This window comes from Gluconacetobacter azotocaptans, assembly GCF_014174355.1.
GTDB classification, from domain to species: Bacteria; Pseudomonadota; Alphaproteobacteria; order Acetobacterales; family Acetobacteraceae; genus Gluconacetobacter; species Gluconacetobacter azotocaptans.
Genome location: NZ_JABEQF010000017.1, coordinates 1 through 57,671, shown reverse-complemented (window position 1 = coordinate 57,671; position 57,671 = coordinate 1). Strand labels below are relative to the sequence as shown.

At 70.2% G+C, this 57,671-nt stretch carries 47 protein-coding genes (1 of these 47 running past the window's edge); 26 read left to right on the top strand and 21 right to left on the bottom strand.

Annotated elements, in window-relative coordinates; all coding sequences use genetic code 11:
• The 9 genes from HLH34_RS16440 to HLH34_RS16400 form a co-directional block, all read left to right on the top strand.
• Positions 1–229 carry the final stretch of an aspartate carbamoyltransferase catalytic subunit gene (locus tag HLH34_RS16440; RefSeq protein ID WP_183120652.1) on the top strand. 737 nt of this gene lie to the left of the window's left edge, so the window shows 229 of its 966 coding nt (coding positions 738–966); the start codon falls outside the window, past its left edge; it ends in the stop codon at positions 227–229.
• The gene (gene pyrC, locus HLH34_RS16435; protein WP_183120651.1) at positions 226–1,533 is read left to right on the top strand and encodes a dihydroorotase; all 1,308 of its coding nucleotides are present in this window, start codon (positions 226–228) and stop codon (positions 1,531–1,533) included. Before HLH34_RS16440 ends, pyrC begins: the two co-directional genes overlap by 4 nt.
• Positions 1,530–2,168 (top strand): glycerol-3-phosphate 1-O-acyltransferase PlsY, encoded by a 639-nt coding sequence (gene plsY, locus HLH34_RS16430; protein ID WP_183120650.1) that lies wholly within the window; start codon positions 1,530–1,532, stop codon positions 2,166–2,168. The genes pyrC and plsY overlap by 4 nt, the downstream gene beginning before the upstream one ends.
• A 10-nt stretch (positions 2,169–2,178) precedes the next feature.
• Positions 2,179–3,402 carry a DNA-processing protein DprA gene (dprA, locus tag HLH34_RS16425; RefSeq protein WP_183120649.1) on the top strand — a complete coding sequence of 408 codons (1,224 nt, stop codon included), beginning with the start codon at positions 2,179–2,181 and terminating at the stop codon, positions 3,400–3,402.
• Complete coding sequence (gene topA / locus HLH34_RS16420) at positions 3,399–6,161, top strand: type I DNA topoisomerase (protein ID WP_183120648.1); 2,763 nt, start codon at positions 3,399–3,401, stop codon at positions 6,159–6,161. The genes dprA and topA overlap by 4 nt, the downstream gene beginning before the upstream one ends.
• A 2-nt stretch (positions 6,162–6,163) precedes the next feature.
• Positions 6,164–8,464 (top strand): ribonuclease R, encoded by a 2,301-nt coding sequence (gene rnr / locus HLH34_RS16415; protein WP_183120647.1) that lies wholly within the window; start codon positions 6,164–6,166, stop codon positions 8,462–8,464.
• On the top strand, positions 8,464–10,143 hold the full coding sequence (locus HLH34_RS16410) for a S41 family peptidase (protein WP_183120646.1): 1,680 nt from the start codon (positions 8,464–8,466) through the stop codon (positions 10,141–10,143). The genes rnr and HLH34_RS16410 overlap by 1 nt, the downstream gene beginning before the upstream one ends.
• 6 nt (positions 10,144–10,149) lie before the next feature.
• On the top strand, positions 10,150–10,488 hold the full coding sequence (locus HLH34_RS16405) for a DUF1491 family protein (RefSeq protein WP_183120645.1): 339 nt from the start codon (positions 10,150–10,152) through the stop codon (positions 10,486–10,488).
• A 203-nt stretch (positions 10,489–10,691) separates the two neighbouring features.
• Positions 10,692–11,819 (top strand): OmpA family protein, encoded by a 1,128-nt coding sequence (locus HLH34_RS16400; RefSeq protein WP_183120644.1) that lies wholly within the window; start codon positions 10,692–10,694, stop codon positions 11,817–11,819.
• Positions 11,820–12,032: 213 nt separating this feature from the next.
• Here HLH34_RS16400 and cysK read toward each other — a convergent pair whose 3' ends face one another.
• Positions 12,033–13,022, bottom strand: coding sequence for a cysteine synthase A (gene cysK / locus HLH34_RS16395; protein WP_183120643.1), 990 nt, complete (start codon positions 13,020–13,022; stop codon positions 12,033–12,035).
• A gap of 155 nt (positions 13,023–13,177) precedes the next feature.
• On the opposite strand from cysK, the gene HLH34_RS16390 reads away from it, so the two are divergent.
• Positions 13,178–13,627: an RrF2 family transcriptional regulator gene (locus HLH34_RS16390; RefSeq protein WP_183120642.1), complete on the top strand. Its 450-nt coding sequence runs from the start codon at positions 13,178–13,180 to the stop codon at positions 13,625–13,627.
• Positions 13,628–13,690: 63 nt separating this feature from the next.
• On the opposite strand, the gene HLH34_RS16385 is transcribed toward HLH34_RS16390, so the two are convergent.
• Positions 13,691–14,224, bottom strand: coding sequence for an Ig-like domain-containing protein (locus HLH34_RS16385; protein ID WP_183120641.1), 534 nt, complete (start codon positions 14,222–14,224; stop codon positions 13,691–13,693).
• A 347-nt stretch (positions 14,225–14,571) separates the two neighbouring features.
• Between HLH34_RS16385 and HLH34_RS16380 the strand changes: the two genes are divergently transcribed.
• The 3 genes from HLH34_RS16380 (at position 14,572) to HLH34_RS16370 (ending at position 18,334) form a co-directional block, all read left to right on the top strand.
• The gene (locus HLH34_RS16380; protein WP_183120640.1) at positions 14,572–15,111 is read left to right on the top strand and encodes a hypothetical protein; all 540 of its coding nucleotides are present in this window, start codon (positions 14,572–14,574) and stop codon (positions 15,109–15,111) included.
• A 148-nt stretch (positions 15,112–15,259) separates the two neighbouring features.
• Complete coding sequence (parE, locus tag HLH34_RS16375; protein ID WP_183120639.1) at positions 15,260–17,299, top strand: DNA topoisomerase IV subunit B; 2,040 nt, start codon at positions 15,260–15,262, stop codon at positions 17,297–17,299.
• An 81-nt stretch (positions 17,300–17,380) separates the two neighbouring features.
• The gene (locus tag HLH34_RS16370; RefSeq protein WP_183120638.1) at positions 17,381–18,334 is read left to right on the top strand and encodes an EamA family transporter; all 954 of its coding nucleotides are present in this window, start codon (positions 17,381–17,383) and stop codon (positions 18,332–18,334) included.
• Positions 18,335–18,491: 157 nt separating this feature from the next.
• Here the strand turns inward: HLH34_RS16370 and HLH34_RS16365 are convergent, their stop codons facing one another.
• From HLH34_RS16365 to ileS, 6 genes are all read right to left on the bottom strand, one after another.
• Complete coding sequence (locus HLH34_RS16365) at positions 18,492–20,003, bottom strand: NADH-quinone oxidoreductase subunit M (protein ID WP_183120637.1); 1,512 nt, start codon at positions 20,001–20,003, stop codon at positions 18,492–18,494.
• 135 nt (positions 20,004–20,138) lie between these two features.
• Positions 20,139–21,770 (bottom strand): porin, encoded by a 1,632-nt coding sequence (locus tag HLH34_RS16360; RefSeq protein WP_183120636.1) that lies wholly within the window; start codon positions 21,768–21,770, stop codon positions 20,139–20,141.
• A gap of 200 nt (positions 21,771–21,970) precedes the next feature.
• On the bottom strand, positions 21,971–23,860 hold the full coding sequence (mutL, locus tag HLH34_RS16355) for a DNA mismatch repair endonuclease MutL (protein ID WP_183120635.1): 1,890 nt from the start codon (positions 23,858–23,860) through the stop codon (positions 21,971–21,973).
• A gap of 104 nt (positions 23,861–23,964) precedes the next feature.
• Positions 23,965–24,483, bottom strand: a complete 519-nt coding sequence (locus HLH34_RS16350) for a DUF3035 domain-containing protein (RefSeq protein WP_183120634.1) — start codon at positions 24,481–24,483, stop codon at positions 23,965–23,967.
• Positions 24,484–24,493: 10 nt separating this feature from the next.
• Positions 24,494–25,030, bottom strand: a complete 537-nt coding sequence (lspA, locus tag HLH34_RS16345) for a signal peptidase II (protein WP_183120633.1) — start codon at positions 25,028–25,030, stop codon at positions 24,494–24,496.
• Positions 25,027–27,924 (bottom strand): isoleucine--tRNA ligase, encoded by a 2,898-nt coding sequence (gene ileS / locus HLH34_RS16340; protein ID WP_183120632.1) that lies wholly within the window; start codon positions 27,922–27,924, stop codon positions 25,027–25,029. The genes lspA and ileS overlap by 4 nt, the downstream gene beginning before the upstream one ends.
• Positions 27,925–28,397: 473 nt before the next feature.
• Between ileS and HLH34_RS16335 the strand changes: the two genes are divergently transcribed.
• Together HLH34_RS16335 and HLH34_RS16330 are read left to right on the top strand one after the other, a co-directional pair.
• Positions 28,398–29,927, top strand: coding sequence for a flippase (locus HLH34_RS16335; protein ID WP_183120631.1), 1,530 nt, complete (start codon positions 28,398–28,400; stop codon positions 29,925–29,927).
• Positions 29,928–29,983: 56 nt separating this feature from the next.
• The gene (locus HLH34_RS16330; protein ID WP_183120630.1) at positions 29,984–32,704 is read left to right on the top strand and encodes a GMC oxidoreductase; all 2,721 of its coding nucleotides are present in this window, start codon (positions 29,984–29,986) and stop codon (positions 32,702–32,704) included.
• On the opposite strand, the gene HLH34_RS16325 is transcribed toward HLH34_RS16330, so the two are convergent.
• The 7 genes from HLH34_RS16325 to HLH34_RS16295 form a co-directional block, all read right to left on the bottom strand.
• Positions 32,701–33,648, bottom strand: a complete 948-nt coding sequence (locus HLH34_RS16325) for a bifunctional riboflavin kinase/FAD synthetase (protein ID WP_183120629.1) — start codon at positions 33,646–33,648, stop codon at positions 32,701–32,703. The genes HLH34_RS16330 and HLH34_RS16325 overlap by 4 nt on opposite strands.
• Before the next feature lie 7 nt (positions 33,649–33,655).
• The gene (gene mtnC, locus HLH34_RS16320) at positions 33,656–34,369 is read right to left on the bottom strand and encodes an acireductone synthase (protein ID WP_183120628.1); all 714 of its coding nucleotides are present in this window, start codon (positions 34,367–34,369) and stop codon (positions 33,656–33,658) included.
• An 11-nt stretch (positions 34,370–34,380) separates the two neighbouring features.
• On the bottom strand, positions 34,381–34,920 hold the full coding sequence (locus tag HLH34_RS16315) for a 1,2-dihydroxy-3-keto-5-methylthiopentene dioxygenase (RefSeq protein ID WP_183120627.1): 540 nt from the start codon (positions 34,918–34,920) through the stop codon (positions 34,381–34,383).
• Positions 34,917–35,540: a methylthioribulose 1-phosphate dehydratase gene (locus HLH34_RS16310; protein WP_183120626.1), complete on the bottom strand. Its 624-nt coding sequence runs from the start codon at positions 35,538–35,540 to the stop codon at positions 34,917–34,919. Before HLH34_RS16310 ends, HLH34_RS16315 begins: the two co-directional genes overlap by 4 nt.
• A 24-nt stretch (positions 35,541–35,564) precedes the next feature.
• Positions 35,565–35,834 (bottom strand): twin-arginine translocase TatA/TatE family subunit, encoded by a 270-nt coding sequence (locus HLH34_RS16305; RefSeq protein WP_183120625.1) that lies wholly within the window; start codon positions 35,832–35,834, stop codon positions 35,565–35,567.
• A gap of 150 nt (positions 35,835–35,984) precedes the next feature.
• Positions 35,985–36,491: a CHAP domain-containing protein gene (locus HLH34_RS16300; RefSeq protein WP_183120624.1), complete on the bottom strand. Its 507-nt coding sequence runs from the start codon at positions 36,489–36,491 to the stop codon at positions 35,985–35,987.
• Positions 36,488–37,156: a RecX family transcriptional regulator gene (locus HLH34_RS16295; RefSeq protein ID WP_183120668.1), complete on the bottom strand. Its 669-nt coding sequence runs from the start codon at positions 37,154–37,156 to the stop codon at positions 36,488–36,490. Before HLH34_RS16295 ends, HLH34_RS16300 begins: the two co-directional genes overlap by 4 nt.
• A 239-nt stretch (positions 37,157–37,395) precedes the next feature.
• On the opposite strand from HLH34_RS16295, the gene HLH34_RS16290 reads away from it, so the two are divergent.
• The 5 genes from HLH34_RS16290 to HLH34_RS16270 all read left to right on the top strand — a co-directional run bounded on the left by HLH34_RS16290 (position 37,396) and on the right by HLH34_RS16270 (position 41,949).
• Complete coding sequence (locus HLH34_RS16290) at positions 37,396–38,604, top strand: aspartate aminotransferase family protein (RefSeq protein ID WP_183120623.1); 1,209 nt, start codon at positions 37,396–37,398, stop codon at positions 38,602–38,604.
• Positions 38,601–39,602, top strand: coding sequence for an ornithine carbamoyltransferase (gene argF / locus HLH34_RS16285; RefSeq protein WP_183120622.1), 1,002 nt, complete (start codon positions 38,601–38,603; stop codon positions 39,600–39,602). The genes HLH34_RS16290 and argF overlap by 4 nt, the downstream gene beginning before the upstream one ends.
• Positions 39,599–39,922: a hypothetical protein gene (locus tag HLH34_RS16280; protein ID WP_183120621.1), complete on the top strand. Its 324-nt coding sequence runs from the start codon at positions 39,599–39,601 to the stop codon at positions 39,920–39,922. Before argF ends, HLH34_RS16280 begins: the two co-directional genes overlap by 4 nt.
• Before the next feature lie 25 nt (positions 39,923–39,947).
• Positions 39,948–40,898, top strand: coding sequence for an Hsp33 family molecular chaperone HslO (gene hslO / locus HLH34_RS16275; protein WP_183120620.1), 951 nt, complete (start codon positions 39,948–39,950; stop codon positions 40,896–40,898).
• A gap of 133 nt (positions 40,899–41,031) precedes the next feature.
• Positions 41,032–41,949: a hypothetical protein gene (locus HLH34_RS16270; protein WP_183120619.1), complete on the top strand. Its 918-nt coding sequence runs from the start codon at positions 41,032–41,034 to the stop codon at positions 41,947–41,949.
• A gap of 56 nt (positions 41,950–42,005) precedes the next feature.
• Here HLH34_RS16270 and HLH34_RS16265 read toward each other — a convergent pair whose 3' ends face one another.
• Complete coding sequence (locus HLH34_RS16265; RefSeq protein WP_244960014.1) at positions 42,006–44,120, bottom strand: protein-disulfide reductase DsbD family protein; 2,115 nt, start codon at positions 44,118–44,120, stop codon at positions 42,006–42,008.
• 82 nt (positions 44,121–44,202) lie between these two features.
• On the opposite strand from HLH34_RS16265, the gene hrpB reads away from it, so the two are divergent.
• From hrpB to HLH34_RS16235, 6 genes are all read left to right on the top strand, one after another.
• Positions 44,203–46,761, top strand: a complete 2,559-nt coding sequence (hrpB, locus tag HLH34_RS16260) for an ATP-dependent helicase HrpB (protein WP_183120617.1) — start codon at positions 44,203–44,205, stop codon at positions 46,759–46,761.
• An 89-nt stretch (positions 46,762–46,850) separates the two neighbouring features.
• On the top strand, positions 46,851–47,966 hold the full coding sequence (locus HLH34_RS16255) for a S1C family serine protease (protein WP_244960012.1): 1,116 nt from the start codon (positions 46,851–46,853) through the stop codon (positions 47,964–47,966).
• 154 nt (positions 47,967–48,120) lie between these two features.
• Complete coding sequence (locus HLH34_RS16250) at positions 48,121–48,801, top strand: winged helix-turn-helix domain-containing protein (protein WP_183120615.1); 681 nt, start codon at positions 48,121–48,123, stop codon at positions 48,799–48,801.
• 34 nt (positions 48,802–48,835) lie between these two features.
• Positions 48,836–50,413: a sensor histidine kinase gene (locus tag HLH34_RS16245; RefSeq protein ID WP_183120614.1), complete on the top strand. Its 1,578-nt coding sequence runs from the start codon at positions 48,836–48,838 to the stop codon at positions 50,411–50,413.
• 20 nt (positions 50,414–50,433) lie between these two features.
• Entirely contained in the window at positions 50,434–50,781 is a 348-nt protein-coding gene (locus HLH34_RS16240; RefSeq protein ID WP_183120613.1) for a hypothetical protein, read from the top strand.
• On the top strand, positions 50,778–51,500 hold the full coding sequence (locus HLH34_RS16235; RefSeq protein WP_240162209.1) for an SIMPL domain-containing protein: 723 nt from the start codon (positions 50,778–50,780) through the stop codon (positions 51,498–51,500). Before HLH34_RS16240 ends, HLH34_RS16235 begins: the two co-directional genes overlap by 4 nt.
• A gap of 98 nt (positions 51,501–51,598) precedes the next feature.
• Here the strand turns inward: HLH34_RS16235 and HLH34_RS16230 are convergent, their stop codons facing one another.
• The 5 genes from HLH34_RS16230 to HLH34_RS16210 all read right to left on the bottom strand — a co-directional run.
• The gene (locus HLH34_RS16230; RefSeq protein WP_183120612.1) at positions 51,599–53,023 is read right to left on the bottom strand and encodes a cryptochrome/photolyase family protein; all 1,425 of its coding nucleotides are present in this window, start codon (positions 53,021–53,023) and stop codon (positions 51,599–51,601) included.
• An 85-nt stretch (positions 53,024–53,108) separates the two neighbouring features.
• Positions 53,109–53,630, bottom strand: a complete 522-nt coding sequence (gene infC, locus HLH34_RS16225; protein ID WP_182942478.1) for a translation initiation factor IF-3 — start codon at positions 53,628–53,630, stop codon at positions 53,109–53,111.
• Between the two features lie 210 nt (positions 53,631–53,840).
• Positions 53,841–55,772 carry a threonine--tRNA ligase gene (thrS, locus tag HLH34_RS16220; protein WP_183120611.1) on the bottom strand — a complete coding sequence of 644 codons (1,932 nt, stop codon included), beginning with the start codon at positions 55,770–55,772 and terminating at the stop codon, positions 53,841–53,843.
• Positions 55,773–55,831: 59 nt separating this feature from the next.
• On the bottom strand, positions 55,832–56,734 hold the full coding sequence (locus HLH34_RS16215; RefSeq protein WP_183120610.1) for a glycosyltransferase family 9 protein: 903 nt from the start codon (positions 56,732–56,734) through the stop codon (positions 55,832–55,834).
• Between the two features lie 329 nt (positions 56,735–57,063).
• Positions 57,064–57,671 (bottom strand): tetratricopeptide repeat protein (locus tag HLH34_RS16210; protein WP_183120609.1); only part of this gene is annotated, 608 nt, incomplete at its 5' end.

Here is a 57,671-nt window from a genome sequence, read left to right as displayed (position 1 = left end):
GCCCAGCGCGCGCGAATATTTCCGCTTCTACGGGCTGGACCGCAGGCGGCTGGCGGTGGCGCGCCCCGGCGCCCTGGTCATGCATCCCGGCCCGATGAATCGCGGCGTGGAAATCGACAGCCGCGTCGCCGATTCCGACCAGAGCGTCATCCGCGAACAGGTCGAAATGGGCGTCGCCGTGCGCATGGCGGTGCTGGACCTGCTGTCGCGCGCCGGAGAACCGACGTGACCGCCATCCTGTTCGAAAACGTCCGCCTGATCGACCCGGCAAAGGGGCTTGACCGTCCGGGGCGCCTGCTGGTGCGCGACGGCGCCATTGCCGGCACCGACCTGCCCGGGGCCGAGGGCGCGCCCGAAGGCGCTGCCGTCGTCGACGGCGGGGGCGCGATCCTGTGCCCCGGCCTGGTGGACATGCGCGTCGCCATCGGCGAACCCGGCTTCGAGTACCGCGAGACCGTGGCCTCGGCCGCCCGGGCGGCGGCGGCGGGCGGCATCACCACCATGGCGGTGCTGCCCAACAGCCAGCCGGCGATCGACGACCCGGCGCTGGTCCGGCTGCTGCGCGCGCGGGGCGAGGAAACGGGCGTGGTCTCGATCCTGCCCTACGGCGCGCTGACCCGCCGGTGCGAGGGCGCCGAGATGGCCGAGATCGGCCTGCTGCACGAAGCCGGGGCCGTGGCCTTCACCGACGGCACCAGGGCCATCGCCGACACGCGGACCATGCGCCTGGCCCTGACCTATGCCCGCGGGTTCGACGCGCTGGTCGTCCAGCACCCCGAAGACCCGTCGCTGGCGCGCGGCGGCTGCGCCACGGATGGCGAACTGGCGACGCGGCTGGGGCTGCCGGGCATCCCTGCGGCGGCCGAGGCCATCATGATCGCCCGCGACCTGCGCCTGGTCGAACTGACGAAGGGGCGGCTGCATTTCGGCCATGTCTCGACCGCCGAGGGGGTGGAGCTGATCCGCGCGGCCAAGGCGCGCGGCCTGCGCGTCACCTGCGACACCGCGCCGCCCTATTTCGACCTGAACGAAACCGCGATCGGCGATTTCCGCACCTATGCCAAGCTGTCGCCGCCGTTGCGCGGCGAGGCCGACCGCCAGGCGATCTGCGCCGCCCTGGCCGACGGGACGATCGACGCCATCGCGTCCGACCATGCCCCGTGCGACGCCGACGACAAGCGCCAGCCCTTCGCCGTGGCGACGGCCGGGGGCACGGGCCTTGCCACCCTGCTGGCGGTGACGCTGGCGCAGGTGCATGGCGGCAGCCTGCCGATGATCGAGGCGCTGGGCCTGCTGACCCATCGCCCGGCGGCCCTGCTGGGTGCCGCCGCCGGAACGCTGGCCGATGGACGGCCGGCCGACCTGTGCCTGTTCGACCCCGACCGCGCCTGGCGCGTCGATGCCGACGACATGCCCGGCCGCGCCCAGAACACCCCCTTCGACGGCCGCGCGCTGGAGGGCCGGGTGCTGGGCACCTGGAAGGCCGGACGTCCCGTCTTTGCCCCCGCAACCACCGGGCAGCCCGCGCCATGACCGACACCGTTCCCGCCTTCGCCCTGCCGCTGCTGGCGGCCATCGCGGCCCTGTCCTACTGCATCGGCAGCATCCCCTTCGGCCTGCTGCTGACGCAGGTCGGCGGCGCCGGCGATATCCGCCAGATCGGGTCGGGCAATATCGGCGCCACCAACGTGCTGCGCACGGGCCGGCGCGGCCTGGCGGCGGCGACCCTACTGCTGGACGGGGCCAAGGGGGCATTCGCCGTCGTCTGCGCCTTCGTCCTGTCGCCCTTCCATACCGGCCAGGCCGAGGCGGTCGCCGCCCTGTTCGCCGTCGTCGGCCATTGCTTCCCGATCTGGCTGAAATTCCGGGGCGGCAAGGGCGTCGCCACCGGGCTGGGCGCGGCGCTGGCCCTGTCGCCGCTGGCCGGCATCGCCTGCTGCGCCATCTGGCTGGGCGTGGCAAAGCTGACGAAACTGTCGTCGGCGGGGGCGCTGGCGGCGTTCGTGGCGTTGCCGCTGCTGCTGACGGCGCTGGGCGGCGGCGATCCGCGCGCGCCGGTCGCGATGGCCGGCCTGCTGATCGCCCTGCTGGTCATCGGCCGCCATCACGAAAATATCCGTCGCCTGCTGGCCGGGACCGAACCCCGAATCGGCCGGTCCCGTCCGTGAGCCCCCGCCCGTGAACCCGCGCCGGCCGCTGGCCGCCCACCTGCGCCTGGCGCGCACCGAGGGGGTCGGTCCGGTCGGCTATCGCAAGCTGCTGCTGGACTATGGCGACGCCGAGACGGCGCTGGCCGCCCTGCCCGCCCGTGCCCGGGCGGCGGGGCGGGCCAGCCGCCTGCGTATTCCCCCGCCGGACGAGATCGAACGGGAAATCGCCGGCACCGCCGCCATCGGCGGACGGATCCTGGTCCTGGGCGATCCCGATTATCCCGCGATGCTGGCCGACCTCCACGACGCGCCGCCCGTCCTGTCGGTACTGGGCGATGCGGCGCGGCTGGGCGGGCGCGCCGTCGCCATCGTCGGCGCCCGCAACGCCTCGTCGGGCGGCGCGCGCATGGCCGAAAGCCTGGCGGCCACCCTGGCGGCGCATGGGGTTTCGATCGTCTCGGGCCTGGCGCGGGGCATCGACGCCGCCGCCCATCGCGGCGCCCTGCATGGCGGTGCCCCCCATGGCGGCAACTTGGGCGCGGGGGTCACGATCGCGGCCATCGCCGGCGGGCTGGACCGCCCCTATCCGCCCGAACACGCAGAATTGCAGAACGCGATCGCCCGCCACGGCGTGGTGGTGACCGAGACCCCACTGGGCATCGCCCCGCAGCAGGGCCATTTCCCCCGGCGCAACCGCCTGATCGCCGGCCTGTCGCTGGGCTGCGTGGTGATCGAGGCCGCGCTGCGCTCGGGCAGCCTGATCACCGCCGACATGGCGGTAAATTACGGCCGCACGCTGTTCGCCGTCCCCGGATCGCCGCTGGACCCACGCTGCCGGGGCAGCAACGACCTGCTGCGGCGCGGCGCAGTGCTGACGGAAAACGAACAGGACGTACTGGCCGAACTGCCCCCCGCGCCAGTGGCCCGGCCGCAGGCGGCGGGCCCGTCCAGCCCCCCGGCCGGCCGCCCCGCACAGGAAATGAAAGCGGGCGAGGCGCCCCTTCCCCGGCCCCCTTCGGGGTCCGGGGACATGCGCGACGCAATCCTGTCCCTGCTGTCTTTCACGCCAACGCCGGTTGACGATCTTGTACGGCGCTGCCAGTTCTCGGCATCGGCTATCCTGACCGCGCTGTCGGAGCTGGAGCTGGCGGGCGATGTCGAAACCCTTCCCGGGGGAAGCGTCGTGCTGCCATCCGCACCCACCGACACCGGCCGGCCCTGGAACGAGATGCGTAATCCGGAGACAGAATGACTGACGTCGTCGTGGTCGAATCGCCTGCCAAGGCGAAGACGATCAACAAGTATCTGGGGGACGGATTCACGGTTCTCGCCTCGTTCGGCCATGTCCGCGACCTGCCGCCGAAGGACGGAAGCGTCCGCCCGGACGAGAATTTCGCCATGGACTGGGAATCCGACGAGCGCGGCAACCGCCAGATCACGGCCATTGCCAAGGCCCTGCGCGGCGCGCGGCATCTGTACCTGGCCACCGATCCGGATCGCGAGGGCGAGGCTATCTCGTGGCATGTCCGCGCGGTGCTCGAGGAGCGGAACCTGCTGAAGGGGGTGGACGTCCAGCGCGTTACCTTCAACGAGATCACCAAGTCCGCCATCCGCGCGGCGATGGCCCAGCCGCGCGACCTGGACCAGCCGCTGATCGAGGCGTACATGGCGCGCCGGGCATTGGATTACCTGGTGGGCTTCACCCTGTCGCCGGTGCTGTGGCGCAAGCTGCCGGGCTCGCGCAGCGCCGGGCGCGTGCAATCGGTGTCGCTGCGCCTGATCTGCGAGCGCGAAGCCGAGATCGAAGCGTTCCGCAGCCGCGAATACTGGACCGTCGCCGCCCAGTTCACCACGCCCGGCGGCGCGCCCTTCACCGCGCGGCTGACGCACCTGGCCGGCCGCAAGCTGGAACAGTTCGACCTGAATGACGAGGCCGGCGCCATGGCGGCCAAGGCCGCCGTCGAAGGCGGCCGCTTCGCCGTCCGCTCGGTCGAACGGCGCAAGGTCCGCCGCAACCCGCCGCCGCCCTTCACGACCTCGACCCTGCAGCAGGAAGCCTCGCGCAAGCTGGGCATGGGCGCGCAGGCCACCATGCGCACCGCCCAGCAACTATACGAAGGCATCGACCTGGGCGGCGAGACGGTCGGCCTGATCACCTACATGCGAACCGACGGCGTGCAGATGGCCGGCGAGGCCATCGCCGCCATCCGCACCCATATCGGCGAGAGCTTCGGCGCGCCCTATGTGCCGGACAAGGCGCGGATCTACTCCACCAAGGCCAAGAACGCGCAGGAAGCGCACGAGGCGATTCGCCCCACCGAAATCACCCGCACGCCCGCCAGCGTCGCCCGCCACCTGACGGACGACCAGCGGCGGCTGTACGACCTGGTCTGGAAACGCTCGGTCGCCAGCCAGATGCAATCGGCCGAACTGGACCAGGTGATCGTCGAGATCACGGATGCCGGCGGCGCGGCCGGCCTGCGCGCCACCGGTTCGATGATCGCCTTCGACGGGTTCCTGAAGCTGTACAGCGAAGGCCGGGACGACGCCGGCCAGAAGGACGAGCAGGACGACGACAGCCGGATGCTGCCGCCGATGCGCGAGCGCGATCCGCTGAAGACCGGCGACGTCGCCGCCGACCAGCATTTCACCCAGCCGCCGCCCCGCTATTCCGAGGCGTCGCTGGTCAAGAAGATGGAAGAGATCGGGATCGGCCGGCCGTCGACCTATGCCTCGATCCTGTCGGTGCTGCGCGACCGCAACTATGTCCGCCTCGACGCCCGCCGCTTCGTCCCCGAGGATCGCGGCCGGCTGGTCACGGCGTTCCTGACCTCGTTCTTCGAACGCTATGTCGACACGCAGTTCACGGCGGGGCTGGAGGAGCAGCTTGACGACATCTCGGGTGGGCGGGCCGACTGGCGCGACGTCATGTCGGCCTTCTGGCAGGATTTCTCGCGCGCGGTGGACCAGACGAAGGATCTGAAGATCTCCGACGTCATCAATGCGCTGGATGCCGACCTGGCCCCGCATTTCTTCCCCGCCCGGCCCGACGGCGGCGACCCGCGCGTCTGCACCGCCTGCGGCACCGGCCGGCTGGGGCTGAAGCTGGGGCGGTACGGGGCGTTCATCGGCTGCTCCAACTACCCCACCTGCCAGTTCACCCGCCGCCTGGTGGTGGACCCCAAGGAGGAGGGCGAGGCCGACACGCTGAAGGACGGCATGCGCGTCCTGGGCCAGTCCCCGGCCGGCGAGGACGTGACCGTGCGGCGCGGCCCGTGGGGGCTTTACGTCCAGCAGGGCGAACCCGACCCCGAAGACAAGAAGGCCAAGCCCCGGCGCGCCACCATCCCGCGCGGGATCGAAGGCGACAAGATCACGCTGGACCAGGCGCTGGGCCTGCTGTCCCTGCCCCGCCTCGTCGGCATCCACCCCGACACCGGCGAGCAGATCGAGGCCGGGCTGGGCCGCTTCGGCCCGTATGTGAAGATGGGCGCGGTCTACGGCTCGCTGGACAAGGACGACGACATCCTGACGGTCGGGCTGAACCGCGCGGTCGACGTGCTGGCGCGCAAGCTGGCCTCGGTCCGTACCATCGCGCCGCATCCCAAGGACGGCGAGCCCGTCATCGTGCGCAAGGGCCGCTTCGGCCCCTACATCCAGCATGGGCAGATGGTGGCCAACCTGCCGCGCGGCGAGGCCATGGAAGACGTGACGCTGGATCAGGCGGTGGCGCTGCTGGCCGAAAAGGGCAAACCGCTGAAGCCGAAGGGCAAGGCCGCCGCGAAGAAGACCCCGGCTCGCCGGACCAAAGCCGCCGCGACCGACGCCGACGCGCCGAAGAAGGCGGCTGCCCCCCGCAAGGCCGCGCCCAAGAAGGCCGCCACCACGAAGACCAAGGCCGCAGGCGCGAAGGCGACCGCCAAGACGGCAACCAAGGCAGCAACCAAGGCAGCAACCAAGACGGGGACGACGACGCGGACACGGCGCGCAGCGGCCAGCGAGGCCGGTTGAGCATGGGGGGACGGGACCTGACCGACCCGCCGCCCGACCGCCTTCCGACCGCCCCCCCGCCCCACGCGGACGGCCTGCCGGACCGCGAGGCCCTGCGGCGTTTCATTACGGAATCCGCCGGCCGCGTCGGCAAGCGCGAGATCAGCCGCGCCTTCGGCCTGGGGCCGCAGCACAAGGCCGCCCTGCGCGCGCTGCTGCGCGACTTGGCGCTGGAGGGCACGCTGGTCCCGGCCGGGGCCAAGCGGTTCCGGGCATCGTCGGCGCTGCCCGAGGCCACGGTGGTGCAGGTCACCGGCACCGACCCGGACGGCGACCCGGTGGCGCGCCCGGTCGCCTGGGACGGCGACGGGCCTGCTCCGGTGGTCTTCATGCACCCCGAACAGAAGGGCCGCCCGGCGCTGGCGCCGGGCGAGCGCGTGGTGGCGCGGCTGAAGCGCCTCGGCCCCGGCCGGTACGAAGGCCGGACCCTGCGCCGGCTGACCGATGCGCCCGGGCGGATCGTCGGCCTGTTCCGCCCCACCCCTGCGACCGGCGACGCTCCGCCCCACCTGGGCGCCGAGGCCGGGCGCGTGATTCCCGCCGACAAGCGGTCCAAGGCCGAATGGATCGTCCCGGCGGCCGAGACGCTGGGGGCGGAGGGGGACGAGATCGTCATCGCCGAACCTCTGCCGCAGGCCGGGCCGGGCCTGAAATCGGCACGGATCGTCGAACGGCTGGGCCGGATGGGCGACCCGCGATCGGTCAGCCTGCTGGCCATCCACACCCACGGCATTCCCGACGCCTTCCCCGCCGAGGCGCTGGCCGAGGCCGAACGCGCGCGCGGCGTATCCGCCGCGGGCCGCGAGGACCTGCGCGCGGTGCCGCTGATCACCATCGATGGCGCCGACGCGCGCGATTTCGACGACGCGGTCTATGCCGAACCCGACGGCGACGGCTTCCGGCTGATCGTCGCCATCGCCGACGTGGCGCATTACGTCCGTCCCGGATCGGCACTGGACCGCGAGGCGCAGCGGCGCGGCAATTCGGTCTATTTCCCCGACCGGGTGGTCCCGATGCTGCCCGAGGCCCTGTCGAACGGCTGGTGTTCGCTGCGCCCCGGCGAGGATCGCGGCTGCCTGTTCGCCGAAATCCATATCGACGCCTCCGGCACCAAGACCCGCCACCGCTTCGGCCGCGGCATCATGCGCAGCGCCGCCCGCCTGACCTATGACCAGGCCCAGCAGGCCGACGAGGCGGACCCCGGCGAGAGCGAGAACGGGAGCGCACTGCCCGACGGGCTGATCACAACGCTGTTTGCGGCATGGCGCGCCCTGTCGACGGCGCGGGCGCGACGTGGCACGCTGGACCTCGATCTGCCCGAGCGTCTGGTGCGATTCGACCCCCAGGGACGGATCGCCTCGATCGACCCGCGGCCCCGTTACGACAGCCATCGCCTGATCGAGGAATTCATGGTGCTGGCCAACGTCGCCGCCGCCGAGGAACTGGATCGCCGCCGCCGGCCGTGTCTGTACCGCATCCATGCCCCGCCCTCGCCGGAACGGGCCGAGGCCATGCGCGACAGCCTGTCCACGCTGGGCTACGACCTGCCGCCCGTGGGGACGATGCGGGCGCGCGACCTGGATGCGGTGCTGGATCGCGCATCGGGCACCGACGCCGCCGGCCTGGTCAACGAAACGATCCTGCGGGCGCAGAGCCAGGCGGAATACAGCCCCGACAACATCGGCCATTTCGGCCTGGCCCTGCCGGCCTACGCCCATTTCACCAGCCCGATCCGCCGTTATGCCGATTTGATGGTCCATCGCGCCCTGGTCGGCATGGGCACCACCCCGCCCGACGGCCTGCCCGCCGCCGACGCCGCCCGGCTGGACGAGATCGGCGCGCAGGTCAGCGCGACCGAGCGCCGCGCCGCCCTGGCCGAGCGCGAGACGACCGAACGCTATGTCGCCGCCTGGCTGGGCGAGCAGGTGGGATGCGAATGTGATGGCCATGTGTCCGGTGTAACCCGGTTCGGTCTCTTCGTGACGTTGACGCAGACCGGCGCCACGGGTCTGGTACCGCTTTCCACCCTGTCCGACGATGTCTGGATGTACGACGAATCGACCCAAACCCTGCGTGCCCGCCCCCCGCACGGCCAACAGGGCGGCATGCGCTTTCAGCTGGCCCAGAAGGTGACGGTCCGTCTGGTCGAAGCCACGCCGGTGACCGGCGGCCTGCTGTTCGCGCTGGCCGGGCCCCAGGCCCCGGCACGTCGCGACCCTGCCGCGCGCGGGCCGCGCCGTCCGCGTGGCGCACGCCCGCGCTGATGCGCCCCCTGACATCCCCCGTTCCGGCGGGCCTGTCCCCGTCCCGCCCGCGCGGGGCGGCACGGCGGGGCACGCCCTTCGCGCGGGCGGCGCGGCCCATCGCCCTGATGCTGATCGTGATGCTTCTGGTCGCACCCGTCGCCACCCGTGCCTCCGACCCGGCCGCCACCCTGCCCCCCGCCCCGGGGGGGCGGCAGACACCCGATGCACAGCCCGCTCTGGACGCGGAGCTGATGAATTCCGTCATCGGCGCGGCCCTGGCCTTCCTGACCCCCCGCACGCTGGACAGCCACAGCGCGCGCGAATTCTGCCTGTGGGGCCTGAACGGGCTGGGCGCGATCGACCCGTCCCTGGGGGTCAACGCGCAGGCCGGCCAGGTACGGCTGTCGCTGGGGCAGGACACGCTGCTTGCGCTGCCCGCGCCGCCGGACACCGACCAGACCGGCTGGACCGCCCTGGCCGTCCGCCTGATGCAGGCCGCCTGGGCGCGTTCCGCCCCGATGCGCGACGCCGGGGCGGACGGCACGCTGCAAGGCTTCTTCGACGAATTGTTCAACCATATGGACCCGTATTCGCGCTACGTGGCCCCATCGCCCGCCACCACCGACCGTGACAGCCGCACCGGCGGGACGGCCGGGGCCGGGCTGACGCTGGGCCATGACGCGCGCTCGATCCTGATCACCGGGGTCAATGCCAACGGGCCGGCCTGGGCCGAGGGCCTGTCCAGCGGCCAGCGGATATATGCGGTCAACGGGCGCTCGACCCGCGACCAGACGCCCGCGACCGTCAGCCAGTGGCTGCTGGGCGAGGTCGGCAGCAAGGTCACGCTGCTGGTGGGCGACGAGCGGACACGGCGCACGGTGGTGCTGCACCGCGCCTCCGTTCCGCCCGAAACGGTCTTCGCCTACGCCAGCAACCACACGATCGTGATCCGCGTCACGGCGTTCTCGGCCGATACCGCCGAGGAAATGAGCCAGTATCTGGACCAGGCGTCCGACGACCCGCATCTGCGCGGGCTGGTGCTGGACCTGCGCGGCAACCGGGGCGGGGTGCTGCAGCAGGCGGTGACGACCAGCGCGCTGATGCTGGACCGGGGGGTCGCAGCGATCACCCACGGGCGCGACCCGCAGGCCAATCATATCTGGGCGGTGCAGGGCGGCGACATGACCGGCGGCGCGCCGATCGTGATCCTGGTGGACGGCCGCACGGCCAGTGCGGCCGAAATCCTGGCCGCCGCCCTGGCCGATCACCGCCGCGCCGTGGTCGTGGGCAGCGCCACCCTGGGCAAGGGCCTGGTGCAGACCATCGGCCAGATGCCCGACGGCGGCGAACTGTTCGTGACCTGGAGCCGCGTCCTGGCCCCGCAGGGCTGGCCGCTGCAAGGGCTGGGCGTGATGCCGCAGATCTGCACCAGCCGGGGCGAGGCCGACCTGGAACGGCAGCTGCAGGACCTCGCCGGCGGCACGGTGGACATGCGCGACGCGGTGCAGGCCGCGCGGGCCGCGCGCTTTCCGCTGCCCGTGTCGCGCATACTGGACATCCGCAAGGCCTGCCCGGCGGCCATCGGCACCGATTCGGACCTCGACGCCGCGCGGTCGCTGATCGACAATCCGGCGGAATACCGCGCGGCCCTGACCGCGATCCCCGACGACATCGCCTATGCCCCCCAGGCCGAGTAGGACCTCATGACCGAAGCCCGCCTGCGCACCGGCCTGTGGGCCGCCGCCGTCATCCGCCATGCGAACCAGACCGGCCACCCCGCGATGGTCCTGCGGCGGGGCGACGCCGACGCGGGCGGGGTGCTGGCCGTCCTGCTGGGCCGCGACGGCCGCCTGTCGGTGCTGGGCCAGACCCGGGCGCCCGACGGCCGCCCCGCCTGGATCAGGGGCACCGGGGCCGATCCGGTCGACCAGCAGACCGCCGACGCCTACATCGCCCGGCAGGTCGGGCGCGACCCCGATCTGTGGGTGCTGGAATTCGACGCCCCCGACCTGCTTCCGCCCTTCGAGGCCCTGCTGATCTGACTGCCGTGCGGTGTGTCCACCGGCACACACTGCGCGGTCGCCGTCACCGTCGCGCCGCATTCGACGGGCCGCATGGCACCTATGGATTGCCATAAGCCCATCTTTCGGCAAAAGAAGGCAGAGACTGGCAGCCCACCGAACCATGTCGCATTCAGTCGCCCGGACATCATGCCGTCACGTCCGGCGAGGGGAGAGAAGAAATTATGAAATTGCGGCACGGACTGCTCACGGGGTCAATTCTGGCGGCGATGGCCGTCCTCGGTCCCGTCCTTTCCGTCGCCCCGGCATCTGCCCAGCCCGTCCAGGGGCTGTATGTCGCCGGCGAAGGCGGGGCCAGCTTCAACCAGGACCAGCGCGTCCGGTCGTCGCCCAACTTCCCCGACGGACGCGACAGCTACCATACCGGCGTCACCGGCATCGGCAGCGTCGGCTGGGGCCTGGGCAACGGGTTCCGTGTCGAGGTTGAGGGCGACTACCGCAATAACGGGCTGAAGAATTTCGGCTCGACCCAGGGCCACGGACGCCAGCAGACCTATGGCGTCATGGCCAACGCCCTGTTCGACCTGGATATCGGCAAAAGCTGGCTGTTTCCGTATTTCGGCGCCGGCGTCGGCTATGCCTGGCAGGCGATGAACGCGGGCGCGACCGGGCCGGGCTTCGACCAGCAGATCGGCGGCACCTTCGGCAATTTCGCATATCAGGGCATCTTCGGCCTGGCGTTCCCGATGCCGTGGGTGGTCGGCCTGTCGGCGACGGCGGAATACCGGTTCTGGACGATGCTGGGCCCGCAATCGCACGGCGCGCGCTCGATCGGCACCGTCGGCGGCTATAACAGCGTCAAGGACTTCGGAATCGCGACCGGCAACCGCGATACCATGACCGATTTCAACCATTCGCTGATGCTGGGCCTGCGCTACGAATTCAACCCCGCGCCGCCGCCCCCGCCGCCCGCGCCCGAACCGGCCGCCCCCGCCCCGATGCAGAGCCGCACCTATCTGGTGTTCTTCGACTGGGACAAGGCGGTGCTGACCGACCGCGCCCGCGCCATCGTGGCCACCGCGGCCCAGGCCTCGACCCACACCGGGACGACGCGGATCGAAGTCGACGGCTATACCGACAATTCGGCCGCCCATCCCGGCCCGCGCGGCACGCGCTACAACATGGCGCTGTCCTTGCGCCGCGCCCAGACGGTCCAGGCCGAACTGGTCCGCGACGGCGTACCCGGCACGGCGATCGACATCCAGGGCTTCGGCGAAACCCACCCCCTGGTGCCCACCGGCCCCAACACGCGCGAACCCCAGAACCGGCGCGTGGAAATCATCCTGCACTGACGCCACAGGGAAACGCGCCCAAGCGCGTTTCCCGACGCCGGTTTCCACCCAAAATCGGTCTGCAAACGCGGTTTGCCGAGCGAGAGTGCCGCCACGCGGCACGGCCGGCGCGTGTTTCCGGGCACTGGAGCGGAGCGGCCTTCATGGCCGTGAGCACCAGCGCGCAGGAAACGCGCGTCGGATCGCCGGCAAAATGCGTTTACAGACCGATTTTCAGGCCAGGCCGGTGAAGAGGGAGGTGGACAGATACCGTTCCGCGAACGAGGGCGCGATGACGACGATCGTCTTGCCCTTGTTTTCCTCACGCTCGGCCAGCTTCAGGCCGGCATGCAGCGCCGCCCCCGATGAAATGCCGATCGGCACGCCGTCCAGCCGGGCGCAGCGCCGGGCGGCGGCGATCGCCTCGCGCTCGGACACCGTCAGCACGCCGTCCAGCGCGGCCAGGTCCAGCGTCTGCGGGCAGAAGCCCGGGCCGATGCCCTGAATGCCGTGCGGCCCGGCCTCGTCGCCGTTCAGGATCGCGCTTTCGACCGGTTCCACCCCGTAGACCTCCAGCCCCTCCTTGCGGGGCTTCAGCGCGTGGGCGATGCCGCTGGCGGTGCCGCCGGTCCCCACGCCCGCCACCACGATGTCCACCGCGCCGTCGGTGTCCGTCCAGATCTCCTCGGCCGTCGTCGCGCCGTGGATCGCGGGGTTGTCGGGGTTGTCGAACTGGCGCGGCATCCAGGAATTGGGCGTCTTCTTCAGGATGTCCTCGGCCCGGGCGATGGCGCCGGCCATGCCCAGCCGCGCCGGCGTCAGCTCCAGTTGCGCATCCAGCAGGCGCAGCATCTTGCGCCGCTCCATCGACGCTCCCTCGGGCATCGTCACGATCAGGCGATAGCCGCGCGCCACGGCCACGAAGGCCAGCGAAATGCCGGTATTGCCCGATGTCGGCTCGACCAGCACCGTCTTGCCCGGCGTGATCTCACCCCGCCGCTCGGCGGCCAGCACCATCGCCGCCCCGATCCGGTCCTTCACCGACGCCAGCGGATTGAAGAATTCCAGCTTCAGCAGGATCCGGCTGGCGATCTCGTCCTCGCGGGTCAGGTGGGGCAAGGCCACCAGAGGCGTCCCCCCGACCGTCTCGATGATCGACTCGTACACCCGTCCCCGGGGGGGTGCCAGGCCCATCCGGCCGTCCGCCGCCGCCGTCTTGTCCATGTTCGCGTCTCTCCTCGAAATCCCTGTCGCGAATTTAATCGTAATCCCCGACATAATCCACCATCACACCAAACAGAAGCGTGGATCATCGCCGCCGATGCTGTTAGATTCGCTCCATCGTACGATGGACAACAACAGGACAAGGGGTCAGAGGCATGCTTCTTCGGCGTGACAGGGCGATGATTGCGGTGCTGATCATGCTGGACGTCGCGTTCCATGCCGGGCGCAGCGGCACCGTCAGCGCCGCCGACATCGCCGAGCGCGCCGGCCTGGCCCGGCGCGGCATCGAACCCCTGCTCCAGACGCTGTCGCGGTCCAATCTGCTGGAAAGCGTGCGCGGACCGCGCGGCGGCTATCGCCTGGGCCGGCCCCGGCGCGACATTACCCTGGCCGACATCGTCGAGATCGCGACCGCCGACGATTCGTCGTCCGACGACGGGCCGGCCGGGGCGCTATTCGCCCGCGTGGTCGAGCCCTGTTGGCAGAAACTGGATGACGCCGTGGCCGTCCAGTGCCGGAAGCTCAGCCTGGACGACCTGGTCCGGCGCGCCGAATCCAGCGGCATGCGCCGCCCGCTGGCCGAACCGATCACTTTTTCGATCTGACAGCCCGATCCGGCCGGGCGGGACGTCGCGTCCCGATCCGGCGCGGATCGGGAGCAGGCCGCATCAATGCCTGGTGGCGGCCTTGCGGCGGCGCGCGGGCGTCGCGGCCGGCTTGGCGGGCGCCACCGGGGCCGTGACGGCCGGCACGGGCACCACGACGCCCGTGGCGTCCACGGTGGCCGTGACCCCCAGATATTCGCGCGGCAGGCCCGTCCCACGGATCAACGTCACCGTGAACCGATCCTGTCCGGCATAGGCCGTATTGGGCGTGTATGTCACATAAGTGTGATTATTGTAATTATAGATGAATGCCTTGCCGTGCTCCGGCGCGGGCGACACCCCGAATGAGGCATAGGCCTGACCGCCGGACTGCTGGACCGTGACGCCGCAATTGCCGTCGTCGCTGCGCACGGTCATCGTCGCGGTCATCTGGCCCGGCGACGCCGAACGCACCGGCCCGACTTGGCACACCGCCGAACGCTTGAGGTACCCGAACGGATTGGCCGGTCCCCCCGCCTGAGGCATCGGCTTGTTCACACACCCGGCCAGCATGGCGCCTGCCGTGACCAGGATTGCAGAAGACAGTCGCACTCGCACTCGTCGGCTCCGCTCGTTCAATGTCGTCCGCGCCCGCCAGGGGGCGCGTCACCGGCATTCGCTCTAGAACAACGGCGGCCGACACGAAAGTCCTATCCGCCGCCGCGCCGGCGGACCCTAACCCAATCCTTGCGAGTCGGCGACCGTCGCGATAGAAGCCGAGCCATACCCCATCCGCCGGAGGGACGGTGCCGAATGCGGGCCGGGCGGCAGAATTCGATTGCCAACGCCATGGGCAAGGTTATTCTTGCCATTCTAGATATCTAGCTCGCCTAGTTCACATACCGGTTCATGTGGCAGATCACAGGTCCGGTGCTGCGTTTCGCTCGGTCTGGAGAATCCATACGATGTCTTTCTCGATTTGGCGCGCCGCCGTGGCCGGCCTGGCCCTTGCCGGCCTTGTGAACGGCGAGGCCGCGTTCGCCGCCACGCAATGCACGTCCTCGCCCGCGCATGAGGCGTTCGACGTGCAGGGCCTCAAGAGCGAACTGATGGTCACCGCGCTGTCGTGCAACATGCAGGACAAATACAACGCCTTCGTCGGCAAGTTCCGCGCCAAGCTGCTTGCCGAGGAAAACACGCTGAATGCGTATTTCCACACGACCTACGGCCGCACCGGCCAGCGCGAGCATGACGACTACATCACCCAGCTGGCCAACGTGCAGTCCGAGCGCGGGCTGAAATCCGGCACCGCGTTCTGCGACCAGCGCGTCGCCATGTTCGACGAGGTCGCCGCCCTCGAATCCTCGGCCGACCTGTCCAGCTACGCCCAGGCCAAGGACATCATCCAGCCGGCGTCGTACGAAACCTGCGCCGCCCCCGAGCGCGTGCTCCGCACCGAGGTGCGGACCCGCTACCGCCACGCGCGCCCCGCGGCACGCAGCTAAAGGGACCGGCACGCGGTCACCTCAGGGGGATGGCAGCGAACGGAACCACGGCCGGGACGGATGTCCCGGCCTTTTTTCATGGGGCCACCCCTCGCCGGGCCCGCCGCCCGCTTGACAGGCGACGGCGCGGCGGAACAAAGAACAGGACATGAACGACGATCTCTTCTCCTCGTCCCGCCCCAAACGGGACACCCGCGCCCGGCCGGCCGCGGCGCCGGCACCGGTACCGGCGCGGGGCGACGGCGGCGGAGATTACGACGCCAGCGCCATCGAGGTGCTGGAGGGGCTGGAACCCGTCCGCCGCCGTCCGGGCATGTATATCGGCGGCACGGACGAGGCCGCGTACCACCATCTGGCGGCCGAGATCCTGGACAACGCGATGGACGAGGCCGTCGCCGGCCACGCCACCACCATCGACGTGACGCTGGAAGACGGCGACTGGCTGACGGTCCGCGACAACGGGCGCGGCATTCCCGTCGACCCGCATCCCAAATTCAAGGACCGCTCGGCGCTGGAGGTCATCCTGACCACGCTGCATGCCGGCGGCAAGTTCTCGGGCAAATCCTACGCCACCTCGGGCGGCCTGCACGGGGTGGGGTCGTCCGTGGTCAACGCCCTGGCCGCGCGCCTGGAAGTCGAAGTCGCCCGCGACCGCGCGGTCTGGCGGCAGATCTACGAACGCGGCCACCCGGTCACCACGCTGGAAAAGATCGGCGCGACCCAGAACCGGCGCGGCACGCAGATCCGCTTCACCCCCGACCCGCAGATCTTCGGCCGGCTGCATTTCTCGCCCGCGCGGCTCTATCGCCTGTGCCGGTCCAAGGCGTACCTGTTCCGTGGCGTCACCATCCGCTGGTCGTGCGACCCGGCGCTGGTCCACGACAGCGACATCCCGGCCGAGGCGGTACTGCATTTCCCCGGCGGCCTGGCCGACAGCCTGCGCGACGAACTGGGCGCATCGGCCGCGCTGCTGACCGAAATCTGGTCCGGCGACGCCGACCTGCCGACAGCGCCCGACGGCACGTCCACCGGGCGGATCGAATGGGCGGTGGCGTTCCTCGAATCCGGGGCGGCCAGCCTGTCGTCCTATTGCAACACCATTCCCACCCCGCAGGGCGGCACGCACGAAAACGGGTTCCGCACCGCCCTGCTGAAGGGCTTTCGCGCCTGGGGCGAACAGCGGTCGAACAAGCGCGCGGCGGCCATCAACGCCGACGACGTGCTGGGCGCCGTCGCCGCCAAGCTGTCGGCCTTCATCCGCGACCCGCAGTTTCAGGGCCAGACCAAGGAGAAGCTGACCTCGTCCGAGGCCAGCCGCCTGGTCGAGACCGCGCTGCGCGACCGGTTCGAACAGTGGCTGGCCGGCCATCCGGCGCAGGCCGACAATCTGCTGGCCTTCATCATCGAACGCGCCGAGGAACGGCTGCGCCGCAAGGACCAGAAGGACACCCCGCGCAAAAGCGCCACCCGCCGCCTGCGCCTGCCGGGCAAGCTGACCGACTGCACGCGCGAAAACGCCGCCGACACCGAAATCTTCCTGGTCGAGGGCGACTCGGCCGGCGGATCGGCCAAGCAGGCCCGCAACCGCGAGACGCAGGCGGTACTGCCCCTGCGCGGCAAGATCCTCAACGTCGCCAGCGCCTCGACCGAGAAGCTGCGCGCCAACCAGGAACTGCGCGATCTGGTCGAGGCCCTGGGCTGCGGCATCGGTGACCGGTTCGACGCCGCCCGCCTGCGCTACGGCCGGGTCATCATCATGACCGACGCCGACGTGGACGGGGCGCATATCGCCTCGCTGCTGATGACGTTCTTCTACCGCGAACTGCCTGACCTGATCCGGCGCGGGCATCTGTACCTGGCGCAGCCGCCGCTGTACCGGCTGACGCAGGGCGGCAGGACGATCTACGCGATGGACGACCCCGACCGCGAGCGGAAGCTGAAATCGGAATTCAAGCCCAACGCCCGCGTCGAGATCTCGCGCTTCAAGGGCCTGGGCGAGATGCCTCCGGGCGACCTGAAACAGACGACGATGGACCCGAAGCGCCGCACGCTGCTGCAGGTCGTCACCCCGCCCGAGGATCGCGCCCTGACCAGCGAGCGGGTCGAACATCTGATGGGCCGCAAGGCGGAGCTCCGCTTCCAGTTCATCCAGGATCATGCCCGTCTGGTCGACAATCTGGACGTCTGATATCTCATCCCGTCCGGGCGCCCCCGCCGCCCGGACGGTCCGCATCGTGCGGCGCATCCACCCCGGGGCCGCAGGATACCGATGACCGCTTCCCCCCGCTCTTCCGCCCCTCATGGCGGCCCCGGACCCGATGGGTCGGGCGGCCGGCTGGTCGGCGTGCTTCTGGTGCTGGGCGGCATCCTGTCGTTCCAGGTCGGCGGGTCCATGGCCAAGACGCTGTTTCCGCTGTTCGGGCCGCTGGGCACCGTCAGCCTGCGCCTGTGGGTCGCGGCGATCGCCCTGTGCCTCATCTCGCGGCCCTGGCGGGCGGCCCCAGACCGCGGGACCCTGCTGATCGTCGTCGGCTACGGCCTGTCGATCGCCCTGATGAACATGATGTTCTATCTGGCGCTGGACCGGCTGCCGCTGGGCGTCGCCGTGGCGGTCGAATTCCTGGGTCCGCTGACCCTGACCTTCCTCGGATCGCGCCGCGCGCTCGACATGATGCTGATCGCCGCCGTGGTGCTGGGCCTGGTGCTGCTGCTGCAACCGGGGTCGATGCTGGATCGCCACGGGATAGACCCGGTGGGCGTGCTGTACGGCATGCTGGGCGCCGTGGCGTGGGGAACCTACATCCTGGCCGGGGCACGGATCAGCCACCGCATCGACGCCGCGCACGGGGCGGCCATCGGCCTGGCGGCCGGCGCGCTGGCGGTAACGCCCGTCTTCCTCCTGACCCTGCCGCGCGCCGCCGCCCATCCGCACGCGGCCCTGGTGGCCTGCGGGGTCGCGCTGCTGTCGTCGGCGCTGCCCTACACGCTGGAAATGCTGGCACTGAAACGGCTGCAGGCGCGGGAATTCGGCATCCTGACCAGCCTGGACCCGGCGGTGGCGGCCCTGGCCGGGCTGGTGCTGCTGGGCGAATATCTCAGCCCCGCACAATGGGCGGGCATCCTGTGCATCGTCGTCGCATCGGTAGGCGGCGTGCTGCTCCGCCGCCCCGAAGCCGCCTCCACCGCCGATCTGCTGGAGCAGGAACCCATTCCCGAAATCTGACGGGCGGCACCAGGATATAGGCGGCGCAAGGAAGGTCGGGCTTTGCCCGAACCCCCCAGGGCCTGAGGCCCTGGACCCCGATCATGGATAAACGACTGAATTTCCAAAGGGCCGAGGCCCTTGCCAGGCTGGGGCAAAGCCCGACCTGTGCCGGGCGTCAGCCCGCTGCCGGCCGCACCGGGCCGGCGACTGCGGCGGCGGCCTGCGGCGGCGCGACGGCGTTGACCACCGCCGGGTCGAACACCCGCAGGAAGCTGGCCGGATGGATACCCATCCACAGCGTGACGATGGCGCACGGCACCAGCACCGCCAGTTCCGGCCCCGTCAGGTCGCGCAGCATGGCGACGACGCCGCGTCCGGCACTGCCGAACATCACCCGGCGATACAGCACCAGCATGTAGACGGCGCCCAGGATCATGCTGGTGCCGGCCAGGAACGCGATCCAGAACGAGACATGGATCGCGCCGACCATCACCAGCAATTCACCGACGAATGCCCCGGTGCCCGGCAGGCCGATATTGGCCATGACGAACAGCATCGCCAGCGTCGCCAGGACGGGCATCTTGTGGGCCACGCCCGAAAACGCCTCGATCGACCGGGTTTCCGCCCGCCACGACACGGCGGCGACGCAGAAGAACAGGGCCGCGATCACCACGCCATGCGACAGCATCTGGAAGATCGCACCGTCAATTCCCTCGGGCGTCAGGGTGAACAGCCCCACCGCGATCACCCCCATGTGCGAGAACGAGGAATAGGCGATCACCCGCTTCATGTCCGTCTGCGCCAGCGCGATGATCGCGGCATAGATCACCGCGATGACGCCCAGCGTCAGCACATAGGGTGCGAACAGCCGCGCCGCGTCGGGAAACATCAGGATGCCGAAGCGCAGCAGCCCGTAGGCACCGGCCTTGGACAACACGCCCGACAGCATGGCCGACGCCGGCGTGGGGGCTTCGGTATAGGCGTCGGGCAGCCAGGCATGCAGGGGAAACAGCGGCAGCTTCACCCCGAAGGCCAGCACGAAGCCCAGCAGCAGCCAGCACTGCATGGCCGGCGGGAAATTCGCATGCATCAGCACGGGGATATCGGTGGTGCCGGTGGCATTCCACATCGCCAGCAGCGCCAGCAGCATGAACAGCGACCCGCCGAAGGTGAACAGGAAGAACTGAATCGACGCCCAGATCCGCTTCGGCCCGCCCCACACGCCGATCATCAGGCTGCCGGGGATCAGCGTCGCCTCGTAGAAGACGTAGAACAGCACCAGGTCCAGCGCCGAGAACAGGCCCACCAGCGTGGTTTCCAGCAGCAGGACGGCGACCATGTAGTCGCGCACCCGGTTCGTCACCAGCTTCCACCCGCCGATGATGGACAGCGGCGTCAGGAAGGTCGCCAGCAGCACGAACAGGATGCTGATCCCGTCGACCCCGGCATGGTACGAAATCCCGAACGACGGCGCCCAGTCCAGCATCTGCACGAACTGGAACCCCGGCTGATGCGGGTCGAATTCGATCCACATCAGCACCGACAGTGCGAAGACCAGCAGGCTGGTCCACAGCGCCACCCAGCGCGACGCGCCTTCGACGGCCTCCGTGGTGCCCCGCGTCAGCAGGATGACAAGCGCACCGCCGAGCGGCAGATACGTGACGAGGGGAAGCAGGATGGGATGCACGTCGGTCTCATCGTCCGTGAATGATGGGCGAAGCCTATCCCCCTTCCGGCAGGGAAACCAGACGCCGGCCGCTCACGTTCCGCCGAGGTGGAACATTCCTGCTTGCTTTTGGCCCCCGCCCCCGGAATCGACTTCCTAGAACAGCAGGATCGCGCCGCCCGACGCCGTATTGTCGCTGGCGCTGTTCGGCCCGTGCGCATCGGATTGCGTATGCGCATACTCGCAGACCAGGTTGAGCCAGTCCGTCAGGCTGTAATACACCGCCCCGATTTCGGATTCGTTCCGACGCACCAGCAGCGTGCTGTTCTCGCCCGGCGCCTGATACAGATTGCTGACACCATAGCTGCCCACCAGCTTCAGCTTCCCCGTAACGTTGTACATGCCCTGTACATAATAGCCTTCCGAATCCCGCTTGCGGCCATTCGCGGCTATGCCGTCGAAGAACAGCCCGGTCGTCCCCAGGCCGCTGCCCCGGTAATAGTACGCCACGGCCTGCGCCGGCCCGTAGGTCAGCTTGGCGCCGATCTCGCCGGCTTCGACCGTGGCACCCCGCTTGGCCGTGGCCGGGATGTCGGTGCCGGTCAACGCCTGCTGGTGCTGCGTCAGGAAGCCTGCCCAGATCCGGCCGGCCAGGTCGCCGGCCTTGAAATCGTAGGTCAGCTTGCCCTGCACCATCGGCGAGGAATGCTGCGTCGATTCCGCCGACAACCCGCCGCCGGCGAAGTTGAATTCGTCCAGCGGCTGCAGCACGCCGACGGTGGCCTGGACGCCGGCGATGACGGGCGAGGCATAGGAGATCTGCGGGATCCAGTCCGCATAGACATAGCCGACGCCGATGCGCCCCAGCGAGGTATTGCCCGGGCTGGCGTTGCTGCCGGTGGAGCCGACACTCAGCAGGGTGGCGTCGCTGAGGATCGCATCCCCGCCGAAGATCGCCAGGTCGCGGCCGATCTTGACCGTGCCGAACGATTTCGTGCCGGCTGTGATGTAGACCTGACGGAAATCGAGGCCGGCCGTGCCCAGCCCGACCGGGCTGCCGCCGGTATTGGCGTTGAACGCGCCGTTCTTGGCATTGTCGATGCCGGGATACATGCCCAGCACGGCGTTCAGGTCGATGCCCGACTGCGTCGTCTTCAGCTTCAGGATCAGCCCCGCCGGCAGCAGGCCGTTGCGCACGGCGGACGAGTCGAACCCGCTGGCGCCGGTCGAGACCCCGCCCGCCACGGGCATGCCGCCGGCCGGGCTGTTGTAGGTGTAGAAACCGTTGATGAAGCCCGACAGGTTGATGTCGATGGGACCGGCCCGGAACGTCAGCCCCTTGCCGGCGACATATTTGTCGACGCGCACGACGCTGCCATTGTCCAGCGCGGATTGCGTGGACAGCATCGCCGCCTGGGCCATCCGCGCGCTGTCGGCGGCGCTGGCCGCCGCTTGGCGCGCCTGCAGCACGGACGGGTCCAGGGTCGGCCCGCCGATCACGACCGGCCCGGGCAGTTCCGTATGATGCGCCACGGCGACCTGCCGGGGCGCGTCGTCGCGCCGGCTCGCGGCCACCCGTGCCGCACGGGGAGATGGGACATGGCCATGATGCAGATGCTTGGCCAGCAGCCCGTCATGCTCGGCCTGGGTCAGATTCCCCTTCATCAGCAGGATGTCGAGAAGGTCGGTATATTCGTCGGCCCGGGCGACAGCCACGTCCAACATGCTTGCTCCGGTCGCGCCCATGACAAGGGCAGCCCCGATCCGGGCCAGGCGTCTTGCCGACATAGGGCCTCCGTCTGTGGTCTTGATAGTCCGCCCGGCGACGGTGGCGCGTTTCGCCTCCCCGGGAAAGCCGGGGGCCGGCCATCGCGCGGCGCCCCACGCCGAAAGTGACGGAAACCCACGATCATTTTCCCGAGACCACACGACCCGGACCAGTCCGGGCACGCTTTATCCGATCGGCCGATTCCCTCCGGCCGAACGCCCTAACGGCGACCGAACATCCGTTCCAGGTCCGCCCGGCTCAGCTTCAGCCAGGTCGGCCGCCCGTGCGAGCATGTGCCGGCGCGGGGCGTGCGTTCCATGTCGCGCAGCAGGGCGTCCATTTCCGCCCGGGTCAGGGTGCGGCCGGCGCGCACGCTGCCGTGGCAGGCCATGCGGGCAATGATCGCGTCCAGCCGTCCGTCCAGCGCCCGGATCTCGGCGGGGCCGGCCAGATCGTCCTCGATCAGTTCCTCGGCCATGTCGCGCAGCAGGCCGCCCGGGTCGTCGGTGCCCAGCAGGGCCGGCAGTGCACGCACCAGCACCGCGCCCCCGCCGAACGATTCGATTTCCACCCCCAGTGCCGCCAGCGTGCCGGCGAAGGACAGCAGCAGATCCGCCTGCGCGCGCGGCAGGGTCACGATTTCGGGCAGCAGCAGGCGCTGCGCCCGCATGGTGCCGTCCAGATACTGCGCGCGCAGCCGTTCGTGGGTCAGCCGTTCATGGGCCGCGTGCTGGTCCACCAGCACCAGCCCCCCGTCGCCCGACACGGCGATGACATAGGTGCCCATGACCTGCGCCACCGCCGCCCCCAGCGGGTAATCGCCCGGGTCGGCCAGAATGGGGTCGGCAGGAACAGGCGCATCGGGCGGCGGGGCGGATACGGTCGGAAACGGGATGGGGGAATCGCCCGGCGGGTCGGACAGCACCCGCGCGGCGGGGCGGTCGCCCAGATCCAGGCGCGGCGCGGCCAGACCGTCGGGCCGCGCCGGCGGTGCGGCGAACGGGTCGGCGGCCGGCCGGTCGGGCGGCGGATACCAGATCCGCGCCGGGCTGGAGGGCCGTGATTGCAGCAGGCCGGGCCGGACGCCCGCCGCCCCGGCGCCGCCCCCCAGCGCCCGCCCCAGCGCGCCGATCACCAGCCCCCGGACGGCAGCGGCATCGGCGAAGCGCAGTTCGGTCTTGGCCGGATGGACGTTGACGTCCACCTGGTCGGGCGGGATCGTCAGCGCCAGCGCCACCACCGCGTGCCGCCCCTGTTCGATCACATGGCGGTAGGCCACCCGCACCGCCGTCCGCAACACCGGATCGACGACCGGCCGGCCATTGACCAGCAGGATCTGCCCGGCCGCCGTGGCCCGATGGACCGACGGGCCGCAGGCGAATCCGCTCAGGGCCAACTCGCCCCGCACCCCCTCGACCGCCAGCAGCCCGTCCGCCCCCTCGGCCTCCAGGATCGCGGCGACGCGCGATTCCATGTCCTGCGCCGGCAGGTCGAACAGCACCCGGTCGTCCAGTTGCAGGCGGAACGCCACCTGGGGCACCGACAGGGCCAGGCGGCGCACCGTAATGTCGGCATGCCCGGATTCGACTCGGGGACTCTTGAGAAATTTGCGGCGCGCGGGCGTGGCGAAGAACAGATCCTCGACCACTACCCGTGTGCCGGGCGGGCCGGCGCAGGGTTCGGGCTGGCCGACCATCCCGCCCTCCACCGCGATTCGCCATGCGCTGTCGGCCCCGTGCGGGCGCGAGACGACGCTCAGCCGCGCGGCGGCCCCGATGGACGGCAGGGCCTCGCCCCGGAAACCCAGCGTTTCGATCCGCACCAGCGTCTCGTCCCGCAGCTTGGAGGTGCAATGGCGTTCGACCGCCAGCAGCAGGTCGTCCGGCGCCATGCCGCACCCGTCATCGACGACCTCGATGCGGTCGATGCCGCCGCGTTCCAGCAGGACGGCAATGCGGCGCGCACCGGAATCGATCGCGTTCTCGACCAGTTCCTTCAGCGCGGCGGCCGGGCGTTCGATGACCTCGCCGGCGGCGATCCGGTTGACCACCTGTTCCGACAGGCGCCGGATGACCGGACGGACGGGCAGATGCGGCGAATCGGGCATCATGTCAGGATAAAGCAGATCGCCACCACCGTGCAGGCCCAATGCACGGGCCGGCTGGCAAACCGGGCCGGACGGACAACGCCATCCGGCGGCCGGGGATCAGCCTGTCAGTGGCCGCCCGTGACGGTCGGGGTCGCCCCTTGGACGGGGCTGTTGCCCAGCGCCGCGTTCTGGCGCAGGCGACGGTTCTCGGCCTCGCCATCGACCACGCCGCCGGCGCCGCCGCCGTTCCAGAACATCAGGCGATCGACGAAGCCCTGCCCCGCCTTGCCCAGTTCGCCCTTGTCGGGCGAGGTGGCGGCATTGTCGGCCTCGTTCACCAGAGCGGACTGGCCGGCGCTGGGCGGGCCGCCCGCGCCTTGCAGCGCGACGTTGGGCGACAGGGTTTCCAGCGCCTGCAGGCGCGGGCTTTCATCCTGCGGGCGCGAGGCGTCGCTGTGCGGGGCCGCCAACTCGTCGGTCGGCGGCATCGACAGCGGCGCGCGCGTCGTCACCGTGTACTCGTCCGGCGTTTCGCGTTCCAGCCCGAAGGCCCGCGTAACATCCGATCCGGAGCAACCGGCAAGAAGGAGTCCGCCCGACGTCAGCAGGGCGAATGACAGGGTACGGGTGACTAAGGGCGCCATGCTTCGCCTCTTACCGTTCCTTTTCGGTTCCGGCAAGCGTTCCGCTCAACGCAGCCGTGCGCGGACCACGCCGATCGGTCAGGCTGTCGATCAGCAGAACGGCCACGCCGCAGTCGATCGCCGCGTCGGCCAGGTTGAACACCGGCCAGGACCAGCCATAGGCATGGGCGTGGATGAAATCGACGACCGCGCCATAATGCAGCCGGTCGATGACATTGCCCACCGCGCCGCCCATGATCGCGCCCAGCGCACCGGCCACCCAGGGGCGGGTGGTGCGCGCGATCCATACCGCCAGCAGCAGCACGATCAGCAGCGCCACGACCGGAAACACGATCCGCCCCGCCGCCCCCAGCCCGCCCAGCATGCCGAAAGTGATGGCGCGGTTCCAGACCATGGTGAAATTCAGGAACGGCAGCAGCGCCACCGTCTCGCGCTCGGGCAGGTTGAACTCGTATAGAATCCAGTATTTGCTGCCCTGGTCGATCAGCAGGACCAGCACGAACAGCGCCGCCCCCACCAGGCGGCACAGCCGGGCGCCCCCGGTCATGTGCCGGCCCGGGCGTCGACCACGTCGACGCAGCGCAGGCACAGGTCCGGATGCGCGGCGGTACTGCCCACCTCGTCCAGCACCTTCCAGCAGCGGACGCATTTATGCCCGCCGGCGGCGCGGATGACCGGCGCGCCATGCGCCCCGCCGACGGGCGGGGCGGCGCCTTCGGCCGACTCGGCGTCGGTCAGGTAGATCGACGCCGCGCCGGCCTCGACCACCACGTCGGCCTGCGACACGATCGCCAGTTCGCACCAGTCGATGTCGGCGAAACGCGCGGCCTCGTCCTCGGACAGCGGCAGTTCCAGCGCCGCCTGCAACGACGACCCCACCACGCCGTCGCGCCGCGCGGCCTCGATCCCCGTGGTGACCACGCGGCGCACGGCGCGCAGGGTCGCCCAGCGGTCGGCCAGGTCGGGGCGGATCCATTCCTCCGGCAGGGTGGGGAAGGCATGCAGATGCACGCTCTCCTGCTCGCCGAACCGGGCGGTCCAGGCTTCCTCGGCGGTGAAGACCAGCACGGGTGCCAGCCAGGTGCACAGGCAGCGATGCAGATGGTCCAGCACCGTGCGCGCCGCGCGGCGGCGCGGGCTGTCCGCCCCGTCGCAATAGAGGGCGTCCTTGCGGACGTCGAAATAGAACGCCGACAGGTCGGTGGCGCAGAACCCGTGCACCGCCCCGTAGACGCCCACCCATTCGTGGCTGTCCACCGCGCCGCCGATCAGCCCGCCCAGTTCGGTCAGCCGGTGCAGCACCCATTGCTCCAGCTCGGGCATCTGCTCGTAGGGGACACGCTCGGCCTCGGTGAAGCCGTCCAGCGCGCCCAGCAGCCAGCGCAGGGTGTTGCGCAGCCGGCGATACAACTCGCCCTGTTGCTTCAGGATCTCGCCGCCGATGCGCAGATCCTCGTTGGTGTCGGAATTCATCACCCACAGGCGCAGGATATCGGCGCCCAGCGAGTCGTTGACGTCCTGCGGGGCCACCACGTTGCCCAGCGACTTGGACATCTTGCGGCCCTGCTCGTCCAGCACGAAGCCGTTGGTGACCAGCGCGCGATAGGGGGCGACGCCCCGCGTGCCCACGCTTTCCAGCAGCGAGGACTGGAACCAGCCGCGATGCTGGTCCGACCCTTCCAGATACAGGTCGGCCGGGAACGGCATCCCGTCGCGGCCCAGCACGAAGGCGTGGCTGGACCCGCTTTCGAACCAGACGTCGACGATGTCGAACACCTGTTCGTAGTCCTCGGGGTCGCGCCCCGCGCCCAGGAAGCGCGCGGCCGGGGCACTGTACCACACGTCCGCGCCCTCGGCGCGGAAGGCCTCGACGATCCGCGCCATCACCGCCGGGTCGCGCAGCACCTCGCCGGTGCGTTTCTCCACGAACACCGCGATCGGCACGCCCCAGGCGCGCTGGCGGCTGATGCACCAGTCGGGACGCCCCGCGACCATCGAGGTCAGGCGGTTGCGCGCCTGCGCGGGCACGAAGGTCACGTCGTCCAGCGCGCGCAGGGCGCGGGCGCGCAGATGGCCCTCGCCATCCATGCGGATGAACCATTGCGGGGTGGCGCGATAGATCACCGGCGCGCGCGACCGCCAGGAATGCGGATAGGAATGGATCAGGGTGGACCGGGCGACCAGGCCTGCCGGCGCCTGGCCGTCGGCAATGGCGCGTTCCATCGCCGCCGTCAGCGCGGCGCACACCGGATCGGCGGCCTTGAAGACATGGGTGCCGGCGAACAGCGGCACCCAGTCGGCGTACCGTCCGTCGTCCAGCACCATTTCCGGCACCTCGACCCCGTTGGCGACCGACAGCGCGAAATCGTCCTCGCCATGGGCGGGGGCCATGTGGACCAGGCCGGTGCCCGCGTCGGTGGTGACGAAATCGCCCGCCAGCAGCGGCACCTCGAAATCGTAATTCTCGCCGCGCAACGGATGGGCGCACACCGCGTCGGTCAGCGCCTCGCCCGGCAGGGTGTACAGCACGTAATGGTCGGTGATGCCCGCGGCGGCGCAGAAGGCGGGGATCAGAGCCTCGGCCACCAGCAGGCGCGCGCCCGGCTCCAGAGTCGCGGCGTCGGTCACGCCATCGACGCGCAGCACGGCATAGGTGATGTCCGGCCCGAACGCGATGGCGCGGTTGCCGGGGATGGTCCACGGCGTCGTCGTCCAGATGACCGCCGACACGTCTTCCAGCGCGCGGCCGGGGGTCGGGTCGTGCAGGAAGGGGAAGGCGACATGGATCGTGGTCGATTCATGGTCGCGATATTCGATCTCGGCCTCGGCCAGGGCGGTCTTTTCGACCGGGCTCCACATCACCGGCCGCAGCCCGCGATACAGCAGCCCGTTCAGCAGGAAGCGGCCGATTTCCTCGGCGATCGTGGCCTCCGAGGAAAAATCCATCGTGGCATATCGCCGGTCCCATTCCCCCTGCACGCCCAGGCGGCGGAATTCGGCGGCCTGCACGTCCAGCCATTTCTGGGCATAGGCCCGGCATTCGGCGCGGAATTGCAGGATGGGCACCGAATCCTTGTCGCGCCCGGCCTTGCGGTATTCCTCCTCGATCTTCCATTCGATCGGCAGGCCGTGGCAGTCCCAGCCCGGAACGTAATGCACCGCGAAGCCCGCCATGCGGTGCGCGCGGTTGATGACGTCTTTCAGGATCTTGTTCAGCGCGTGGCCGATATGCAGGTTGCCGTTCGCATAGGGCGGCCCGTCATGCAGCATGAAGGACGGCCGGCCCTCGGCCTGCGCGCGCAGGCGCCCGTCCAGGTCGGACTGCGCCCACCGCGCCAGAATCTCCGGCTCCCGCTTCGGCAGGCTGCCGCGCATGGGGAAGCTGGTGGTCGGCAGAAACACCGTTTCCCGATAGAGATCCTGTGGTTTTGACTCGGTCATGACCCTGATTTCTGACTACTGACGACAAGATATGGCGGACCCGGCTCGCTCGGCGCGGATCGGGCCGGGTAAAGCCCAACCTTATGCGGAGCGGCGGCCCCCGCGGTCAAGCACCGCGCCCTGGGGCGGGTTGCCGGGCGGTCGCCGCCACATAATGCGCGCGACCCACCCCCTGCGGTGAAACTGTCGCGGATTTCACAAGTTAGAAAATTCCTTGGGCAAGAGCGCTCCAGCCTTCGGGTTCCCGCGTTTTTCCGGGCACCGCGACCTGCCCGGACGGATCGAGGTCATGATGAGGACGAAATCTGTGCAGAAAGATTCGCCTGACATCCCCGGGCAAGCGGCCCCGATCGTAACGAAAGCGCTGGTGGCGTCATGACCCCGCCACACGCCCCTGCCGCCTGAATACCGGAAGCGCCTCTCCCATTCCCCCGTACGCCGGGGCTGTCGTCGCTTGAAGGATGCACTTGCCCATGGTGTCCCCGGTCCAGCAGTCCGGTCCCCGGCCGCGTCATGTCATTACGAATGCCGCATGGAACATGTTCGGGCGGATCGCCCCGGTCCTTGTGGCCCTGCCCGTCACGCCCCGGCTTATTCATGAGCTCGGCCTGTCCCGATGGGGCATCTTCACCATCGCCCTCAGCCTGATCGGCACGTTCGGCATCTTCGACCTGGGCCTCGGCCGCGCCCTCACCCGCGCCATCGCCGGCCGCACACATGACCAGAGCGACCACGAAACCGCCGACCTGATCCTGACCGGCGTGCTGACGCTGACCGGCATCGGCGTCATCGGCGGCCTCATCTCAGCGGGTGCGGTCAGTTTCTGGGTGCGGCACGGCCTCAAGATTCCCGAGAACCTCCAGCACGAAACCATCGTGGCCCTGCTGGTCTTCTGCGCGACCGCGCCCCTGGTCATGATCAATGCCGCCCTGTGGGGCGTGCTGACCGCGTACCACGAATTTCGCGCGACCAACCTGATCAATATTCCGATCTCGATCGCCTATTACATCGGGCCGCTGCTGGTCCTGGAAGTCTGGGACAGCCTCGTCGGCGTGATGCTGGTCCTGGCGGGCTGCCGGCTGTGGATGGCCATCGCCTATATCCGCTTCTGCCTCAGGCTGGTGCCGCAGCTTCGCGCCGCCCGGGTACGGCCGCACCTGCTTGCGCCGCTGCTGCGGATCGGCGGCTGGATGACCGTCTCGAACATCGCCTATCCGCTGCTGGGCAATATCGACAGGTTCATGATCGCCAGCGTCATCTCGGCGGCCGCGACGGGCTTCTACACCACGCCGTCGGATGCGGTGGGCCGCTTCTCCATGGTCACCAATGCGGTCGCGGCGTCCGCTTACCCGGCCCTGGCGTCCTCCTGGCGCACGGATTCCGTCAGAACCGTGGAGCTTTACCGGACATCCGTCCTGACCCTGGCGGCCCTGCTGCTGCCCCTCTGCCTGGGCACGGCGCTGTTCAGTTCCAAAATCCTCTCGCTCTGGATCGATCAGGACTTCGCCATCCACAGCAGCACGATCATGAAACTGCTGTGCCTGGGCATCTTCATCGGCAGCGCGGACGCCATCGCGGCCGGGTTCCTCGACGCGATCGGCCGGCCCGATGCCAGCGCCAAGCTGTCGATCGGCGAAATGCTGGTCTACGTGCCCCTGCTGGTCGTGTTCCTGCACCATTTCGGCGTCGTCGGCGCGGCCTTTGCCTGGGCCATCCGGACGGCGGGCGACTTCGTGGTGCGCATGTTCCTCAGCATCCGTTTCTACCCGCCGATCACGCAGGCCCTCGCCCGCATCCTGCCCGCGGCCCTGACCGGCGCCGCCTGCATGTGCATAGCGCTCGTCGACATGCCCCTCCCCGCCGCCACCCTGTTTTTCGGGATCGCGATGGCCGTCTTCTACGGCGTCCTGTGGTTCGTGTGCCTCGACGACCTGGAACGGGACGCCGCCGCCGGCATCGTGAAACGCATCATGACGCGGTTTTCCCGTGCGCCCGCCGGCTGACGGCCCTTACGCGGACGGATGGCGGCCCAGACAGTTCCACCGATACGGGTAATCACATGACGGACTATATCGATTTCGAGCACCTCAAGGACCCGGCCAGCCTGTCGACTCGTTTCGATCTCGTCATCGTCGGCGGCGGCGCCGCCGGACTGACGCTGGCGCGCGAGCTGTCCGGACAGGGCCTTCGTATCGCCATCGTGGAAAGCGGCGCCCTCGACGAAGACCCGGACCATGAGGAGCTGAACGCGATCGACGTATCCGGCGACCTTCTCGACAAAACCCTGCAAGACGCACGCAGCGCCTGGCACGCGCCCCAGATGCGCTTCTGGAAGGCGGATATACAAAAATTCGGGGTCCGGTGCCGCGTCCTGGGCGGATCGACGATGGCGTGGGCCGGAAAAGTGGCCCCGTTTTCCCCGGCGGATTACGAACAGCGACCGTGGGTCGCAGGATCGGGCTGGCCTTTCGGCATGAAGACGCTTGCCCCCTACATGAAACGCGCCGCGACCTATCTCGATCTCGGCCCGCTGGTCCACGACCGTGCCTTCTGGACCCAGGCGTCTCGCCGCGAACCCGACCAGATGGGCCGGCTACATCACTTCGGTTCGTTCTTCTGGCAATTCGCGCGCTCGCGGCACGCGCTGACCGACGTCATGCGCTTCGGCCCCGATTTCCGCCGGGAAACGCATAAAGGCGTCACGGTGGTGTACAACGCAACGGTGTCATCCGTCAGCATCGAAGGCGGGAAGGCCACGGGGGTCGAACTGCGCGGTTCCCTCACCGGGCGCAACCGGGTCGCCCTGGGGGCGGAATGCGTTGTTCTGGCGGCGGGCGCCATCGAAAATGCCCGCCTTCTGCTGATGTCGCGCGACAGCGACGGACAGGTGCCGGGCAACGCCCACGACGTCGTCGGGCGTTATCTGATGGACCATCCCAGTATCGAGCTTGGATATTTTTCTCCCGAACATCGCGATGAGGCGGCCGCCCTTCTCGGTTTTTTTCCGTTGCAGGAGCGTCACCGGGTTTTCATGTACTCGCACGGCCTGGCCCTGCACCCCGAGGTGCAGACCAGCCGACGCCTGCCGAACATGGCCATCTTCACCGGCATCGAGATCTCGCCCGACGATTCCGTGCTGGCGCTGAAGCGCCTGGCGCAACGCCAGAGCCGAAACCCGCTTGGCGATGTCGTCGCGGTGGCCCGCAATTTCGGACTGGTGGCGACCTCCCTGGGGCGCAAAATCCTCAATTACCAGAAAATTCCAGAACGTTTCCGACGTCTGATCGCCGACGCCGCGGTCGCGATCAATGCGAATTTCGTCGCGCGTGACTACGTTGCCGGCGGAGGGGGCCGCAAGCTGGCCAAAGCCTCGTTGAACGTGATCTGCGAACAGCCGCCGCACCCCGACAACCGCGTCACCCTCTCGACGCGCACGGACAGGCTGGGCCTGCCCCTGGCCCGGGTGCATTGGAAAATCGACGCCGACCTGCGTCGCGATATCGTGCAACTGGCCAATCTTCTTCAGGAAGATCTCGAACGGGCCGGCATCAGGGGCTTCCATCTCCGAGACGAGTTCCGGACTGCGGATATCTCGAAACTCCTGATCCATGACATGGCCCATACGGCCGGCACGACCCGGATGGGCACGGACCCCGCCACAAGCGTGGTCGACCCTGACTGCCAGGTTCACGGCGTCAGCGGCCTGTTCGTTGCAGGCGCATCGGTTTTCCCCACGAGCGGCCACGCCAACCCGACCATGGTCATCATGTCGCTCGCCATCCGCCTTGCAGACCATATCAAGGCCCAATTCGTCGCGCGCCGCGTGAAGCAGCTCTCTCCCGCGACTTCGCTGGTCGCCGCGCGCCCCTTGATTCTCGTGACAGGGGCCACGGGAAATCTGGGCCAGGCCGTCATCGCGCGATTGGCCGCAGGGGGCTACCGCATCCGGGGCACGTTCAGACATTCCATACCGGCCACCCCGGGCGTCGAATGGGTCCAGATCGATTTTTCCGACCCCACCCTTCCGCAAGCGGACCTCGAGAACCTTGCCGAAGGTGTCGAAGCCGTCATTCATCTCGCCGCCAGCCTGTCGAACGTGCACGAGATGGAAACGACCAATGTGACGAACCTGGATCGCTTCGCGAAAATCTGCGCCACGGCCGGCGTGCGGTATTTTGGCCAGGCGAGTTCCATGGTCGTCTACGGTTCACCCCGCGCGCGTTTTCTCAGCGAGGAAGCGCCGATCATCAATACCGATCTTTCATTGAAGAAGCAGTATTTTGCCGAACCCTCCATGCTGGAATACGCGCGCAGCAAGGTTCTGGGCGAACGCGTATTGTCGCAATACGCGCAGACGATGCACATCGACCTGTACCGTATCGCCATCGCACAGAAACGCAGTTTTCTCGACGAATCCCTGTCCTGGAGCGCCAAACGCGCGGTCTTCGCACTCTACCGCAACAGCCACTTCATCTCGTCACGCAATGTCGCCCGGGCCATCGTTCACCTCATGGAACGCGACCTCGCCAGCCACAAGGCGGGCGTGGACATCTACAACGTCGCCGACAGCCGTTCCCCGACCTATGCCGAGGTCTATCGCCGCGCGGGACGAAAAACCGGTTTCCATGTCCCGGTCGTCTTCGACGTGCTGAAAGGCGTGGCATTCAGCCGCACCCTCGCCCGGCGTTTCCCCATGGGGTACTTTCGCCTCGATGACCGCAAGCTGAAATCCACAGGCTTCGTGCTGGAAGATGACCCCGACCTGCGGTCAGCCTCTTAAACGCCCCCGCGCAGCATCTCGGCCAGGTAGGCCCGGGCGGCGGTGGCGTCCACGGCAATCTGGGTTTTCAGCGCGTCCAGGCCAGCGAAGCGACGTTCCTCGCGCAGCAGGCTGTGCAGCGCGACCGACAGGGTCTGGCCGTACAGATCGCCGTCGAAATCCAGCAGATGGACCTCCAGCCGGCTTTCCTGACCGTCGTCGATGGTCGGGCGGCGGCCGATATTGGCGACGCCGGGCAATGACCGGCCGTCCGTCAGGCGCACCGTCACGGCATAGACCCCGCGCGCCGGTTCCAGATGCCGGCCCAGCGGAATGTTGGCGGTGGGGAAGCCCAGCAGGCGGCCGCGCTTGTCGCCATGCTGCACGATGCCGCGGATCGACCACGGGCGGCCCAGTTCCTCGGCCGCGCGCTCGGGGTAGCCGTCCTGCAGCAGGCGACGGATGCGCGTCGAGGAATAGGGCCCGCCGGCATCGGCCAGCGCCGGCACCACCGTCAGCCCCAGCCCCAGTTCCTCGGCCCGTTCGGACAGGAAGGTGACGGTGCCGCCGCGCCGGTGGCCGAAAGCGAAATCGGCCCCGCAGGCCAGATGCCGCAGGCCCAGCCCCTCGTGCAGCACGTCGGTCACGAAGCGTTCGGCCGACATGGCGCTGAACGCGGCATCGAACGGAATCTGGAAGACATGCCGCACGCCCAGCGCCGACAGGGCCGACAGCCGTTCGTCCGGCAGGGTCAGGCGGAAGGGCGGGTCCTGCGGGCGGAACAGTTCGCGCGGGTGGGGTTCGAACGTCACCACCGCCAGGCCCAGGTCGGGCCGTGCCGCATGCAGCGTGTGCAGCAGGTGCGCATGGCCCAGATGCACGCCGTCGAAATTGCCCAGCGCCGCCGCCATGCCGCGCGCCTCGTCGGGGATGTGGCGCCAGCCGGTATGCAGATGCGTCCTCATGCCGTCCTCATACCGCCGGCAGCGCGAACAGGCGCGACACATCGTCCAGCGTGGCCGCGGCCGGGTGGGTGGTCCCGGCGATGGTCCCGTCCTCGGCCCGGACCAGCTGGCAGGTGTGCAGGCCGGCCTGCGCCGCCGCATCCAGTTCGGCGACGATGTCCGACAGGAACAGGGTGCGGCCGGGCGTCCAGCCGGTTTCGGCCAGGATGGCGCGATAACTGTCGGCCGCCCGCTTGCCGCCGATCCGCAGATCGTAGAACCCGTCGAACAGCCCGGCGGCATCGCCCTCGGTCGTGTGGCCGTAGATCAGCCGCTGCGCCGCCTCGGAGCCCGAGGAGTAGACCGCCAGCCGCAGCCCCGCCGCCCGCCAGCGCCGCAGGGCAGGCAGCACGTCGGCGAACAGGGGCGCCTGCAACGCGCCGGAGCGGTAGCCCTCGGCCCAGGCCAGGCCCTGCAGGGCCTTCAGCGGGCCGATCTTGGCGTCCTGGTCCATCCATTCGTTCAACTGCGCCAGCGGCGGTACGCCGGGGGCCAGTTCCGCGATGTCGGCCACCGCCGCGCGCACGGCGGGGTCGCCGGCCCGCTGGGCCAGCAGGGCGGGCATCGCCGCCCGCGCATAGGGAAACAGGGTTTCATGGACGAACGAGACCGGGATGGTGGTCCCCTCGATATCCAGCAGCACCGTGTCGATCGCGGTGGATGCGCGCGCCGTCGCCGTCATCTGTGCCGCCTTCAGGTGACGGGAAACTGCCGGGCGATGTCGTCGCCCGTATAGCGGGCGACCCAGCCCGTGGTGTCGGTGAAGACCCGCAGCGCCACGACATCGGGCTCCAGCCCCGCATCGAACCAGTGCGGCACCCCCTCCGGGACCGAGATCAGATCGCCTTCGGTACAGCGCACGTCATAGACATGCCCCCCGACATGCAGCACGAAATTGCCCCAGCCATGGACGAAGAAACGCACCTCGTCCTCGCTGTGGATGTGTTCGGACAGGAATTTGTCGCGCAGCGCGGGCAGGTTCGGGGTGGCGGCGTTGATCCGCACCACGTCCGCCGATCCGGCCCCGGTTTCGCCCATCAACTCGTCCAGATAGGGACGATAGACCGCCAGCACCTCGTCCGGCGTCGCATCGCGGGGCGGCACCACCGGGCTGTCCCAGCGTTCGAACCGCACGCCGATGCCGCGCAGGCCGGCGGCGATCTCCGCCGGGTCCTCGGTGCGCCGCACGATCGTACCCGGGCTGTCGTCGCGATAGACGGTCAGGCGACTCATCGCGCGATCTTCCTTCGTTCCAGTTCGCAGGCCAGCAGGAATTCCAGCCCTTCCAGCCGCGCCAGGGCGCTGTCCATGGTCCCGCCCCAGACATAGACGCCATGGCCACGAATCACGTAGCCCGCCGGCATCCGGCCCAGATGCGGCGCGACCACCCCCGCCAGCCGGGCGATGTCCTGATCGTTGTCGAACACCGGCACGCGCACGGTCGTATCGTGGGTGTCCTGACCCTCGAAGACCTTCAGCACCTCGTAGCCCGTCAGTTCGATGGCGTCGCCGGCCGCCATCGACAGCACGGTCGAGGCCACCGAATGGCCGTGCAGCACCGCGCCGATTTCGGGCGCGAAGGCGTAAAGCTGGCAATGCAGCAGCGTTTCGGCGCTGGGCCGGTCACCCGGCTGCACGGCACGGCCGTCGGGCCCGACCTCGATCACGCCGTCTGGGGTCAGATGGCCCTTGTGGCCGCCCGAGCGGGTGATGGCGATCCGCCCGTCGGCCAGCCGGCGGCTGATATTGCCGGCCGTCGCGGGCACCCAGCCGAAGCGGTCCATCCGCCGCCCGGCCGACACGATGTCCCCCACCGCCGCGGTCCAGGGATCGGCAAAAATCATGCTGTCCATCTCAGCCCCGGTCGGCTCCGCCTGTCACGAACGGGGGGAGCCGGACGGACGACCCGCGCCGGAGAAGCTGGCGTCCTTCTGCGCGTCGATGGTCGGGCCGGGCGGCGCGATATGGCCGCCGGGCTGGCCCGAGGTGCCGGCCTCCATCGACTCGTCGTCGGCCATGTTCTTCTTGAACGATTTGACGCCGCGCGCGACGTCGCCCATCAGCGTACTGATCTTGCCGCCGCCGCCAAACAGGACCAGCACGACCGCAAGCACGATCAGCCAGTGCCAGATGCTCAAGCTACCCATAGCACACCCTCGATTCCGCGCCGTAACGCGAAGCTGCGTTCATCCATCGTCGGCGTCGCTGGCGCCGGCCGGCTCCGTGACGTGAAACCGTCCCATGACATGGAACCACGCCGCCCGTCATGCAAGCACCCTCTTGCATCCCCGCTGCTGTCAGGCGTCCGGCGAGGGACGTTGCGGCAGGTCGCGGGATATGAAGCCGTATGTCGGATAGACGCTTTTTCCCATGCTGTGAACAGGCTGCCACCAGACCCGCACCGCCGACCAGTCATTGTCGCGCGACACATCGACCACGGGCACGTCATGATCGACGCGCCCGGGTTCCCAGTTCGCCTGGTCGACCAGGATGGCCCGCGTGCCCCGCACCTGGCGGACCACCGACACATGTCCGTCGGGCAGGCGTGAGGTCGAACGGAACACCAGGACGGCGCCGGGGGCCGGCATGCGGGAATGCGCATAGACCCCGGCCGACTGCCGCCACCACCCGGCCGCTGCCCCGCTGAGCCGCAGCCCGGTCTCGGCCCGGGCATAGGGCGCGCACTGCACCGACCCATGCCACCCGCCCCTGCCGCCGCCGCACGCCGCCAGCGGCAGCACGCCCGCGACCGCCAGCACCCCCGCAAGGCGGCCGGCCACACGACCCACCAGGCCGCCGTTCATGTCGACTTCATCCGGATGATCCGCTCCTCGGCTTCCCCGGCGTCCATGTCCAGGGCGGCCTCTGCGACCGAACGGCCGAACCCGGCGCGGGCCATCGCCTCCAGCGCGCGCAGGCGGCGCGCGGCGGCCTCGTCTTCCGCATCGTCGGACTCGTCATCTCCGGCCAGGCGGAACGGCCCCACGCGCCGCTTGCGCGCGAAGACCAGCGCCGCCGCCAGTTCGGTCTCGTACCCCGCGCCGTCGCGCGCGCCCAGCGCGTCGTCCAGCACGGCGCCGGCCACATCGTCCCCCACCCCGCGCGCGGCCAGGTGCGCCTGCACCGCGCGGCGCGAGCGGCCGACGCGCGTCAGCGACCGGGCGCGCGACCCGGCGAAGGCCGCATCGTTCACCGCCCCCAGCTCGGCCATGTCGCCCACCACGCCGGCAACCAGCGCGCGCGCCGCGGCGGCCTGGGATTCGATCTCGTCGGCGGGGAGTCCGGCCTCGGCCGCGCGCCGTGCCCAGCGCTGCACCATCCGCGCCAGCACCTGCTCCAGCCCGGCCCGCGTGGTGCCGAAACGCGCCAGATGCGCCAGCGCCGCCGCGCGCAGGGCAGCGCGATCGGGCGCCGGGCCGTCCGCCCGCCGCGCGCGCCTTTTCGTTCCTGCCGCCGCACGATCCGTCATGCGCGCCAGCATGGCACAAACCGGCCGGAACAAGGAACAGGGGGGCAGGCCCGCAGCGGCGAATACGCGGCATGCGCGCGCGGACATGCGACAGAATTTGACTTGTGGCCGCACCCGCCCGCATCATGCGACCGAGACGAATGCCTGCCCGCCCCCGGCGTGTGGGCCGTTTCGCGTTTCCGATCTTCCCGCAACCCGGCCAGCACACGCCCCCGGACAGAGAACGACAAAGGTTCATCATGATCCCCGCCCTGATGCCCACCTACAACCGTGCCGACCTCGCTTTCGAGCGGGGAGAAGGCTGCTGGCTGTATACGGCGGACGGACGACGATTCCTGGATCTGGGCGCGGGCATCGCCACCTCGTCGCTGGGGCACAACAACCCGCATCTGGTCGCGGCCATCGCCGGCCAGGCGGCGCGGGTGATGCATGTGTCGAACCTGTATCGCGTCCCGCAGTCCGAGCGGCTGGCCGAACGGCTGGTCGCCGCCAGCTTCGCCGACAGCGTCTTCTTCTGCAATTCGGGCGCCGAGGCGAACGAAGGCATGGTGAAGATGATCCGCCGCGCCCAGGCCCGCAACGGCCACCCCGAGCGCAACCGGATCATCTGCTTCAACGGCGCGTTCCACGGGCGCACGCTGGCCATGCTGGCGGCCACCGGCAACCCGAAATATCTCGACGGGTTCGGCCCCGAGGTCGAAGGCTTCGACCATGTGCCGATGAACAACATGAACGCGCTGCGCGCCGCGATCACGGCCGAGACCGCCGGCATCATGATCGAACCCGTGCAGGGCGAAAGCGGCGTCAACGTCGCCGACCCGCGATTCCTGCAGGAACTGCGCGCCGCGTGCGACGAATTCGGCCTGTACCTGGGCATGGACGAGGTCCAGAGCGGCATGGGCCGCACCGGCCGGCTGTTCGCCCACGAATGGTCGGGCGTGACCCCGGACGTGATGTCCACCGCCAAGGGCATCGCCGGCGGCTTCCCCATGGGCGCCATCCTGGCGACCGAGGCGGTGGCCCGCCACCTGACGCCGGGCTCGCACGGCACCACCTTCGGCGGCAACCCGCTGGCCTGCACGGCGGCGAACGCGGTGCTGGACGTGCTGCTGGCCCCCGGCTTCCTCGATCAGGTACAGGCGCGCGGCGGCCTGCTGGCGGGGTATCTGGACGATCTGGTCGCGGCCTTCCCCGACATCTTCGACGCGCGGCGCGGCATCGGCCTGATGCTGGGCCTGCGCTGCGTGGCGCCGGTCGGGCTGGTGCAGGACGCGGCGATGCATGAAGGCGTACTGGGCGTGACCGCAGGCGACAATGTCCTGCGCCTTGTCCCGCCGCTGGTCATCACCGAGGACGATTGCGCCGAAGCCGCCCGCCGCCTGGGCCAGGCCGCCCTGCGGGTACGCGCCCACCTGGCCGCGACCGCCGGGCAGGAGAGCGCGGCATGAACGCCATCCCGACCGCGCCGGCCCGGACCGCCGCCATGACCCCGCGCCATTTCCTGGACCTGCGCGATTTCGACGGCGCGACGCTGCGCGCAATCCTGGACCTGGGCAGCCGCATCAAGCGCATGCAGCATGGCCGCGCCCGCCCGTTGCATCCGCGCCAGCCGCTGCTGGGCCGCGCGCTGGGGCTGATGCTGTCCAAGCCCTCGACGCGCACCCGCGTGTCGTTCGAGGTCGGCATGCGCCAGCTGGGCGGCGACGTCATCCTGCTGTCGCCCAACGACATGCAGATCGGCCGGGGCGAGACGATCGCCGATACGGCGCGCGTGCTGTCGCGCTTCGTCGACGCCATCGTCCTGCGCACCGGCGACACGGCGGCGCTGCACGAACTGGCGCGCTGGGCCAGCGTGCCCGTCATCAACGGGCTGACGCCGGCCTCGCACCCGGTGCAGATCCTGGCCGACATCATGACGTTCGAGGAACATCGCGGCCCGATCGCCGGCCAGACCCTGGCCTGGGTGGGCGACGGCAACAATGTCGCCACCTCGCTGATCGAGGCCGCCGCGCTGTTCGGCTTTTGCCTGCGGCTGGCCACGCCGGCCACCCACGCCCCGTCGGACGACGCGCTGGCCTGGGCACGGCGGGCGGGCGCCGACATCACGGTGACGACCGACCCGCGCGCCGCCGTGGCCGGGGCGGCCTGCGTCATCACCGACACCTGGGTCAGCATGTCCGACACCGACGCGGCCCAGCGCCTGGTGGCCTTCGCCCCCTATCGCGTCGATGCCGCGCTGATGGCCCATGCCGCCCCCGACGCCCTTTTCATGCATTGCCTGCCGGCCCATATCGGCGAGGAAGTGACCGAGGACGTCTTCGAAGGCCCCCGTTCGGTGGTGTTCGACGAGGCCGAGAACCGCCTGCACGCCCAGAAGGGCCTGCTGGTCTGGGCCATGGCCGGCGAACGCTGGCAGGACTATGGACAGGAGGACGCGACCCCATGACCACCGGCCCCGCCGAAGTTCCCGCCCACCCCACCACCACCGAGGACGTGCCCGCGACGCCGGGCTGGGTGGAAGGCAGCGTCGAGGCCGCCTTCGCCACCCTGCCCTGCCGCGGCCCCGGCGTGACCGTCCTGCGCAACGCCTATCTGGACTGCCTGGCCGGCGTCAGCCGCACCGAGGATCTGGACGCCGGCCATGACCGATGCCGGCAGGCGCTGCTGACGGCGCTGGCCGCCAAGGAGGGCGTCCGCCCCGACCTGCTGCGCGCCTTCGAGACCAGGCTGGAGGCGCTGGAGGCGGAAATCAGCGCCCGCATCTGATCCGCCCCCCCCCACAGGACACCCCATGATCGACACCCCCGCCTTCCTCGATACCCATCGGCCCGACGTCCCGGACCTGGTCGTACCCCAGGGGGTGACGCCCTTCTACCTGGCCGGACGGCCCGTACGCGGACGACTGGTGCGCGTCGGCGCGCTGACCGACGCGCTGCTGAGCCGGCATGACCATCCGGCCATCGTGCTGCGACTGGCCGGCGAGGCGCTGGCGTTGGTCGGCGGGCTGGCGTCGGCCCTGAAGTTCCAGGGCTCGTTCTCGGTGCAGGCGCGCGGCGACGGGCCGGTGTCCTTCCTGGTCGCCGACTGCACCCATGCGGGCGCGCTGCGCTTTCACGCGCGCTCGGACGCCGCGCGCATCGCGGACCTGGCGTCCACCGACCCCAACCTCGACGCCGGGCGGCTGCTGGGGGCGGGCTATCTGGCCTTCACCGTGGACCAGGGGCCGGACACCGACCTCCACCAGGGCATCGTCGAGATCCAGGGGGCCTCGCTGTCGGACATGGCCGCGCATTATTTCCAGACCAGCGAACAGCATGCCTGCTGGATCCGCCTGGCCTGCGTGCACACCGACGCCGGCTGGCGGGCCAGCGCCCTGCTGCTGGAACGCATCGCCACCGAAGGCGGCATCGCGGCCGAACACGCCCCCCCGGGCGATGAGGACGACAGCTGGAACACCGCCCTGACCCTGGCCGCGACCGTCACCGACGCCGAACTGACCGACGAGTCCCTGCCACCGGAAGACCTGCTCTACCGTCTGTTCCACGCCGAGGACGTCTGCGCCGACCGTCCGCGCGCGCTGGCCTTCGGCTGCCGGTGCAGCCGCGCGCGCCTGTCGGGCATCCTCGAGACGTTCTCCACCGACGATCTGGACCACATGACCGAGGACGGGACGATCAGCATGAGCTGCGAGTTCTGCAATATCTGTTTCCGCTTCCCGCGCACCGAGATCGGCGGCGCCTGACCCAGGGATTTGTGGCCGGATCATGGCGGCCGATTGACCGGGGCGGCGCGGGGCGGCAGGCTTGCGACAGTTTTCTGTTTTGCCTGCGCTTTCCGCCCGTGCTCTGTCGATCCATCCGTTGGAGATGCCATCCATGCGCCTGTCCCGCCGGACCGTCCGGCTGCCCCTGCTGATCCTGCTTGCCTGCCCGCTGCTGCCTCTGGCGGCGTGCGATGAAACGCCGCCGCAGACCAGCTTCGCCCCCCTGCATTACGATTACCTGTCCGTGCTGCATCTGAACGTGGGCACGGTGACGACCGTCGATAACGGACAGCCGGGATCGGTGCCCGGCGACATTTCCGGCCGCGCGCCCACCCCGCCCGACCAGGCGCTTCTGCGCATGGCGGCGGACCGGCTGATGGCGGTGGGCAATGCCGGCAGCGCGATCTTCACAATCGACGGGGCGTCGATCCTGCATCTGCCCGGCGGCGTGCTGGAAGGACGGATGGACGTGCATCTGGACATCGTGACGGCAAACGGCCAGCACGCCGGCTATGCCGAGGCGCATGTCCGCCGCACCTTCCGCCCCAACTCGTCCGACGGGGACGGCAACGCCGACACCCAGGCGCATCTCTATACCCTGACGTCGCAGATGATGCAGGACATGAACGTCGAGCTGGAATTCCAGGTCCGCCACCATCTGACCGACTGGCTGGTGGAAAACAGCGGCGCGGCCTCGACCAGCGCGATCCAGCAGCAGGCGCTGGGCCTGCCGGGCGCCCCGCCGCCGGCTGCTCCAGAGGCCACCCCGGACGCGGCGGCGCCTGCGGCCGCCGTCCCCGCCACACCCGCCACCGCGGACACGCCCCCGGCACCCGCAGCACCGGCCGCAACAACGCCCGCTGCCCCGCCGGCGGACGATGTGCCCGACGCGGTGTTCCCGACCGGCGTCCCATCCGACGCCACGCCCGCGGCCCCACGGGTGATGTCGCCCAAGCCCGGCTACCTGACCCTGCCGCCCGGCACGCCCTCCACGCCCGCCGCACCGTCGACATCGACCGGCGGCTACTGATCCTGCCGCCCGGCAAGGGCCTTGGCCCTTGCCGGATTCGGGCAGCGTCCGGCCTTTCAGCTTTTCAGCGCGTCCAGCACCAGCCCCGTCGTCAGGATCTGCGGCAGGGGCCGTCCCTCGCCGCCACCCGCCGGATAATACAGGTAGAACGGCACGCCCGCGCGGCCATGGGCATCGAGGAAAGCGCTGATTTCCGCGTTCCGGTTGGTCCAGTCGCCCTTCATGTAGACGATCCCCCGGTCATGGAAGGCCGCCTGCACGGGGGCCGAGGACAGGGCCACGCGCTCGTTCACCAGGCAGGAAATGCACCACGCCGCCGTCATGTCCACAAAGACCGGACGGCCCTGCGCCCGCAGCGCCGCCAGACGGGCGGTGGAAAACGGTTCCGCCCCGTCGGCGCGCAGCGGCAGGCCCCCGCCGTTAGCGCCGCCGTCGCCCCCGGTCACGGGCTGACCCAGGCCCGGCAGCAACGCCAGCACGATGCCCAGGGCCGCCAGCGCCACCGCGCGGCACAGGCGAATCCGGCGCGCGGGCGCGTCGCGCATCGCCATGGCCTGCGCCAGCCCGGTCAGCCACGCGGCCAGCCCCACCAGCACCAGTCCCGTGCCCAGCACCGCTACCGCGCCCGCCCCGGCCTGCAACGCCAGCACCCACAGCAGCCACACGCAGGTGCCCAGCACCGGAAAGGCCAGCCCCTGGCGCAGGATATCCATCCACGGTCCAGGACGCGGCAGATGCCGCGCCAGCCCCGGCACGCCGGCCAGCACCAGGTAGGGCGCCGCCAGCCCCGCCCCCATCGCCACGAAGACCAGCATCGCCACCGGCGCCGGGGCCGACAGCGCCCCGGCGATGGCCGCCCCCATGAAGGGGGCGGTGCAGGGGGTTGCCACCAGCACGGCCAGCACCCCGGTCATCGCATCGCCCAGATAGCCCGCGCGCACCGTCCCGGCGCCCCCCAGCGACGCGATGCCGTTGCCCATGCCGAACACGCCCAGCAGGTTCAGCGCCACCGCGAACAGCAGCCAGCAGATCGCCGCGACGAAGGCCGCCGACTGGAACTGGAACCCCCACCCCGCGACGTCGCCGGCCGCCCGCACGGCCAGGATGATGCCCCCCAGCGCCGCGAACGCGCCCACGACGCCCGCCGTGTACGCTCCCGCCCCGGCCAGCCGCGCCGACGCCCGGCCACCGGCCAGACGGGTCAACGCCATGGCCTTCATCACCAGCACCGGAAACACACAGGGCATCAGGTTCAGCACCAGCCCCCCCGCGAACGCCAGCAGCAGGATCCGCCCCAGGCCGGCGACACCCGCCCCGGGGGCGGCAGGCATCGCGGCGACGGTGCCGGGACGCGCCGAAACCGAAAGGCCCCGCGTCTGCCCCCCCGCGTCCTTCAGCACCACCACCCCGTCCAGGGTCGCGGCGGAATGGAAGGCATCGCCGGGCTTCAGCGCCAGGGTCAGCCCCCCGTCATGCACCGACAGAGCCTGGGCGGCGTCCTGGTCGATCGCACCGGAGGTCACGGGCATGAACCAGGCATCGCGCACCGTGTCGGGCGACAGCCCCTCGCCCGACAGCGCCAGCGTCCCGTCCGGTGCGATCGTCGCCGCGAACGGCGAGGCCGTGGGCAAGCCGGCGGCGGCCCGCGCGAACAGCGGGGCCTCGGCCGACGGGGCCGGATCGCCTGTCGGCAGGCTCAGGGTGAAGACGCCGTGTTCGGGCACGCAGACGGCGGCGCAGACCAGCCAGTCGGCGGTGGCCTTCAGCACCATCGCGCCATCGCCCGCCCCTGCGGCCGCGACCGGGCGCAGTTCGGCGGGCAGCAGCACATCGCCGGTATAGGCATAGGACATCAGCGGCCCGTCGCGCAGGCGTTCGGGCACCGGCCAGGCGATGGCGCCGGACCGGCCGGTGGCTCCGCTTTCGCCGCGCACGTCCAGCGTCGGAGCCTCGCCCGCGTCGCCGGGATTGATCCAGTACGTGTGCCACCCTGGTTGCAGGCGCAGGCGCAGGCCGACATGCAGCGGCACCCCGGGGCGGTAGCGGTCGGTGTCGGTCACCAGCGTCGCCACATCGCGCGCACTCGTCACCGGCGCGCTTTCCGCCGCCCCGGCTGGGCGGGGCGACAGCGCCGCGAGGGCGAGCAGGAAGACAGGCCAGAGCCGGGACAAAATCACGAACGCATTCTCCGATAGACAAGGCAGCCCGGCGCCGGCGATTGCCGACGCCGGGCCACCGACGCATAACCAGGATATGGACTCCCGCCCCAACCTGCAAAAGCCCGTTTGTTCCATCCCGGCCGACCTGCCGGTGGCCGAGATCCTGCCCGCCCTGCGCGACAGCCTGGCGCGGGTGCCGGGCGCGGTGCTGGTCGCACCGCCGGGCGCGGGCAAGACCACGACGGTGCCGCTGGCGCTGCTGGACGCATCCTGGCGGGGCGACGGGCGCATCGTCATGCTGGAACCCCGCCGGCTGGCCGCCCGCGCCGCGGCCCAGCGGATGGCCGGCCTGCTGGGCGAACAGGCCGGCGGGCTGGTCGGCTACCGCACGCGCCTGGAATCCGCCGTATCCGAGCGCACACGCATCGAGGTCGTGACCGAGGGGCTGATGGTCCGCCGCCTGCTGTCCGACCCGACGCTGGACGGCGTGGCCTGCGTCATCCTGGACGAAATCCACGAACGCTCGCTGGATGCCGACGCGGCGCTGGCCTTCTGCCTGGACCTGCAACGCAGCCTGCGGCCGGACCTGCGGCTGGTGGCGATGTCGGCGACCATGGACGGCGCGGCGCTGGCGGCCCTGATGGACGCCCCGCTGATCGAAAGCGCGGGCCGGATGTTCCCCGTCGAGATCCAGCACGCCCCCCGCGACATCCCTCACCTGCGCGACCTGCCCGACGCCATGGCCCGGACGATCCGCGCCGCGCTGGCCGCACATGAAGGCGACATCCTGGCCTTCCTGCCCGGCGTGGGCGAAATCCGGCGCACCCAGGCGGCGCTGGCCGGCGTCCCGGCCGCCGTGCTGCCCCTGTATGGCGAAATGCCCCCGGCCGAGCAGGACCGTGTCCTGCGCCCCGCGCCGGATGCCGGGCGGCGGGTCATCCTGGCGACCTCGATCGCCGAGACGTCGCTGACCGTGCCCGGCGTGCGGATCGTGGTCGACGGCGGCTTCCGGCGCAGCCCGCGCCTGGACCCCGGCACCGGCCTGTCGCGACTGGAAACAGTGCGGATTTCCCGCGCGGCGGCGGCGCAGCGTGCCGGCCGCGCGGGGCGCGAGGCCCCCGGCGTCGCCCTGCGCCTGTGGAGCGAGGCGACGGGGCGCGGCATGGCCCCGCACGACCGGGCCGAGATCCTGGACGGCGAGCTGACCGGCCTGCGGCTGGACACCGCCGCGTGGCAGGCGGCCATGGGCACCCCGCCCGAGGCCCTGCCCCTGCCGGACACCCCGCCCAACGGCGCGTTCGCGGCCGCGCGCACCCTGCTGGCCGATCTGGGCGCGCTGGATGCCGAGGGCCGGATCACCCCGGCCGGCCAGCGCATGGCGGCCCTGGGCGCGCATCCGCGTCTGGCGGCCATGATGCTGGCCGCCGGCGACCCGGCCGAGGCCGCACTGGCGGCCGATATCGCCGCCCTGCTGGAAGAACGCGACCCCCTGCGCGCCCGGCCAGCGCCCGTCGGCAGGGGGGCCAGAGGCGGCGCGCCCCCCACTCCGCCCGCCGACATCGCCTTGCGGCTGGAACTGATCGCCGGCGGCGACCATGCCGACGCCGATCGCGGCGCGCTGGCGCGGATCCGCCAGGCGGCGGGGCAGTACCGCCGGCGCATGGGCCTGCGCGGCGATGCCTCCGCCTCCGGCAACCCCGGGGCACTGCTGGCCGCCGCCTTCCCCGACCGCATCGCCCAGCGGCGCGGCGAACCCGGCAGCTTCCGCCTGTCGGGCGGCGGCGGCGCGCGCCTGGGCAAGACCGACCGCCTGGCCGATGCCGGCCTGCTGGCGGTCGCGACCCTGCAGGTGCGCATGGCGGCCGACATCCGGCTGGCCGCGCCGCTGGACCCCGACCGCCTGCCCGACACCCTGCGCGCCCGCGCGCACGAACAGGTGGAAACGACGCTGGACCCGGTGACCGGAACAGTGATGGCGCGCCGCCGCCTGCGGCTGGGGGCGCTGGTTCTGCGCGACCGCACGGTGGCTGCCGCCCCCGACGAGGTCGCGGACCTGCTGCTGCGCCAGGTGGCCGACCGGCTGGACAGCGCCCTGGACTGGACGCCGGCGGCACGGCAGTTCCAGGCCCGGCTGGCCCTGGCGCGCACCCTGCCGGGGCGCGAGGACCTGCCCGACCTGTCGGACGCGGCGCTGGCCCGCGGTGCCGCGGACTGGCTGCCGCCCTGGCTGTCCGGCCTGACCCGCCTGTCCGAAGTCGCGGCCCTGGACGTGCTGGCCATCCTGCGCGGGCGGCTGGACCACGCGACCCTGACCTGGCTGGACCGCACGCTGCCCACGTCCCTGGACCTGCCCGGGGGGCGCGTGCCCGTCGATTACACCCAGCCGGTGCCCACCGCCTCGGCGCGGGCGCAGACCTTCTACGGCCTGCGCGAAACCCCGCGCCTGGCCGACGGGCGCGTGCCCCTGCAGATCGCCCTGCTGTCGCCCGCCGGACGGCCGCAGGCGATCACCGCCGACCTGGCCGGGTTCTGGGCCGGGTCCTGGGCCGACATGCGCCGGGACATGCGGGGGCGCTATCCCCGGCACGACTGGCCGGAACAGCCCGCGACCGCCGCCCCGGCCGCCCGACGGGACCGGCCCGGCCGGCCATGACGCCGGCCCGTTTATCGGCTATCGTCCGGAACGGCCGCCCGATCAGGCCACCACGCCGACCAGTACGACAGGAACAGGATCCCGTGCCCATGCGGCGGATGGTTGCCCACTCCCTTCGCCGCGCGGCCCCCGCGCTGTTATTGCCCCTGCTGGCCTGCCCGCCCACCACGGCATTCGCGGCCGACGCCCCCCTATTCGCCCCCCCGATGCCGCCGCTGGTGGCCACGGGGCCGCTGACCTTCGCCCCGCTGGTGCGGCTGGTCGTCCCGGCCGTGGTCAATATCGCGGTGACGCAGGACGCCGACGACCCGCACAAGCGCCAGCCCGTCCCCCCCGGCGTCAAGGGCACCCCGTTCGAGCGCCGGTTCCGCGACCGCATGCGCTCGCGCGGCGAGGAAATGCTGGGCGCGGGCTCCGGCTTCATCATCGACCCCAGCGGCGTGATCGTGACCAACAACCATGTGGTGGGCGAGGCCGACCGCATCACCGTGTCGCTGTCCGACGGCACGGAGTTTCCGGCCCGGCTGCTGGGCAGCGACGATCTGACCGACATCGCGGTCATCCAGATCCAGGCTCCGCACCCGCTGCCGTTCGTGACCTGGGGCGACAGCCGGCAGATCAATGTCGGCGACTGGATCATGGCGGCGGGCAACCCGTTCGGGCTGGGCTCGTCGGTGACGGCCGGCATCGTGTCGGCGCGCGGGCGCGACATCGGCGCCAGCCCGTTCGACGATTTCCTGCAACTGGACGCCCCGATCAATCCGGGTAATTCCGGCGGCCCGTCCTTCAACCTCAGCGGCCAGGTGGTGGCGTTGAACACCGCCATCGTCTCGCCTACCGGGGGGTCGGTGGGCATCGGCTTCGGCATCCCGTCGGAAATCGTCGCCCCCATCGTCGCCGAACTGCGCCGCACCGGGCATATCGACCGCGGGTGGCTGGGCGTGACCCTGGCCGACGGCGACACGCACGACGGGGTGCGCATCACCGACACCGACCGCGGCGGCCCGGCCCAGCAGGCCCGCCTGCGCACCGGCGACATCGTCCTGGCGGTGGGGGAAGAACCGATGGACAGTTCCCGCACCCTGATCCGCACCATCGCGGCGGAACATCCCGGATCGACCGTCCAGCTGAAGATCCGCCGACGCGGGGCGGTACTGACGGTGGCCGTCGTGGTCGCCCACCGCCCCGAAGGCATGGACGACTAAGGTCGTTCCGCACCGCGCTCCCGCTCGGGATACCGCCTTGCGAAACAACCTTCGGTCAGACCATCCGATAAGGGGGTGGGACGGCCGCTCTGGCCATCGGGGCGCCCGCGAGGGTAAGGTGTTGCCATCCACAGGAACCGGGAGCCGGACCGACATGCATATCCTGGTCGTCGAGGACGATCCGACCGTCCGCAATTTCGTCGCCAAGGGCCTGCGCGAGGCCGGGCATCTGGTCGAACCCGTGGACAACGGCAAGGACGGGCTGTTCCTCGCGGTCAGCGAGAATTTCGACCTGATCATCCTGGACCGCATGCTGCCGGGCGGGATCGACGGCCTGCGGCTGCTGGAAACCATCCGGGCGCAGAACAACAGCACCCCCGTCCTGCTGCTGTCCGCGCTGGCCGATGTCGACGACCGCGTGCAGGGGCTGAAGGCCGGCGGCGACGATTACGTGACCAAGCCCTTCGCGTTCAGCGAACTGCTGGCCCGCGTCGAGGCCCTGTCGCGCCGGGGCCGCAGCGACAACGTGCCGCAGACGCGCCTGACCGTGGCCGATCTCGAAGTCGATCTGCTGTCACGCTCGGTCCGTCGCGGGGGGCAGAAGATCGACCTGCAACCCCGGGAATTCCGCCTGCTGGAATATCTGATGCGCCATGCCGGACAGGTCGTGACGCGGACCATGCTGCTGGAAGGGGTGTGGGACTATCATTTCGACCCGCAGACCAACGTCATCGACGTCCATGTCTCGCGCCTGCGGCAGAAGGTGGACAAGCCCTTCGACACGCCGCTGATCCATACCATCCGCAACGCCGGATACATGCTGCGGGCGGACTAGGGCGGGCAATGACGCGGATGGACATCGCCTGATCATGCCCAGTGGACACCGGGGCGGACACGAGGGTGCGGCCGGCAGGCACGGGCGGCGGTTCCGCATCCCGCGTTCGGCCAGCCTGCGCTTCTCGCTGGGCTACGGGGTGCTGTTCGCGCTGTCGTCCATCCTGTTCATGTCCTTCATCTGGTGGGGGACGATCGGCTTTCTGGAACGGCAGGTCGAAACCGCGATCAATGCCGATGCCCGGGCGCTGAGCCAGCGCTGGGCCGAGGGCGGGCTGCCGACGCTGGCGCTGACCATCGACGACCGCCTGGAACAGAATCTGGACGACGACGCGATCTACCTGATGGTCGACCCGTCGGGGCACCGCCTGGCCGGCAACCTGTCGGAATGGCCTGCCCCGGTGGTGCGCACCGATGTGTGGTACGCGCTGCAGGTCACGCGGGCGGGGATGCAGGACACGGCGCAGGTCCATGCCTTCGCCCTGCCGGGCGGCTTCCGCCTGCTGGTCGGCCGGGACATCCGCGCGCGCGCCGTGCTGCGCCGGCTGCTGACCGATTCGCTGCTGTGGGCCTGGCTGATGGTGACGCTGCTGGCCGTCAGCGGCGCCGTGCTGGTCCACGGCATGTTCCGCCGCATGATCAAATCGGTCGCCCAGACCACCTCGGCCATCGCCCGGGGCGATCTGTCGCGGCGCATGCCCCTGGTGGGCAACGGGGACGAGCTGGACCAGGTCGCCGAGGCGATCAACGAGATGCTGGACCGCATCGTCCGGCTGATGGACGGCGTGCGGCAGGTGTCCAACGCCATCGCCCACGATCTGCGCACCCCGATCACCCGCGCCCGCACCCAGCTGGAAGACGCCGCCCTGCACGCCCATGGCGAGGACGAGCTGCGCATGGCCGTCGAACGCGCGGTGGGGCACCTGGACAACGTCACGGCGGTGTTCGAGGCCCTGCTGCGCATCGCCCAGATCGAGGCCGGGTCGCGGCGCTCGGCCTTCGCGCCCTTCGACCTGGCCCCGGTGCTGGTCGACGTCGGCGACCTGTACGAGGCCGTGGCCGAGGAACGGAACATCCGCCTGGCGCTGCGCCTGCCATCAAGCCTGCCGTTTCATGGCGACCGGTCGCTGATGCAGCAGGCGGTCGCCAACCTGCTGGACAACGCCATCAAATTCTCGCCGGCAGGCGGGACGGTGACGCTGTCGGCCAGCCTGGGGCCAAGCCTGCCCGGCCACGGCATCCCCCACCCCGGCAAGAGCGTCGTCACCATCGCCGTCACCGACGAAGGCATCGGCATGAACGAGGCCGACCTCGCCCGTGCCTCCGAACGATTCTTCCGGGCCGAAACGGCGCGCAACACCCCCGGCGCGGGCCTGGGCCTGTCGCTGGTGCAGGCGATCGTCCAGTTGCATGGCGGGGTGCTGCGCCTGCGTACGCAGGCGCCCGGCCTGTCAGTGCGGATGATCCTGCCGGTGCCGCAGCGCTCGGCACCCCCCGCCCGCGCGGGCCGCCCGATCCCGATTCCGCCCGCACCATCCTCGCCAGACACATCGGCATCCGGCCGGTCGGTCATGAAGGAGGCTTCACTTGCACCCCATGAGCGCGACACATGACCTGCCCTAGGGTTTCCTTCATGAACATGCAGCCCCTTGCGGTCCCGGCCGCGATGGCCCCAGCCCTGGTGGTCATGAGCCTTTGCCTCTGCGGTTTCGCCCCTCCTCCCGACGATTTTCAGCCCGCCGAATCCGGGGAACACGCCCAGGCCGGCGACGATGCGGGGCATCCGGTCATCATCACCAGCGACAGCCGCGCCTTCTGCGACCGGCTGATCACCATCATCGACGCCTACGGCCCGCCCCCGCGCGAGGTTCGCGACCTGCGTTTCCAGGGCGCCCATCTGTGCGCCGAAGGCAAGGTCCGGTCCGGCATCGTGCAACTGCGCCGCGCCCTGGTGGCCCTGAAGGAAGACACCCATTCATGATGCGACCGCTGCCCACGCCTCCCCGCACCATAGCCGTCCCCGCGCTGGCCATCCTGACGGCCGCGTCCTGCGCCGTGACCGGCCCGGCTCGGGCACAGGCCGTGCCCGCCCCCGCATCCGCGACCGAATTGACGCTGTCGGCGACCGGCACGGTTCATGCCCCGCCCGACCGGCTGACCGCCACCCTGTTCGCCGAAGCCACGGCGCCCGCCGTCTCGACCGCTCAGGCGCGGGTCAACGCACTGATCCGCCAGGCCACCGACGCCGCCGGAGCGGCCGGGGGGCTGGTCGTCGTCACCGACAGCTATTCCGTGCAGCGCGACGACACGCCCCGGCCGCCGCAATGGACGGCACGGCAATCCCTGCGCCTGACCGGCGGCGACGGGGCGAAGCTGCTGGATCTGGTCGGGCGGTTGCAGGCGCGCGGCCTGGCCCTGTCGGGGCTGGACTGGTCCCTGTCGCCCGACCGGCGCACCGCCCTGGTCCAGCAGGCCGAGGCCGAGGCGCTGAAGGCCGTGCGCCAGCGCGCCGCCTCGGCCGCGACGACACTGGGGCTGACAGTCGGCACGATCCGGTCGGTAACGCTGGAAGACCGGGGCATGCCGCGCCCCATGCCCATGATGATGATGGCCGCCCGCGCCGCCCTGCCGCCCACTGCCCCGCCCGAGGAACAGGACGTGACGGCATCGGCCACCGCGACGGTCGTACTGCGGCCGTAGGGCTTCGTATGCCAGGCCTCAGGGCGCTGCCCTGAAACCCGCCAAAGGCCACAGGCCTCTGGACACCGATCTGTTGTCCATGACGGGGGTCCGGGACCTCAGTTCCGGAGGGCCGTCCACGCGGCCAGCGCCCGTGCCCGCGCCTGCCGGTGATCCTCGATCGGCAGCGGATAATCCCGCCCCAGGACCACGCCGCACGTCCCCAGTACCCCGGCATCGGCCACCCACGGGGCGTGGATCAGGCGCGCCGGCACATCCGCCAGTTCCGGCACCCAACGACGGATATAGTCGCCCGCCGGATCGAATTTCTCCGATTGCAGAACCGGGCTCATGATCCGGAAGAACGGGGCCGCATCCACCCCGGTGCCCGCGCTCCATTGCCAGTTCATCGGATTGCTCGCCGGATCATGATCCACAAGCGTGTCGGCAAACCATGCCTCGCCCTGCCGCCAGTCGATCAGCAGATGTTTCACGAGAAACGACGCCACCACCATCCTGACCCGATTGTGCATCCACCCGGTCCGCCAGAGCTGCCGCATGCCGGCGTCCACCAGCGGATATCCCGTCCGTCCCGTCTGCCATGCCCGCAACCCCTCCGGGTCCGTCCGCCAGGGCAATGCATCGAATGTGCCACGCAGATTCCGCCGCGCCAGATCCTCGTGCTGGAACAGCAGGGACCAGGCGAATTCGCGCCATCCCATTTCGGCCAGAAACTTCGTGCCCTCCTGCCCCGACTGCGCAACAGCCTGCCAGACCTGGGCCGGCGTGATATGGCCGAACCTCAGATACGGCGACAGGCGCGAGGTCCCCTCCGCTGCCGGAATGTCCCGCACACGTCCATACGCCGCCAGGCCATCCCCCAGGAATCGCGTCAGACATGCGTGTGCCGCCGTCTCGCCCGGTTCCCAGTCCTCGCGCAGGCCGGCAGCCCAGTCCGGCGCCACCGGCAACAGCCCGAAGCCCGCCGGCGCCACGCGGCTGTCCTCGAGCGTCTCGGGCAACCGGGCGAACGACAGTTCTGACGGTGCGGACAGAGGCGGTCGCGGCCCCCCGAACGCACAGGCCGCACGCCAGAAGGGCGTGAACATCTGAAACGGCGCACCTTGACGGGTACGGATCGTCCAGGGTTCATGCAGCAACGCGCCCGCGAAACTGTGGGCCGCAACGTCACTCTGCCGAAGCGCCGCCTTGAGCGCGGTATCCACCCCACGCCCCACCGGATCGTACCGGCGGTTCCAATGGACGGCGGCGGCCCCGCTGTCCCGTGCCAGTTCGGGAATCAGGCTGCCGGCTGCCCCGCGCAGCACATGCAGCGTACCGCCATGCGCGTGCAGGGCGGCGTCCAGCGCGCGCAACGCCCCGTCCAGCCACCAGCGCGCCGCCCCTCCGGGAAACGTGGCGGCATCCAGCACGAACACGCACAGAACCGGCTGCCCGGTTTCGACGGCGGCCAAGAGGGCCGCATTGTCGGCCAGCCGGAAATCCTCGCGAAACCAGACAATTACGGGATTGGATCGCGTCATGGTGGCAACCTGCTCTACCCTCAACGAAAAAAGGCCCGGACGGGCTGTCCGGGCCTTTTTCGTCTTCGATTCGCCGGGTCCCGGTTCAGCGGGGCGACAGAACCATGATCATCTGGCGGTTTTCCAGCTTGGGCATCTGCTCGACCTTCGCCTGTTCGTCCATCTCCGAACGAATCCGCTCCAGCACCTTGATGCCCAGATCCTGATGCGCCATTTCGCGCCCACGGAAGCGCAGGGTCACCTTGACCTTGTCGCCTTCGCCGATGAACGACTTCATGGCGCGCATCTTCACCTGATAGTCGTTTTCATCGATGTTGGGGCGAACCTTCACCTCCTTGATCTCGATGACCTTCTGCTTCTTACGGGCCTCGTTGCGCTTCTTCTGCTGCTCGTACTTGAACTTGCCGTAATCCAGGATCTTGGCGACCGGCGGCTCGGCGTTCGGACTGATTTCCAGCAGGTCGAGACCCACGGCATAGGCACGCATCAGCGCGTCGCGCGTGGGCATGACACCCAGCATCTCGCCGTCCGCGTCGATCAGACGCACCTGCGGGACGCGGATTTCCTCGTTGACGCGTGGGCCCTCGCGGTTAGGCGGAGTGGGCATCGGAGGTCTGGCTATGGTCGGCTCCTGTCTTCATTTCGGTACGGAGGACACGCCGCCCTGGACCTGCACCCAGGTGCCAGGCGATCGGGGCGGCTGCGAGTCCTCCGGTTAGGCCGCTATGTGGCGCACTCTGGCCACTTAGATCAAGCATTCTCGGCGCATGGAGGACGAAGCCAGCCATGCGCCGCAAGCAGATGCGGCCTAAAAAGGTCAGCGCGTACGGCGCAGGTCGGGCGGCAGGGCCTCGTCGGCCAGCGTCCGCGCCGCGTCGTCCAGCGCCACGACTTCCTGCGCCGCGCCGCCCAGGCGGCGGATGGCGACGGTGCCCTCCTCGGCTTCCTTGCGGCCGACGACCAGGATCACCGGCACCCGCGCCAGGCTGTGTTCGCGGATCTTGGCGTTGATCTTCTCGTTGCGGATGTCGGTCTCGACCACCAGCCCCGCCGCCTGCAACGTGTCGGCCACCTGCTGGGCATAGGGGGCGGCGTCGGTGACGATCGACGCCACCACCGCCTGCACCGGCGCCAGCCACAGCGGGAAACGCCCGGCATGCTGTTCGATCAGGATGCCCAGGAACCGCTCGAACGACCCCAGGATCGCGCGATGCAGCATCACCGGGCGGTGCCGGGCGCTGTCCTCGCCGATAAAGGACGCATCCAGCCGTTCCGGCAGCACGTAATCGACCTGCAGCGTGCCGCACTGCCAGTCGCGGCCGATGGCGTCGCGCAGCACGAATTCCAGCTTCGGCCCGTAGAACGCGCCCTCGCCGGGGTTATGCTCATACGAAACCCCCGCCAGGCGGCAGGCCTCGATCAGCGCGCCCTCGGCCCGGTCCCAGGTCTCATCGGTGCCGGCGCGCTGCTCGGGCCGGTCGGCGAACTTCACCCGGAAGCTCTCGAATCCCAGGTCGGCGTAGACATCGGCCAGCATGCGCACGAATCGCGCGGTTTCAGCGGCGATCTGCTCCTCGGCGCAGAAGATGTGCGCGTCGTCCTGGGTGAACGAGCGCACGCGCATGATCCCGTGCAGCGCGCCCGACGGCTCATAGCGATGGCAGGCGCCGAATTCCGCCATCCGCAGCGGCAGTTCGCGATACGAACGCAGGCCATGGCGGAAGATCTGCACATGGCACGGGCAGTTCATCGGCTTGAGCGCGAGGGTCTTGTCCTCGTCCTCGACGGTCGCGACGAACATGTGCTCGCGATATTTGTCCCAGTGGCCCGAAGCCTCCCACAGCGCGCGATCGACCAGCTGGGGGGTGCGGACCTCCTGGTACCCGCCGCGCGTCTGCGCCCGGCGCATGTAGTCCTGCAACACCGTATAAAGGCGCCAGCCCTTGGCGTGCCAGAAGATCGACCCCACGGCCTCCTCCTGGATATGGAACAGGTCCATCTCGCGCCCGATGCGGCGGTGGTCGCGGCGCTCGGCTTCCTCCAGCTGGTGCAGGTGGGCGTCCAGCTCCTTCTGGTCGCGCCAGGCGGTGCCGTAGATGCGCGTCAGCATGGGGTTGCGGTGGTCGCCGCGCCAGTACGCCCCGGCCACCTTCATCAGCTTGAAGGCATTGCCCACGTCGGCCGTCCCGCGCAGATGCGGCCCCCGGCACAGATCCAGCCATTCGCCCTGGCGGTAGATCGAGATCTGCTCGTCCTCCGGCAGGTCGCGGATCAGCTCGGCCTTGAAGCGCTCGCCCCGGTCCTCGAAGAAGCGGATCGCCGCGTCGCGCGGCCACACTTCGCGCGCGAAGGCGGCGTTCGCGGCCACGATCTCGCGCATGCGGGCTTCGATCGCCGGGAAATCCTCGGGCGTGAAGGGCTCGTTGCGGTAGAAATCGTAATAGAAGCCGTTTTCGATCGACGGGCCGATCGTCACCTGCGTGCCGGGCCACAGCGACTGCACCGCCTCGGCCAGCACATGGGCGGCGTCGTGGCGGATCATCTCCAGCGCCGCTTCGTCCTTGCGGGTGACGAAGCGCACCGACGCATCGTCCGAAATCTCGCGCGACAGATCGACCAGGCGCCCGTCGATTTCCATGGCCAGGGCGGCGCGGGCCAGTCCGGGGCCGATGGCCTCCGCCACCGTAGTGCCCGTCACCGGACCGTCAAAGCGGCGAACGGATCCGTCAGGCAGGGTGATGGCAGGCATGGATGGATGCTCCGGCAAAAAACAGGCGGGAAAAACAGGGAAACGTCGCTGTAATGGCCTCAGCCGAGCGACGCCGCAACCCTCTCGACGCTCAGCGACGCCAGATCGTCCACGCGGATGACCTGCACCTGCCCCGGCGCACGGCCCAGCGGGGCAGTCAGGGCGGGGTCGCTGTCGCGCGAAAACAGGACCGTCGCCGGGCAGCCCATGGCGGCGGCCATGTGCATCGGCCCGGTGTCGTTGCCCACCGCCAGCCGCGCCCGCGCGGCCAGGCCCGCCAGTTCGGCCAGGCCGGTCTGCCCCGTCAGGTCGCGGGCCTGGGGACAGGCGGCCAGAATCACGGCCGCCAGCGGGGCTTCAGCCTCGGTGCCGACCACCACCGGCGTCACGCCCGCATCGCGCAGGCGGCAGGCCAGCGCCGCGAACCGTTCGGCGGGCCAGCGCTTGGCCGGGCGATGGGGCGCGGCCCCCGGCACCAGCAGGGCATAGGGATCGGGCAGCACGGGCCCGCCCGCCGCCAGCCACGACAGGTCGGGGTCCGGAACGTCGGCGATGCCGGCACGGCGCAACTGGTCGCGCTGGCGCGCGCGGGTGTGCATGTGGTTGCGCTGCGGATTGTCGTGCGGCCGGGACGCGCCCGCCGCGATGCCCGACCAGGGGGGGCGCCCCGCCAGGCGGAAATAGCGCGACGACCGGCCGGAGGTCTGCAGGTCGTAGACCATGTCATGGCCCGACAGCACCCGGCGCAATGCCGCCAGCGCCCGCAGGTCCCACCAGGGCGGCCGCGCATCCACCACCACGTGGTCGAACCACGGCGCGGCACGCATCAGGCCGGCGAACGGCGCGGTCGTCAGCAGCGTTATGTCGGCGGTGGGGTGATGGGCGCGGATTGCGGCGAACGGGGCGAAGGCCTGGACCAGGTCGCCCAGCGCACCCAGCTTGATCACGAGAATGCGCGTCATGCGTCCTCGTTAATCCAGAACACCCTGTAAGGAAACAGCAGGGGCCGCGTGACGGAACGGAAACCTGGATAAACCGGCGTCGCCCCCGGAAGGGAGCGCTGACGCGACGCGATCAGGAGCAACGCCGGAGAAAAATGGAGACAGCAGACGCGCCGCCCATCTTCATGGAGGTTTCCGTTTCTTCTTGTTTCTTCTTGTTCTTCTATCTTCTTGGAGGTGGTGCTCCACCCCATGACATGATCTGTAGCACATGCCGGGACCATGTCCATGTTACACGGTCACATATGACGCGAACGTGACCCCCGCGCCCAGGACATGCCTGGAATGCATCACGGCGCGTCGGGATCGGCTTCCAGCACCGCCAGGTCCTGCCGCGCCATGTCGGCCTGCCGGGAATCCGGGGCCAGATCCATTACCTGCTCCCAATCGCCGCGCGCGCCCGTCAGGTCGCCCTGCCGCTGCCGCACGATGCCCCGTTCCAGCAGAGCCGCGACGTCCTGCGGCGCGCGGTCCATGGCCGCGTCGATATCCACCCGGGCCAGGTCGATGCGCCCCAGCCGCCGGTAGGCCGACGCCCGGATCACCAGGGCCTGGGTCAGCGCATCGGGCGCGGCCGGCAGCGGCGACAGATCGGCGACCGCCTGCGCGGCATGGCCGCTTTCCACCCCTGCCCGTGCCCGCACGATCCGCAGGCCCGGATCGCCGGGGCGCAGGGCCAGGCCGTAGCCGGCGCTGTCGAACGCCCGCCCGGGGTCGCCGTCCTCCTGCCAGGCGCGCGCCGCCTCGCCCGCGATGTCGGCGCGCGTCGCGAGGTCGCCGGGGGCGTGCGCCAGGCCGTCCAGTTGGGCCGCCGCGTCACGCGGATCGCCCAGGGCGACCAGCGCCAGCGCCCCGCAGCGCACGGCCGGGGCGCCGCCGCCCCGCGCCTGCCATGCGG

Bases quoted from the DNA above. Each gene is read 5' to 3' on its own strand.
- plsY (WP_183120650.1), top strand. From the start codon at position 1,530: ATGACCGACACCGTTCCCGCCTTCGCCCTGCCGCTGCTGGCGGCCATC.
- infC (WP_182942478.1), bottom strand. From the start codon at position 53,630: ATGCCCACTCCGCCTAACCGCGAGGGCCCACGCGTCAACGAGGAAATC.
- HLH34_RS16290 (WP_183120623.1), top strand. From the start codon at position 37,396: ATGATCCCCGCCCTGATGCCCACCTACAACCGTGCCGACCTCGCTTTC.
- HLH34_RS16245 (WP_183120614.1), top strand. From the start codon at position 48,836: ATGCCCAGTGGACACCGGGGCGGACACGAGGGTGCGGCCGGCAGGCAC.
- HLH34_RS16295 (WP_183120668.1), bottom strand. From the start codon at position 37,156: ATGACGGATCGTGCGGCGGCAGGAACGAAAAGGCGCGCGCGGCGGGCG.
- HLH34_RS16335 (WP_183120631.1), top strand. From the start codon at position 28,398: ATGGTGTCCCCGGTCCAGCAGTCCGGTCCCCGGCCGCGTCATGTCATT.
- topA (WP_183120648.1), top strand. From the start codon at position 3,399: ATGACTGACGTCGTCGTGGTCGAATCGCCTGCCAAGGCGAAGACGATC.
- HLH34_RS16305 (WP_183120625.1), bottom strand. From the start codon at position 35,834: ATGGGTAGCTTGAGCATCTGGCACTGGCTGATCGTGCTTGCGGTCGTG.
- ileS (WP_183120632.1), bottom strand. From the start codon at position 27,924: ATGACCGAGTCAAAACCACAGGATCTCTATCGGGAAACGGTGTTTCTG.
- HLH34_RS16360 (WP_183120636.1), bottom strand. From the start codon at position 21,770: ATGTCGGCAAGACGCCTGGCCCGGATCGGGGCTGCCCTTGTCATGGGC.
- HLH34_RS16300 (WP_183120624.1), bottom strand. From the start codon at position 36,491: ATGAACGGCGGCCTGGTGGGTCGTGTGGCCGGCCGCCTTGCGGGGGTG.
- HLH34_RS16250 (WP_183120615.1), top strand. From the start codon at position 48,121: ATGCATATCCTGGTCGTCGAGGACGATCCGACCGTCCGCAATTTCGTC.
- HLH34_RS16330 (WP_183120630.1), top strand. From the start codon at position 29,984: ATGACGGACTATATCGATTTCGAGCACCTCAAGGACCCGGCCAGCCTG.
- HLH34_RS16280 (WP_183120621.1), top strand. From the start codon at position 39,599: ATGACCACCGGCCCCGCCGAAGTTCCCGCCCACCCCACCACCACCGAG.
- HLH34_RS16315 (WP_183120627.1), bottom strand. From the start codon at position 34,920: ATGAGTCGCCTGACCGTCTATCGCGACGACAGCCCGGGTACGATCGTG.
- hslO (WP_183120620.1), top strand. From the start codon at position 39,948: ATGATCGACACCCCCGCCTTCCTCGATACCCATCGGCCCGACGTCCCG.
- mtnC (WP_183120628.1), bottom strand. From the start codon at position 34,369: ATGACGGCGACGGCGCGCGCATCCACCGCGATCGACACGGTGCTGCTG.
- thrS (WP_183120611.1), bottom strand. From the start codon at position 55,772: ATGCCTGCCATCACCCTGCCTGACGGATCCGTTCGCCGCTTTGACGGT.
- HLH34_RS16370 (WP_183120638.1), top strand. From the start codon at position 17,381: ATGACCGCTTCCCCCCGCTCTTCCGCCCCTCATGGCGGCCCCGGACCC.
- HLH34_RS16325 (WP_183120629.1), bottom strand. From the start codon at position 33,648: ATGAGGACGCATCTGCATACCGGCTGGCGCCACATCCCCGACGAGGCG.
- HLH34_RS16410 (WP_183120646.1), top strand. From the start codon at position 8,464: ATGCGCCCCCTGACATCCCCCGTTCCGGCGGGCCTGTCCCCGTCCCGC.
- HLH34_RS16255 (WP_244960012.1), top strand. From the start codon at position 46,851: ATGCGGCGGATGGTTGCCCACTCCCTTCGCCGCGCGGCCCCCGCGCTG.
- HLH34_RS16390 (WP_183120642.1), top strand. From the start codon at position 13,178: ATGCTTCTTCGGCGTGACAGGGCGATGATTGCGGTGCTGATCATGCTG.
- hrpB (WP_183120617.1), top strand. From the start codon at position 44,203: ATGGACTCCCGCCCCAACCTGCAAAAGCCCGTTTGTTCCATCCCGGCC.
- HLH34_RS16350 (WP_183120634.1), bottom strand. From the start codon at position 24,483: ATGGCGCCCTTAGTCACCCGTACCCTGTCATTCGCCCTGCTGACGTCG.
- HLH34_RS16310 (WP_183120626.1), bottom strand. From the start codon at position 35,540: ATGGACAGCATGATTTTTGCCGATCCCTGGACCGCGGCGGTGGGGGAC.
- parE (WP_183120639.1), top strand. From the start codon at position 15,260: ATGAACGACGATCTCTTCTCCTCGTCCCGCCCCAAACGGGACACCCGC.
- HLH34_RS16235 (WP_240162209.1), top strand. From the start codon at position 50,778: ATGATGCGACCGCTGCCCACGCCTCCCCGCACCATAGCCGTCCCCGCG.
- rnr (WP_183120647.1), top strand. From the start codon at position 6,164: ATGGGGGGACGGGACCTGACCGACCCGCCGCCCGACCGCCTTCCGACC.
- lspA (WP_183120633.1), bottom strand. From the start codon at position 25,030: ATGACCGGGGGCGCCCGGCTGTGCCGCCTGGTGGGGGCGGCGCTGTTC.
- HLH34_RS16270 (WP_183120619.1), top strand. From the start codon at position 41,032: ATGCGCCTGTCCCGCCGGACCGTCCGGCTGCCCCTGCTGATCCTGCTT.
- HLH34_RS16405 (WP_183120645.1), top strand. From the start codon at position 10,150: ATGACCGAAGCCCGCCTGCGCACCGGCCTGTGGGCCGCCGCCGTCATC.
- cysK (WP_183120643.1), bottom strand. From the start codon at position 13,022: ATGGACAAGACGGCGGCGGCGGACGGCCGGATGGGCCTGGCACCCCCC.
- HLH34_RS16400 (WP_183120644.1), top strand. From the start codon at position 10,692: ATGAAATTGCGGCACGGACTGCTCACGGGGTCAATTCTGGCGGCGATG.
- HLH34_RS16240 (WP_183120613.1), top strand. From the start codon at position 50,434: ATGAACATGCAGCCCCTTGCGGTCCCGGCCGCGATGGCCCCAGCCCTG.
- argF (WP_183120622.1), top strand. From the start codon at position 38,601: ATGAACGCCATCCCGACCGCGCCGGCCCGGACCGCCGCCATGACCCCG.
- HLH34_RS16215 (WP_183120610.1), bottom strand. From the start codon at position 56,734: ATGACGCGCATTCTCGTGATCAAGCTGGGTGCGCTGGGCGACCTGGTC.
- HLH34_RS16380 (WP_183120640.1), top strand. From the start codon at position 14,572: ATGTCTTTCTCGATTTGGCGCGCCGCCGTGGCCGGCCTGGCCCTTGCC.
- HLH34_RS16230 (WP_183120612.1), bottom strand. From the start codon at position 53,023: ATGACGCGATCCAATCCCGTAATTGTCTGGTTTCGCGAGGATTTCCGG.
- mutL (WP_183120635.1), bottom strand. From the start codon at position 23,860: ATGATGCCCGATTCGCCGCATCTGCCCGTCCGTCCGGTCATCCGGCGC.